Source organism: Microcystis sp. Msp_OC_L_20101000_S702 (assembly GCF_007095705.1).
GTDB classification, from domain to species: domain Bacteria; phylum Cyanobacteriota; class Cyanobacteriia; order Cyanobacteriales; family Microcystaceae; genus Microcystis; species Microcystis ichthyoblabe_A.
Map to the genome: position 1 here is coordinate 1 of NZ_SFBO01000016.1, position 57,671 is coordinate 57,671.

The 57,671-nt window shown below is 44.1% G+C and carries 48 protein-coding genes, 2 tRNA genes and 1 pseudogene (1 of these 51 running past the window's edge); 28 read left to right on the plus strand and 23 right to left on the minus strand.

Going from position 1 to position 57,671, the window contains the following annotated elements; all coding sequences use genetic code 11:
- From EWV60_RS01440 to EWV60_RS01460, 5 genes are all read left to right on the plus strand, one after another.
- Positions 1–1,403, plus strand: a 1,403-nt coding sequence (locus EWV60_RS01440; protein ID WP_287230428.1) for a WD40 repeat domain-containing protein, incomplete at its 5' end; no start/stop codon positions are given.
- A gap of 105 nt (positions 1,404–1,508) precedes the next feature.
- Complete coding sequence (locus tag EWV60_RS01445) at positions 1,509–1,739, plus strand: hypothetical protein (RefSeq protein ID WP_002742722.1); 231 nt, start codon at positions 1,509–1,511, stop codon at positions 1,737–1,739.
- 3 nt (positions 1,740–1,742) lie between these two features.
- On the plus strand, positions 1,743–1,967 hold the full coding sequence (locus EWV60_RS01450; RefSeq protein ID WP_002742721.1) for a DUF2283 domain-containing protein: 225 nt from the start codon (positions 1,743–1,745) through the stop codon (positions 1,965–1,967).
- Between the two features lie 34 nt (positions 1,968–2,001).
- The gene (locus EWV60_RS01455; RefSeq protein ID WP_008200158.1) at positions 2,002–2,229 is read left to right on the plus strand and encodes a DUF8778 family protein; all 228 of its coding nucleotides are present in this window, start codon (positions 2,002–2,004) and stop codon (positions 2,227–2,229) included.
- Entirely contained in the window at positions 2,217–2,357 is a 141-nt protein-coding gene (locus tag EWV60_RS01460; protein ID WP_008200156.1) for a hypothetical protein, read from the plus strand. Before EWV60_RS01455 ends, EWV60_RS01460 begins: the two co-directional genes overlap by 13 nt.
- A 999-nt stretch (positions 2,358–3,356) precedes the next feature.
- Here EWV60_RS01460 and EWV60_RS01465 read toward each other — a convergent pair.
- From EWV60_RS01465 to nifJ, 3 genes are all read right to left on the minus strand, one after another.
- Positions 3,357–4,571 carry an ATP-dependent 6-phosphofructokinase gene (locus tag EWV60_RS01465; protein WP_287230430.1) on the minus strand — a complete coding sequence of 405 codons (1,215 nt, stop codon included), beginning with the start codon at positions 4,569–4,571 and terminating at the stop codon, positions 3,357–3,359.
- Between the two features lie 317 nt (positions 4,572–4,888).
- Positions 4,889–5,914, minus strand: a complete 1,026-nt coding sequence (locus tag EWV60_RS01470; RefSeq protein ID WP_287230431.1) for a dihydroorotate dehydrogenase-like protein — start codon at positions 5,912–5,914, stop codon at positions 4,889–4,891.
- 2 nt (positions 5,915–5,916) lie between these two features.
- Positions 5,917–9,471, minus strand: coding sequence for a pyruvate:ferredoxin (flavodoxin) oxidoreductase (gene nifJ, locus EWV60_RS01475; RefSeq protein ID WP_287230432.1), 3,555 nt, complete (start codon positions 9,469–9,471; stop codon positions 5,917–5,919).
- A 690-nt stretch (positions 9,472–10,161) separates the two neighbouring features.
- On the opposite strand from nifJ, the gene lexA reads away from it, so the two are divergent.
- Both lexA and EWV60_RS01485 read left to right on the plus strand, forming a co-directional pair.
- Entirely contained in the window at positions 10,162–10,776 is a 615-nt protein-coding gene (gene lexA / locus EWV60_RS01480; protein WP_002737392.1) for a transcriptional repressor LexA, read from the plus strand.
- A 129-nt stretch (positions 10,777–10,905) separates the two neighbouring features.
- Positions 10,906–11,172, plus strand: a complete 267-nt coding sequence (locus EWV60_RS01485) for a TIGR02450 family Trp-rich protein (RefSeq protein WP_016515581.1) — start codon at positions 10,906–10,908, stop codon at positions 11,170–11,172.
- 252 nt (positions 11,173–11,424) lie between these two features.
- On the opposite strand, the gene EWV60_RS01490 is transcribed toward EWV60_RS01485, so the two are convergent.
- Positions 11,425–12,762 carry a DUF4335 domain-containing protein gene (locus EWV60_RS01490; protein ID WP_287230433.1) on the minus strand — a complete coding sequence of 446 codons (1,338 nt, stop codon included), beginning with the start codon at positions 12,760–12,762 and terminating at the stop codon, positions 11,425–11,427.
- A gap of 168 nt (positions 12,763–12,930) precedes the next feature.
- Positions 12,931–13,470, minus strand: coding sequence for a DUF3038 domain-containing protein (locus tag EWV60_RS01495; RefSeq protein WP_287230504.1), 540 nt, complete (start codon positions 13,468–13,470; stop codon positions 12,931–12,933).
- Positions 13,471–13,605: 135 nt separating this feature from the next.
- Here EWV60_RS01495 and EWV60_RS01500 point away from each other — a divergent pair, with 135 nt between their 5' ends.
- Complete coding sequence (locus EWV60_RS01500; RefSeq protein ID WP_002737412.1) at positions 13,606–15,177, plus strand: Na+/H+ antiporter; 1,572 nt, start codon at positions 13,606–13,608, stop codon at positions 15,175–15,177.
- 285 nt (positions 15,178–15,462) lie between these two features.
- Here the strand turns inward: EWV60_RS01500 and EWV60_RS01505 are convergent, their stop codons facing one another.
- The 3 genes from EWV60_RS01505 to EWV60_RS01515 form a co-directional block, all read right to left on the minus strand.
- Positions 15,463–15,951 carry a PIN domain-containing protein gene (locus tag EWV60_RS01505; RefSeq protein WP_193979787.1) on the minus strand — a complete coding sequence of 163 codons (489 nt, stop codon included), beginning with the start codon at positions 15,949–15,951 and terminating at the stop codon, positions 15,463–15,465.
- On the minus strand, positions 15,948–16,199 hold the full coding sequence (locus EWV60_RS01510) for a UPF0175 family protein (RefSeq protein WP_104395591.1): 252 nt from the start codon (positions 16,197–16,199) through the stop codon (positions 15,948–15,950). Before EWV60_RS01510 ends, EWV60_RS01505 begins: the two co-directional genes overlap by 4 nt.
- A gap of 209 nt (positions 16,200–16,408) precedes the next feature.
- Complete coding sequence (locus tag EWV60_RS01515; protein WP_002754347.1) at positions 16,409–16,924, minus strand: single-stranded DNA-binding protein; 516 nt, start codon at positions 16,922–16,924, stop codon at positions 16,409–16,411.
- 85 nt (positions 16,925–17,009) lie between these two features.
- Here EWV60_RS01515 and EWV60_RS01520 point away from each other — a divergent pair, with 85 nt between their 5' ends.
- The 5 genes from EWV60_RS01520 (at position 17,010) to EWV60_RS01540 (ending at position 21,880) form a co-directional block, all read left to right on the plus strand.
- On the plus strand, positions 17,010–18,005 hold the full coding sequence (locus EWV60_RS01520) for an amino acid ABC transporter permease (RefSeq protein WP_287230434.1): 996 nt from the start codon (positions 17,010–17,012) through the stop codon (positions 18,003–18,005).
- Between the two features lie 232 nt (positions 18,006–18,237).
- The gene (locus EWV60_RS01525; protein ID WP_002754350.1) at positions 18,238–18,615 is read left to right on the plus strand and encodes a hypothetical protein; all 378 of its coding nucleotides are present in this window, start codon (positions 18,238–18,240) and stop codon (positions 18,613–18,615) included.
- A gap of 277 nt (positions 18,616–18,892) precedes the next feature.
- Complete coding sequence (locus EWV60_RS01530; RefSeq protein ID WP_287230435.1) at positions 18,893–19,753, plus strand: shikimate dehydrogenase; 861 nt, start codon at positions 18,893–18,895, stop codon at positions 19,751–19,753.
- Between the two features lie 29 nt (positions 19,754–19,782).
- Positions 19,783–20,826, plus strand: a complete 1,044-nt coding sequence (locus EWV60_RS01535) for an AI-2E family transporter (protein WP_287230436.1) — start codon at positions 19,783–19,785, stop codon at positions 20,824–20,826.
- Between the two features lie 67 nt (positions 20,827–20,893).
- Complete coding sequence (locus EWV60_RS01540; protein WP_002754355.1) at positions 20,894–21,880, plus strand: DMT family transporter; 987 nt, start codon at positions 20,894–20,896, stop codon at positions 21,878–21,880.
- 4 nt (positions 21,881–21,884) lie between these two features.
- On the opposite strand, the pseudogene EWV60_RS01545 reads toward EWV60_RS01540, so the two are convergent.
- A pseudogene (locus tag EWV60_RS01545) lies at positions 21,885–22,202 on the minus strand (class I SAM-dependent methyltransferase); the annotation flags it as partial.
- 135 nt (positions 22,203–22,337) lie between these two features.
- Between EWV60_RS01545 and EWV60_RS01550 the strand changes: the two are divergent.
- The 3 genes from EWV60_RS01550 (at position 22,338) to EWV60_RS01560 (ending at position 25,305) form a co-directional block, all read left to right on the plus strand.
- A complete protein-coding gene (locus EWV60_RS01550; RefSeq protein ID WP_149107308.1) occupies positions 22,338–23,207 on the plus strand; it encodes an MBL fold metallo-hydrolase in 870 nt (289 codons plus the stop codon).
- Positions 23,208–23,332: 125 nt separating this feature from the next.
- A complete protein-coding gene (gene ubiE, locus EWV60_RS01555; RefSeq protein WP_287230437.1) occupies positions 23,333–24,031 on the plus strand; it encodes a bifunctional demethylmenaquinone methyltransferase/2-methoxy-6-polyprenyl-1,4-benzoquinol methylase UbiE in 699 nt (232 codons plus the stop codon).
- Positions 24,032–24,066: 35 nt separating this feature from the next.
- Positions 24,067–25,305 carry a DUF445 domain-containing protein gene (locus EWV60_RS01560; protein WP_043997320.1) on the plus strand — a complete coding sequence of 413 codons (1,239 nt, stop codon included), beginning with the start codon at positions 24,067–24,069 and terminating at the stop codon, positions 25,303–25,305.
- A gap of 344 nt (positions 25,306–25,649) precedes the next feature.
- On the opposite strand, the gene EWV60_RS01565 is transcribed toward EWV60_RS01560, so the two are convergent.
- Together EWV60_RS01565 and EWV60_RS01570 are read right to left on the minus strand one after the other, a co-directional pair.
- The gene (locus tag EWV60_RS01565; RefSeq protein WP_130757643.1) at positions 25,650–26,354 is read right to left on the minus strand and encodes an LmeA family phospholipid-binding protein; all 705 of its coding nucleotides are present in this window, start codon (positions 26,352–26,354) and stop codon (positions 25,650–25,652) included.
- Between the two features lie 469 nt (positions 26,355–26,823).
- Entirely contained in the window at positions 26,824–27,630 is an 807-nt protein-coding gene (locus EWV60_RS01570; protein ID WP_002775882.1) for a TPM domain-containing protein, read from the minus strand.
- A 536-nt stretch (positions 27,631–28,166) separates the two neighbouring features.
- On the opposite strand from EWV60_RS01570, the gene EWV60_RS01575 reads away from it, so the two are divergent.
- Complete coding sequence (locus EWV60_RS01575; protein ID WP_287230440.1) at positions 28,167–30,791, plus strand: leucine-rich repeat protein; 2,625 nt, start codon at positions 28,167–28,169, stop codon at positions 30,789–30,791.
- 385 nt (positions 30,792–31,176) lie between these two features.
- Here the strand turns inward: EWV60_RS01575 and EWV60_RS01580 are convergent, their stop codons facing one another.
- The 4 genes from EWV60_RS01580 to EWV60_RS01595 all read right to left on the minus strand — a co-directional run bounded on the left by EWV60_RS01580 (position 31,177) and on the right by EWV60_RS01595 (position 34,240).
- Entirely contained in the window at positions 31,177–31,542 is a 366-nt protein-coding gene (locus tag EWV60_RS01580; RefSeq protein ID WP_002735843.1) for a hypothetical protein, read from the minus strand.
- Entirely contained in the window at positions 31,543–31,902 is a 360-nt protein-coding gene (locus EWV60_RS01585; protein ID WP_287230441.1) for a YtxH domain-containing protein, read from the minus strand.
- 390 nt (positions 31,903–32,292) lie between these two features.
- Positions 32,293–33,309 (minus strand): glutaminase A, encoded by a 1,017-nt coding sequence (gene glsA / locus EWV60_RS01590; protein WP_002736106.1) that lies wholly within the window; start codon positions 33,307–33,309, stop codon positions 32,293–32,295.
- A gap of 82 nt (positions 33,310–33,391) precedes the next feature.
- A complete protein-coding gene (locus EWV60_RS01595) occupies positions 33,392–34,240 on the minus strand; it encodes a carbonic anhydrase (RefSeq protein ID WP_287230443.1) in 849 nt (282 codons plus the stop codon).
- A gap of 168 nt (positions 34,241–34,408) precedes the next feature.
- Here EWV60_RS01595 and psbN point away from each other — a divergent pair, with 168 nt between their 5' ends.
- Positions 34,409–34,540 carry a photosystem II reaction center protein PsbN gene (psbN, locus tag EWV60_RS01600; protein ID WP_002761150.1) on the plus strand — a complete coding sequence of 44 codons (132 nt, stop codon included), beginning with the start codon at positions 34,409–34,411 and terminating at the stop codon, positions 34,538–34,540.
- Here the strand turns inward: psbN and EWV60_RS01605 are convergent.
- The 5 genes from EWV60_RS01605 to EWV60_RS01625 form a co-directional block, all read right to left on the minus strand.
- Positions 34,537–37,545: an alpha-mannosidase gene (locus tag EWV60_RS01605; protein ID WP_287230445.1), complete on the minus strand. Its 3,009-nt coding sequence runs from the start codon at positions 37,543–37,545 to the stop codon at positions 34,537–34,539. The genes psbN and EWV60_RS01605 overlap by 4 nt on opposite strands.
- 144 nt (positions 37,546–37,689) lie before the next feature.
- Positions 37,690–37,761 (minus strand) — tRNA-Thr (locus EWV60_RS01610).
- A gap of 8 nt (positions 37,762–37,769) precedes the next feature.
- Positions 37,770–37,854 (minus strand) — tRNA-Tyr (locus tag EWV60_RS01615).
- A 134-nt stretch (positions 37,855–37,988) separates the two neighbouring features.
- A complete protein-coding gene (locus EWV60_RS01620; RefSeq protein ID WP_193977279.1) occupies positions 37,989–38,291 on the minus strand; it encodes a ferredoxin in 303 nt (100 codons plus the stop codon).
- Positions 38,292–38,882: 591 nt separating this feature from the next.
- Positions 38,883–39,518 carry a peroxiredoxin gene (locus tag EWV60_RS01625; RefSeq protein WP_002735346.1) on the minus strand — a complete coding sequence of 212 codons (636 nt, stop codon included), beginning with the start codon at positions 39,516–39,518 and terminating at the stop codon, positions 38,883–38,885.
- A 478-nt stretch (positions 39,519–39,996) separates the two neighbouring features.
- Between EWV60_RS01625 and psbU the strand changes: the two genes are divergently transcribed.
- From psbU to EWV60_RS01675, 10 genes are all read left to right on the plus strand, one after another.
- A complete protein-coding gene (psbU, locus tag EWV60_RS01630) occupies positions 39,997–40,404 on the plus strand; it encodes a photosystem II complex extrinsic protein PsbU (RefSeq protein WP_287230448.1) in 408 nt (135 codons plus the stop codon).
- A 192-nt stretch (positions 40,405–40,596) separates the two neighbouring features.
- Complete coding sequence (gene nadB / locus EWV60_RS01635) at positions 40,597–42,264, plus strand: L-aspartate oxidase (protein WP_287230450.1); 1,668 nt, start codon at positions 40,597–40,599, stop codon at positions 42,262–42,264.
- Between the two features lie 206 nt (positions 42,265–42,470).
- Positions 42,471–43,574: a HEAT repeat domain-containing protein gene (locus EWV60_RS01640; RefSeq protein ID WP_002792416.1), complete on the plus strand. Its 1,104-nt coding sequence runs from the start codon at positions 42,471–42,473 to the stop codon at positions 43,572–43,574.
- A gap of 9 nt (positions 43,575–43,583) precedes the next feature.
- Positions 43,584–44,657: a glycosyltransferase gene (locus EWV60_RS01645; protein ID WP_287230452.1), complete on the plus strand. Its 1,074-nt coding sequence runs from the start codon at positions 43,584–43,586 to the stop codon at positions 44,655–44,657.
- Between the two features lie 155 nt (positions 44,658–44,812).
- On the plus strand, positions 44,813–46,261 hold the full coding sequence (locus EWV60_RS01650) for an SAM-dependent methyltransferase (protein ID WP_287230453.1): 1,449 nt from the start codon (positions 44,813–44,815) through the stop codon (positions 46,259–46,261).
- Positions 46,262–46,398: 137 nt separating this feature from the next.
- Positions 46,399–46,668, plus strand: a complete 270-nt coding sequence (locus EWV60_RS01655; protein WP_002736230.1) for a YciI family protein — start codon at positions 46,399–46,401, stop codon at positions 46,666–46,668.
- A 173-nt stretch (positions 46,669–46,841) separates the two neighbouring features.
- Positions 46,842–50,372 carry a chromosome segregation protein SMC gene (gene smc / locus EWV60_RS01660; RefSeq protein WP_287230455.1) on the plus strand — a complete coding sequence of 1,177 codons (3,531 nt, stop codon included), beginning with the start codon at positions 46,842–46,844 and terminating at the stop codon, positions 50,370–50,372.
- A gap of 78 nt (positions 50,373–50,450) precedes the next feature.
- Positions 50,451–52,031: a photosystem II high light acclimation radical SAM protein gene (locus EWV60_RS01665; RefSeq protein ID WP_287230456.1), complete on the plus strand. Its 1,581-nt coding sequence runs from the start codon at positions 50,451–50,453 to the stop codon at positions 52,029–52,031.
- Between the two features lie 42 nt (positions 52,032–52,073).
- Positions 52,074–53,603, plus strand: coding sequence for a WD40 repeat domain-containing protein (locus EWV60_RS01670; protein ID WP_287230458.1), 1,530 nt, complete (start codon positions 52,074–52,076; stop codon positions 53,601–53,603).
- Positions 53,604–53,783: 180 nt separating this feature from the next.
- Complete coding sequence (locus EWV60_RS01675) at positions 53,784–55,664, plus strand: DNA-directed RNA polymerase subunit gamma (protein ID WP_002737004.1); 1,881 nt, start codon at positions 53,784–53,786, stop codon at positions 55,662–55,664.
- A gap of 40 nt (positions 55,665–55,704) precedes the next feature.
- Here the strand turns inward: EWV60_RS01675 and EWV60_RS01680 are convergent, their stop codons facing one another.
- From EWV60_RS01680 to EWV60_RS01690, 3 genes are all read right to left on the minus strand, one after another.
- On the minus strand, positions 55,705–56,121 hold the full coding sequence (locus EWV60_RS01680) for a RidA family protein (RefSeq protein ID WP_079205988.1): 417 nt from the start codon (positions 56,119–56,121) through the stop codon (positions 55,705–55,707).
- A gap of 125 nt (positions 56,122–56,246) precedes the next feature.
- Positions 56,247–56,750, minus strand: a complete 504-nt coding sequence (locus EWV60_RS01685; protein WP_149107402.1) for an endoribonuclease — start codon at positions 56,748–56,750, stop codon at positions 56,247–56,249.
- Positions 56,740–57,671, minus strand: the 3' portion of a protein-coding gene (locus tag EWV60_RS01690; RefSeq protein ID WP_287230461.1) for a DUF262 domain-containing protein. 178 nt of this gene lie beyond the right edge of the window; the window shows 932 of its 1,110 coding nt (coding positions 179–1,110); its start codon lies beyond the right edge, outside the window; it ends in the stop codon at positions 56,740–56,742. Before EWV60_RS01690 ends, EWV60_RS01685 begins: the two co-directional genes overlap by 11 nt.

Genomic DNA, 57,671 nt, shown 5'->3' on the forward strand with positions numbered 1-57,671 from the left:
AGACTATCAAACTCTGGAATGTAGAAACAGGCAAAGAAATCCGCACCCTCAAGGGGCATGATAGCTATGTCTTAAGCGTTAATTTTAGTCCCGACGGCAAGACTTTGGTGAGCGGTAGTGAGGACAACACTATCAAACTCTGGAATGTCGAGACAGGCAAAGAAATCCGCACCCTCAAGGGGCATGGTAGCTTTTTCAATAGCGTTAATTTTAGTCCCGACGGCAAGACTTTGGTGAGCGGTAGTGAGGACAACACTATCAAACTCTGGAATGTAGAAACAGGCCAAGAAATCCGCACCCTCAAGGGGCATGATAGCGCTGTCAGAAGCGTTAATTTTAGTCCCGACGGCAAGACTTTAGTGAGCGGTAGTGGTGACAACACTATCAAACTCTGGAATGTAGAAACAGGCCAAGAAATCCGCACCCTCAAGGGGCATGATAGCACTGTCTATAGCGTTAATTTTAGTCCCGACGGCAAGACTTTAGTGAGCGGTAGTGTTGACAACACTATCAAACTCTGGAATGTAGAAACAGGCCAAGAAATCCGCACCCTCAAGGGGCATGATGAGCTTGTCACAAGCGTTAATTTTAGTCCCGACGGCAAGACTTTGGTGAGCGGTAGTAGGGACAAGACTATCAAACTCTGGGATGTAGAAACAGGCCAAGAAATCCGCACCCTCAAAGGGCATGATGGCTCTGTCAAAAGCGTTAATTTTAGTCCCGACGGCAAGACATTGGTGAGCGGTAGTAATGACAACACTATCAAACTCTGGAATGGGTCAACAGGCGAAGAAATCCGCACCCTCAAGGGGCATGATAGCGATGTCTATAGCGTTAATTTTAGTCCCGACGGCAAGACTTTGGTGAGCGGTAGTTGGGACAAAACTATCAAACTCTGGAATGTAGAAACAGGCCAAGAAATCCGCACCCTCAAGGGGCATGATAACTTTGTCACAAGCGTTAATTTTAGTCCCGACGGCAAGACTTTGGTGAGCGGTAGTTGGGACAACACTATCAAACTCTGGAATGTAGAAACAGGCAAGGAAATCCGCACCCTCAAGGGGCATGATAGCTATGTCAATAGCGTTAATTTTAGTCCCGACGGCAAAACTTTGGTGAGCGGTAGTGATGACAAGACTATCAAACTCTGGAATGTAGAAACAGGCGAAGAAATTCGCACCCTCAAGGGGCATGATAACTCTGTCATAAGCGTTAATTTTAGTCCCGACGGCAAGACTTTGGTGAGCGGTAGTGCTGACAAGACTATCAAACTCTGGAATCTTGGGACAGACTGGGGTTTAAGTGATTTAATGGGGCGTAGTTGCGATTGGGTGCGGGCTTATTTGCACAATCCTAATTCTGGTGTCAGGGAGGAGGATAGGGGTTTGTGTGATGGGATTTGATCCCCCCCTGCCCCCCTTTTTAAGGGGGGAGAATTTAGTATCTGGGGAAATTTATCTAAATTTCGTTAAAATTATGATAGAAGGAATCGATCAGAAAAATGATGAATGAAAACTACCCGCTACTTTGAAGAACAAGTCTTGGTCAAAAGACCCTATCTTAAGCGAGAATGGTGTCAACAGGCTATCCAGAATCCAGTTAGACGAGAAATAGAACCAAATGGACGCATTCGTCATTGGTTATACATTCCCGAATTAGGAAAATACTTGCGAGTTGTCACTCTAGATGATGGAGAAACCATTCATAACGCCTTCCCAGATCGTAACTTTAAGGAGTAAAAAATGAAATTTAGTTATTATCCTGAAACCGATTCTCTATACATTAGCCTATCAGAAAAAACAAGCACCGATTCTCAAGAAATCGCCCCTGATATTGTTTTAGATTTTGATAGCGAAGGAAAATTAGTTGGAATTGATATTGATCAAGCTAGTCAAATTGTTGATTTAACTCGTTTAGAAACTGAATCTTTCCCCCTTAATTCTGTTATTTTAGCTCAATCAAAATAGTCTATATTAGAATCAAATAGCTAAAGAGATAACAATGGCTAAAATCTCCATTTCTTTACCCGATGAACTGGTTAATTACCTAAACCAGAAAGTAGAAGATAAAAGCATTTTCATCGCCTCAATTTTACAACAATGGCGACAACAACAAGAAGCAGAAGAACTCGCCCAAGCTTTTTTAGCAGTAGATGAACTAGAATTAGGATGGACTGACGAATGGCAAACAGCAGCGATTATCGACTCGGAAGCATTATGGCTGAAGTAAAACTGAGTTCTAAACATCTAAACTCCTTAAAAAAATTTATTGAAGACGCATTAACCGAAAGACTGCAAGAACTTCAAGAAGGAATTAAGCGCACCCAAGAACGAATAACTTTTTTTGAAAATAAGTAGCTGGTTATAATTAAATTAAAAATGGATTTTAGGTTCGATCCCCCCTGCCCCCCTTGATAAGGGGGGTGCCGATAGGCGGGGGGATCCCCCCTTAATCCCCCCTTAATAAGCAGACACAAGAATTTCTCAGACGATTTGAAAACAATGAATTGCAGCATACCTTAGACTTTGATGAATGGATGGGAGAAGCTTGGATGCTAGAAGCTTTACTGCAAGACAAAGAAGAAATTGAGGAGATAGAATTGGTTGATTAATGACTATTTTCAAGAGATTAGACATCTCATTGAAGCTTGTCCAATAGTTCAATCTTATAACCTCATTACTGATAGTAGAAGTCTTTATGTAGGGTTTGCTGAAAAAGTAGGGGCGAAGCATTCGGATAGGAAATCTACGGTTTTAGCGATAGGTTATGCCCGAATGCTTCGCCCCTACAGGACGCGGGCCGATGAAGATGCAAGGTTTTGAACGACGATTCTCTCAAAATCTTGCACCTGTTTCGGGAGAAAAGCCACAAATTTGACAGAAAAGAATTTGATTCGTCGGGTTGATAAGGATATACAGTTCGGGTTTATAATGATAAAAGTTTATGCTTAGAAAATTAATTAGGGCTGGCTGAAAAAGTAGGGGCGAAGCATTCGGATAGAAAATCTCTGGTTTCACCGATAGGTTATTGCCCGAATGCTTCGCCCCTACAGGACGCGGACCTATGAAGACGCAAGGTTTTGAACGACGATTCTCTCAAAATCTTGCACCTGTTTCGCGAGAAAAGCCACAAATTTGACAGAAAAGAATTTGATTCGTCGGGTTGATAAGGATATACAGTTCGGGTTTATAATAATAAAAGTTTATGCTCAGAAAATTAATTACACTCTTTAAAAAAGTTTCTTTATTTCGACAGTAGCTGTCAGTATCTCCCGTAATTGTAGCGTTTAGAAATGCCTAATCTTAACCAATTAACAAAGCGAGAAAGTATTAGCAACCCTTCTCGCTTTATTATAACTAAACCAACGCCTCCACAGCTTGCGGAACTACTGCCGTCTCGGTCGTGGTCGTGGGATTTTCCCCTAGGTAAATTCCCAAAGAACGGGCTGTTTTGACGATAAAACCATCAGGATCCACGGGATAGGCACAGCGATGCTCTTGATGACATTGTTTGATAATTTTGATCACCGGTTTCAGGGGCAAACTACGCACTTGTCCCCCGCGCCAAATCACCACGCGATCGAGTTTTCCCTGTTCAATTAATTCTACGGCCTTAATGCCGAAAGCCGTGGCTAACAGTCGATCCATGGCCAAAGGAGGACGACTTCTTTGCAGGTGTCCCAAAGACATGGCCCGCACATCCATGGAATTGAGATAACAGAAGACGGGATCGGTAACGCACAAAGAGCGAGTTTTGTCAAATATTAATTTTTCTAAATAATCGGCAATATACTTCTCTTTTTGGTTATCTTCGTTTTTAACACCCTCAGAAATCACAATAAGAGCGAATTTACGACCTTGAGCGCGTAATTCTGCCAAATGACGACAACAACCGTCGATAATTGCGGGAGTGAGAGCCGGGGTTAATTCGGGAATAAAAATCGCATCGGCCCCCCCGGCAATCCCAGCATGAAGGGCTAAATGACCGGCATCTCTACCCATCACCTGCACAATCATCACCCTTTCGTGACTAGCGGCGGTAAAGGTGAGATCATACAAAGCTTGAGTAACGATATCGACGGCAGTGGTAAAACCGACTGCCCATTCCGTATAGGGAACGTCATTATCGATGGTTTTGGGAACCGCGATAATATTCCAATTGCCTTTCTGGGCGAGATCGTAGATGATATCGATGCTCCCATCGCCTCCAACGACGATCAGGGCATCTAATCCCAGCATTTCGTATCCTTGCAGGATTTTCGTGGCAATTTCTGGGTTTTCGGGATGTCCTTTGCTTAAAGAACCCAAAACACTACCACTAAGAAACTGCAAAACGTCTAATCCTTTCAAGACCCCGGGTAGGTTATAGCCATGCTGAGTCAGGATCAAATCTTGGGGGTGATATTTTCCCTCGGCAATCTGCATAAAACCGTCGGTCCCGTAGGGAATGCCGTACACATCCCAACCCTTGAGTTTTGATGATTTCACCACGGCACGAATTACCGCGTTTAACCCCGGGCAATCGCCACCACTGGTAAGAATACCGATTTTTTTCCTTTGATTCTCGTTCATAGTTATATCCTCCTGGATTTTTTTGTCAGTTATCAGTTATCAGTGATCAGATGTAAGTTTTCAGTTTTCAGTTAAGTAGCTGGTTATAATTAAATTAAAAATCGATTTTAGGTTCGATCCCCCCTGCCCCCCTTGATAAGGGGGGTGCCGATCCCCCCTGCCCCCCTTGATAAGGGGGGTGCCGATCCCCCCTGCCCCCCTTGATAAGGGGGGTGCCGATCCCCCAAGTTTTCAGTTCACTGATTACTGATTACTGTTTACTGGACGGCTACGCCGTGCCTTTGGCAACACTGAAAAAAGCTCCCCACTTCCCACTTTTATTTGCTGGTGGTTTGAAAACGTTTCCAAACAGGTTCGTAACTTTGCAGGGCTTTCATATACTGTACCCGTTCAAAAGCAGTCGGATCTGGGCAATTCATTTGACTCATACTGCCAATTAACTGCTCGATCGATTCGTACTCATTTTCTTCCAACCAATGCAATAAACCCTGTTCGATCTTGGTAATTTCCTCCAAACCGTGGCGTAATAAAACACTAACTAACATGGTCGCTTTTGCCCCTACCATCATCATTTTGATCACGTCGATGGCGTTATGAATACCACTGGTAGCGGCAAAATCCGTCGCTACACGACCGTAAAGCATGGCAATCCAGCGCAGGGGTAAACGCATTGCTTGGGGATTACTGAGGATAATATTAGGGTGAACATCCAAGGTGTCTAAGTCGATATCCGGCTGATAGAAACGGTTAAATAATACCAACCCATCGGCCCCTGCTTCCGCTAATTGTTTAGCCATATTGGCCGTATTGCTAAAGTAGGGACTTAACTTCATCGAGACGGGAATTGATACCTCCGATTTGACAATTTTGAGGATATCAACATAGTTTTGTTCGACGTGATTTCCGGTTAATTCTAGGTCGTTGGGAACATAATAAACATTCAACTCCAAAGCATCAGCGCCCGCTTGTTGAATTTGAATGGCATACTCCAACCATCCCCCAGAGGTCTCACCGTTGAGACTGGCAATAATGGGAATATCGACCATTTCTTTGGCTTTGCGAATATGGTTGAGATATTCGTCGGAACCAACGTGAAAAACCTCCGGTTCGGGAAAATAAGTCAAAGCTTCCGCAAAACTCTCGGCTCCGTGGGTAAAATGATGGTGTAGAGCCAGTCTTTCGTGTTTAATCTGCTCCTCGAAAAAGGAGTGTAAAACCACGGCAGCGGCCCCAAAGTCTTCCATTCTCTTGATATTGTCGATATCCTCGCTCAAGGGTGCGGCCGCACCGATGACTAGCGGCGATCGCAATTGCAAACCCATGTAAGTAGTGTGTAGATTCATAACTATTCGTTGCTCCCTGTACCTTTTGCTGCTAAATACTGATACATTTGCCAGCGCGTATCCACATCTGCTTGTGCTTCTTTGAGCAGACGTTTAGCTTCCTCCGGCTTACTGGTGGCCAACATCTTAAAGCGATTCTCCGAGTAGAGAGTTTGCGCTACGGTAAGCTTAGGCGCACGGCTGTCCAATTGCAGGGGATTTTTGCCTTCTTTAGCTAAATCGGGATGATAACGGTACATTAACCAGCGACCGCTTTCCACCACTTCTTTTTGATGGTTCATGGCGGTGGTCATGTTGATCCCGTGAGCAATACAGTGAGAATAGGCGATAATTAACGATGGCCCGTTATAAGCTTCCGCTTCTAGGAAAGCTTTGATAGTTTGCTCGTTTCTTGCCCCCATAGCCACGCTGGCCACATAGACGTTACCGTAGGTCATGGCCATTAAACCGAGGTCTTTTTTCGGGCTGGGTTTGCCACCAGAAGCAAATTTAGCTACGGCGGCGCGAGGAGTAGCTTTCGAGGCCTGGCCGCCCGTATTCGAGTAAACTTCCGTATCCATGACCAAAATATTGACATTGCGACCACTGGCTAAAACGTGATCTAAGCCACCATAACCGATGTCGTAGGCCCAACCGTCACCCCCGACAATCCAGACACTTTTCTTAACCAGATAATCAACCACAGATAACAACATTTTCACTTGCGTGGTCGGGGTTAATTGCCCTAAACGGGATTTTAGGGCCTCTACCCGTTGCCGTTGTTCGTAAATTTCCGCTTCATCCACTTGGTGACAATTGAGAATATCTGCCGCTAGACTTTCTCCGATTTCACTAGCGAGGGTTGCTAACAGTTCGGCGGCAAATTCTGCCTGTTTATCGATGGAAACTCGGAATCCTAAGCCAAATTCGGCATTATCTTCAAAGAGGGAATTCGACCAGGCCGGACCGCGACCTTCGGCGTTAACTGCCCAGGGCGTTGTCGGTAAATTACCTCCGTAGATAGATGAACAACCGGTGGCATTAGCCACTATCATGCGATCGCCAAATAGCTGACTGACTAATTTAACGTAGGGAGTCTCACCACAACCGGCACAAGCGCCGGAAAACTCAAAGAGAGGTTCCTGCATTTGCTGATGGTTAATTTTATTGAGATTTAGGCTTAATCGGTCTGGATTAGGCAAATTAAGGAAGAAATCCCAGTTAACTCGTTCCTGTTCCCGCAGGGGCAATTGGGGAGTCATATTAATCGCTCTTAGACGCGGTTGCGATTTGTTTTTAGCGGGGCAAACATCAACGCAGAGACCGCAACCAGTACAATCTTCGGCGGCCACTTGGATGGTGAATTTTAGCCCTTTCCAGTCGTGATCCTTGGCATTCGCGACTTTAAAGGTCTCCGGGGCCGTGGCTAATTCGGCCTCATCATAGACTTTCGAGCGAATAACGGCGTGGGGACAAACAAGAACGCATTTACCGCACTGAACACAGACATCCGCATCCCAAACGGGGATTTCTTGGGCAATATTGCGTTTTTCCCATTGGCTAGTGGCGGTGGGATAGGTCCCATCGTTGGGAAGGGCGCTAACGGGCAATTCATCCCCGTGACGGGCGATAATTTTGCCGAGGACTTCTCGGACGAAAGCGGGTGCAGTGTCGGGAATCGGTGGTCTTAATTCAAAAGCTTCAGGGGTGACAGTGGCGGGAATTGGCACTTGATAGAGGTGTTCTAGGGCAGAATCCACAGCTTTGATGTTCATCTGCACGATTTCTTCGCCTTTCTTGCCGTAGGTCTTGCGGATGGCTTTTTTGATTTGTGCGATCGCATCTTCCCGAGACAAAACCCCCGCTAGGGCAAAGAAACACACCTGCATCACGGTATTAATCCGACTGCCCATCCCCGCTTCTTTGGCTACTTGAGTCGCATTAATCGTATAAACTTGCAGATTTTTATCGATGATAGTTTGCTGGAGATGGCGGGGTAAGTGACTAAACACCTCCTCCGGTGGATAGGGACTATTCAGGAGAAAAATAGAGTTCGATTTAGCGGTTTCTAGCAGATCAAATTGTTCGATAAATTCCCACTGATGACAGGCGATAAAGTTAGCATCGGTGATTAAATAGGTAGAGCGAATCGGCTCCGGACCAAAGCGTAGGTGAGAAACGGTGACGGAGCCAGATTTTTTGGAATCATAGACGAAATAACCCTGGGCATAATTATCAGTATCTTCACCGATAATTTTAATTGAATTTTTGTTAGCTCCCACCGTACCATCGGAACCTAAACCGTAGAAAACTGCCCGCACTACTTTGTCTGGTTCGGTGGAAAAACTGCGGTCATATTCCAGACTGGAAAAGGTAAGATCATCAACGATACCAATAGTGAAGTGATTTTTCGGTTTGTCGAGACTTAAGTTATCAAATATACCGGCAATCATGGCTGGAGTAAATTCTTTGGAAGATAAACCGTAGCGTCCTCCCACAATTTTCGGCAGCTTGCCTTCGTACTCTTCCATAAAGGCATTTACCACGTCTAAATATAGCGGATCGCCCCCGGCACCGGGTTCTTTACAGCGATCTAAAACGGCTATTTTTTTCACTGTAGTGGGCAAAGCTGCCAGTAATTTTTCGGCGGCAAAGGGACGATAGAGACGAACTTTTAAAACCCCAACTTTAGCCCCATTTTGATTGAGATAATCGACGGTTTCATGGACGGTTTCCCCTCCCGATCCCATTAACATAATCACTCTTTCAGCATCGGGCGCACCGTGGTATTCATAGAGATGGTATTGCCGTCCTGTTAATTGGGCAAAACGATCCATAATTTTTTGAGTGATATCGGGACAAGCATGATAGAAAGGATTGACGCTTTCCCTTGCCTGGAAATAAACATCGGGATTTTGTGCCGTGCCTCGTAACACCGGTCGATCGGGAGTTAAAGCTCTTTGACGATGGGCAATAATTAGGTCTTCATCGATCAGTTCTTTGAGAGTTTCATCGCTAATTAATTCGACTTTTTGCACCTCATGACTGGTACGAAAACCATCAAAAAAGTGCAGAAAAGGAAGCCTCGTTTCTAGGGTGGTAGCTGTGGCAATAGCCGCCAGATCTTGAGCTTCTTGAACGGAATTAGCCGCTAACATAGCCCAACCCGTACTTCTGGCAGACATAACATCACTATGATCCCCAAAAATTGACAACCCTTGGGCTGCTAAAGCACGGGCTGCCACATGGACTACTGAAGAGGTTAATTCCCCCGCAATTTTGTAGAAGTTGGGGAGCATTAATAATAATCCCTGCGAGGAAGTGAAAGTAGTAGTTAAAGAGCCTGTTTGTAGCGCTCCGTGCAGGGTTCCCGCTGCCCCACCTTCGCTCTGCATTTCGATTACGGAAGGAATGGTTCCCCAGAGATTAGCTCTCCGTTCGGCTGCCCAACTATCGGACCATTCACCCATAGGCGAGGAGGGAGTGATAGGATAAATAGCGATCACTTCACTGAGACGATAGGCAACGCGTGCAACAGCTTCGTTACCGTCTATGGTTGCATAGGTTTTTGTGGTCATGTGTTCCCCTTAGTTTTTACGATATTTGTCGGGATTTTAAGTTTTTTTACGGCTCAATTTCGCACTAAATATCCTCTCGTTTCCCTGACAACCGAAGGATTTTCTTGAGCGTCGCTTTTGACTCCCTATCTACTATTGGACGCTTACGGCAGACAGGCTTAAGTAGAGCGATTTTTCTGTCTCCACCTCGATCATTATCCAGATTCTTGGCTTTCTAGCAATTCGTTATTTTTTCTTAATACGCTGCTGAGTTTGCCAGCAACCGACCCTGGGGTTAATTAATATTGAGAATTGAGATAAAAATTAATGATACTTTTTAAAAAAAAGTGCTAGGTCAGAAGATAAGCTGTTGACTATCTAAATTACTCGTTAAGACTGTCTATGAGAAGGGAGAAGGAATTATGAATTATTAATTAGGGTTTGCGGCAAAAAGTTTTTCGGTGGTGGCAGGGTGTGGGGTGTAGGGTGTGGGGTGTCGGAAGAATAAATAGAAATAATCCCCTGTCTCGGAGTCTCCTGTCTCGGAGTCTCCTGTCTCGGAGTCTCCTAACCAAGCACGACAATTTTTGATTTTTGCAAGAGATCTAATAACCAGTTGATTTAGTCAGCCGATGAAGTTAAGATGTACTAGGTTAAACACAAATGAACTAAAGTACAAATTATCTTAACCCAAGGATAGGAAAATAGATCATGACTAACCTCGAATCCCTTACTCAAGCGCAACAGGAGTTGTACGACTGGCTAATTGAGTACATTCGCACTACTCAGCACGCCCCTTCCATCCGGCAAATGATGCGAGCGATGAATTTACGCTCTCCCGCACCGATTCAAAGCCGTTTAGAACGTTTACGCGCCAAAGGCTATATTGATTGGACAGAAGGAAAAGCACGCACCCTGCGGATTCTTAAACAACCAGTGCAAGGTTTACCGGTTCTGGGTGCGATCGCTGCTGGTGGTTTAGTGGAACCCTTCACCGATGTGGAAGAAAAACTCGATCTTTCTAACCTGTTGCAACGCAGTCAAGACTGTTATGCTCTGCGCGTTTCTGGAGACAGTATGATCGAGGATCATATTGCCGATGGGGATCTGGTGATTATGCGTTCTCTCACAGGCAATGAAGGGGTGTCCAATGGGGAAATCGTCGCCGCTAGAGTCGAAGGCCACGGTACTACTTTAAAACGTTTCTACCAAGAAGGCGAAATCATCACTCTCCAACCCTCCAATCAAAAATATCAACCAATTACAGCCAATACTGAACAAGTACAGGTGCAAGGGGTTTTGGTTGGTGTTTGGCGCGGTTATTAGCCAAAACTGGGGCGCACTTAAGCGCCCCGATCATTTTTCCTCTCCTTGGCTTCTGGAAAAAAATCGGGTTGGCAAACTAGGATAATATAAGGGTTTTAGCCTATCCCGCACTCAGGTGTTTTAACTTTTATGCCCAAAAAACAGAAGTATCCCCATCTCTTGGGGTCAAAATGGACGGCAAAACAAAAAACATGGGGCTGGCGACATTTTCAAGTGGTCAATCGTCAAAATCGCGGTCAATGGGTTTTTGCCGAATTAGTCGCTTCCTGCGATCCGACCGTCCGCTTCTGGATTAATGCTAAACAGTTGCAAGACGCGAATCTCTGGCAATCAGGTTGGCAAACCCTAACGGAAATGAACCAACCGGACAGCATCGACGAGATTATTGTTAATTAAGTAGGTAGGCGTTAAAAATTATCACATGCCCCCCTTATTAAGCTATCCCTTATAGGGATCTTTCTTAACAATTTTTGCAGTAAGCACTCCAACCCTTATCCTGACTTGATTTCAGTTTTTTCTTTGTCAGTAAGGGTGTCAACAAGGAAAGATGTGACTAAAGGACAGCTTATTAAGGGGGGATTAAGGGGGGATCGAACCTAAAATCAATTTTTAATTTAATTATAACCAGCTACTTAAATGCAGTACAGCCTATTGCTGTTCCATAAAAGTCCGCACCGTACCATCAGAACCAAGAACTAGACGCAATTGGGGATTACCAGAGATATCGAGGGGAGACACGAAAGGTTGATTAAGCAGGGGCATATTAGTGCGATCGAGATAGATTTTTGCCGCCTGTCCCAGGGGAATAATCTGTTTTAGGGAACCATCCTGATTTAAGACCAAACGGTACTCTAGAGTATGCTTAAGACTTTCCGGGGGTTGCCAACGGGACTGAAAATATTCTCTGGTTTCTGCCACTTGGGGAATGGTATCTAGTAAGTTCGTCTCTGGGGCTTTAGCGATGCTTGTGGGCGGTTTGGGGTCTAAATTGACATTTTCGGGGTTAAAAGGGCTTAGAGGCGGTAAATTGGGCAATTTTGGCGGTGCTGGAGTCGGATTCATCGTGGTGGGGGGAAGATTTGCCAGTGCATTTGTACCCTGAGCGCCAGTGACGGGGGGGGCAGTAATCGGGATGTTCTGATTATTCGGTTCAATTACGATCGCCGTGCCGCCCGGACGCGAACCTGTGACTGGTGGCGGCGGTAAAGTGGACGGCGGAATCACCAGGGGGACGCTAGAGGGACGAACTGGGGCTGGAACGGTTCCCACGGGGGGCGGTGGCGGTAAAGGGGCTTTATTGCCCAAATTTGCCGGTAACTGCGGGTTTGGGGCGGCTGTTCCCGTGGGGGGTAAAGGCAGCGTTGGCAAGGGTTGGGGAATCTTGGCGTTATTGGGATCGCTGGTTAAATCATTGTTGACCACTTCTTGCCGTTGATAAAATGCGATCGCTATTCCCCCGATAGTTATTAGGGCTGAGGCGATTAATCCCGTCCACATCAGGGCATTTTTTCGAGTTTTCTGGCGAATTAATGGGGGTATTAGGGGGCTTTCATGGTTATACTCCCCTAAAGCATTGGCTAGATCGAATAATTGCGATGTGGTTAATTCGATCTCCTGTTTATCCTGATCGGTTAGCAGGGAACCTAAAAATAATTGATGCTGCAGAAGTCCCTGACAACGGAGAGAGGGTAAGGAGGGGAGATGGCTTTCGGGGGAACCACTAGCCACGAAAGAGAGGGTAGAAACGGGACTAGAGAGTAAATTCTGCACATAATTAGCGACAATTTCCCCTAGGAGTTGTAATTGTGTGCGATCGCCTTTGATCGTCACCTGTTTTTCCTCACTCAATCTAGGATCATCAAAACGCAATTGAAAGTGGGCATCGTTTAAGACATTTTTACCCAGCCAAACCGCTAGAGGCGAACTATTTCCCCAAATTTCTAGGGTACAGGTGGGGGGTGTATATTTGCGAATTAGATTACTCATTTTTAGTTATCGGTGGGAATTATGAATTATGAATTATGAATTATGAACTGGGAAGCTTTTTTTCAGTGTTGCCAAAGGCACGGCGTAGCCGTCCAGTAAACAGTAAACAGTAATCGGTGAACTGAAAACTTACATCTGATAACTGAGAACTGATAACTGATAGGCTTTTTACTTTTTACTTGCTAAAAGGGTGTGCCAGAGAAGGAGATGACTGCGGGGGCTGCTGTAGAACAATAAATCGATTAATAATTTCCAAGCTAGGGAAGTCAGGCTAGAATCACTGAGATTATTTGCCGATATTTCTGGGTATTTTAAGCGAAAATTATCAATATAATTGCCCAAAAGCGTGGTTTTGACCGGTTCTTCTCCTTGAGTTCCCACTTGCTCCAAGAGAATTACAGCGCGACGGATTAACTCTTGCTTTTTTTGGGCGAGATGACAAAGGAGGAGAACTAGAGAACGGATGTCCGCTAGGGAAAGTTTTGACTGGGGTTGCCAGTAGCGGGCAGCTAGGCGATCGCTTGTATCCGCATCTAAGGCTAATTCCTGGGCTGCTTGGGTGATAGAATCGGAGTCTAAATTAGCTAGAGAGACTAAAGCCGCCAAAATCAGGTTTAAATAGCTATTAATACTCTCTAACTGCTCGTTACTGGGTGAGATAGCTAGGGGTAAATCCTCACCCGTGGAGGACTCGGCAGACTGAGGCATAGTCAAGGACATAGATAAAAGGAATTGCCAGCAGAAAAACTTGGGTTTAGGAGAAAAAATCACTGGTTCTAAAGTGTAATAATAATTGAGATTGTTCTTTTCTTGCACGTCCGCTCACCGATTGCCTCCTACCCAATGAGTTTAGAATCCGCTACCGATGAAGTCATTAAGCAAAATTTAGAACAATTTCTAATTGTTTTGTCCGTTTCCCTGAGTGTGGCGACGGTTTCGAGGATTTTTAGCTGGTTTCGCCAAATTCCTTACACCCTATTGTTAGTGATAGTCGGTTTAGGTTTAGCTTTTATCGATATCCGTCTGGTGAACCTATCCCCCGAACTGATTCTAGAAATTTTTCTGCCCCCTTTGCTATTTGAAGCCGCTTGGAATACGCGCTGGCGAGATCTGAAGGATAATTGGATTCCCGTCAGTCTTTTCGCTATTGTCGGCGTAATTATCTCGATTTTCGGGGTTGGTTTTACCCTAGATGAATTGACTAATTTACCCCTATTTACGGCATTATTAGTGGGTGCAAGCCTTTCTTCTACGGATCCCGTCGCTGTTGTCGCTCTTTTTCGCGAATTAGGGGCCAGTAAAAAACTCACCGTGCTTTTGGAAGGGGAAAGCTTATTTAATGATGGGGTCGCTGTGGTCGCTTTCGCTCTTTTGGTGGAAATTCCCCTCGGTGCTAGTGGTCTATCCTTAGAGACAACCATTAGCCGGATTGCCGCTTTTATCGGTATCGGGGTAGCAGTGGGTTGTTTAGTGGGTTTTGGTATTTCCTATCTGACTCAACGTCTGGATTTACCCCTAGTGGAACAGTCTTTAACTCTTGTGTCCGCCTACGGTGCTTATTTATTAACCGAGGAGTTCGGGGGTTCGGGGGTAATCGGAGTGGTGACTACGGGGATTATTTTGGGTAATTTTGGCTCTAGAATCAGCATGAGTCCCCGTACCCGCCTATTAGTCACGGAATTCTGGGAGTTTCTCGCTTTTTTTGTCAATTCGATCGTTTTTCTCCTCATCGGCGATCAGATCCGTCTCTCCAGTTTAGCCGATAATCTCAATTTAATTTTTATCACGATCGCTGCCGTAGTGGCGGCCCGTTTTCTGGCTACCTTTGCCTTGGCAACTGTTAGTAATGCCTTGATGGAAACTAAAATTAATTGGCGGGAAAAAACGGTTTTATGGTGGGGAGGTTTGCGCGGTTCCGTTTCTATTGCCCTAGCTTTAAGTGTGCCGGTTATTTTTCCCAATCGTCAGGATATCATCGATATCGTCTTCGGAGTTGTTCTCTTTACCCTGTTGGTTCAGGGATTAACTATTCAAACTTTCCTATCGAGATTAGACTTGATCGGTGATCAACCAATTCGAGAAAACTATGCGGAACTTTTAGCCCGACGGGTAGCTTTAAAAAGAGTTTTAGACTATCTTTCTAAGTTAGATAAATCTCCCGATGTTGCCCCCGAATTTTTTAGTTATGAGCAGCATCTCGTCAAAGAAAAGTTAAAGACTGTAGAAGCGGAAATACAATCTCTCAACGATAGTTATCCCCAATTACAGCTATTAACAATGGAACAACTTCGGGAAACCCTCCTAGATATCGAAGCTGATACCTACGCTGAATTTATTCGATCTGGCCGTTTAACTAGCAATTTATCCCCCGTCCTCCAAGAAATTCTCGCTGAAAGTAAAATTACTGATCAGTAGGACTATTTTGGGGTATATACCTGAACTTTCCCCGTATAAATATACGGCTCATCTGAGTTCAGTATGCTAAAGATCGAAGACAAATTTCTCAAACAGTTTTCACACAACTATTTTGGCTCTTGATAACCGTCCTGTTGGATTTTAGGCTCTGTAATCTTGGGCAAGAGAGGGATTGAGTTTTTATAAATTTATAGATAACCTACTAAACTAGGATGATCCCATTGGTATGGGAGACGATAGTTTCGATCGATACCGACTCCACAGACTATCTTGGCTTATCCTTTACTAAAGTTCTTCAGCCAAAGCTAAGACACGCTGATATAGCTGAGGGCTGACGCGAAAACCAGCTTGGCTGATCAAGGTATCCATAACAGGTTGAACTTGAGGGATGAGGCTTCTTTGTTTGGCAACGAGCAGAATGCCCAGAATACCAATGATAGACAGCCCTAGCCGCAGGGCTTCTTGCCGCCCCAAGCGTTCATCAATGAGCAGATCATCAGCTTGTAGCTCAAGGGCCAAGGCTATGGCATTCGCTTCTCCAGCATCCAATCCTCGTTCTTGCTGAAGCTGGTTAGCGAGTTCGGAGTTGGTGAGGGGTTGGGGTTGAATCCAACCGACTTGGAGAATGGCTGGAATGATGGGATTGCTTGCGGCTGCTAGTTCCCTAGCAACAACGTCTGGAATGATAACGGTTTGGTAAATTGACTCTAGCAACCAGAGATGATCGATAATCGCTAGATTGGCAAGGGCGGAGGTATCGCTGACGACGATCATAGCCAGCCTCGATCGCGCAGATGCTGAACATCCTGCTCAAAGTCTTCTACATCGTAGTGAACACAAATATCGCGCTCTGCCAACAGTTTTTGAAAGTCCATGACTTCCATCCCGGCAATTTTACTGGCGCGACTGAGGGAAATCCGCTCTTGCTGAAACAGCGCAATGGCAATCTCCCGGAGCCAGTCGCCTTGGTTAAAGGTTTCGGCTTGGCTGAGGTTATCCGGTAGGTTCAGGGTAATTTGCATTGAGACATCCTCACGCGCTAATACTTACTTCTTCTAGCCTGCCATATCTCAGTTAAAGCTTTGGCTCTTCTGGTTTCTGTGTGGAAACGAGGTCTATACTGATAGAATATCCGTCAAATAGCACTGAAAGTCTTGCCCGATCAGCATTTCACGATTCCATAAGCAAAAATTATCAGACAAAATCGAGAAGAGCCATTCTGTCGGGGTACTTAGAAAGGAATATCGTCTAAATTTTCCTCCACCGATGTGTCGCTAGGTTGCCAAGCGGAAGGATTAGAAAGTTCATAGGATGCGTCGTATTCAAAATCCCCGGTGGAGACAGGTGCGACGGGTTTTTCCACCTCAGTTTTATTCGATTTGTGGGTATTGATTGGCACGACTTTTTCTGGAGTCGGGGCTGCCATTTCACCGCTACTCACGCTGCCGTCAAGATGATAGAGATGACTAATGACTAATTCGGCCCGTTTTTCCTTAAAACCTTCGGGACGATCGATCGTCTGCATCGAGAGACGACCTTCTAAAATTACCCGATCGCCTTCATTATAGTTCTGAGCGACTTCTGAGGCTAAATTTCCCCAAGCTACGGCCCTTAAATTAGCTGGGGTTGCCTCGGCACGATTGGGAGAAAACTCGACTAACATTTGAGCGTAGGGAGTTTGATTATCTTGGGTATAACGTAATTCGGGACGACGGACAATTTTAGCCATTAAAATGCAACTGTTCATGGTCGAAAATCAGTCTGAATTTTTCTAATAGCACCATTGTACTGAAAAAGTACGAGGATCACCACTGGGGAGGTTAGGGAATTTTATGGGACTCTGGTTAAGAAAAAATCTCTTTAACACTTGGTACAACGTCATCTTAACCCTTGCGGGTCTATTTCTCAGCCTCTGGGGGGGCTTAAGTTTTCTCGATTGGGCGATAAATCGGGCAAAATGGGCTGTAGTGACGGAAAATCTCGGTTTATTTGTGGTCGGTCGTTATCCAGAACAGTCAATATGGCGGATTTGGCTGATTTTAACGATTATTGCGGCTTTATCACTGTTTTCTTGGCAATTAAACCGGGGTCGCTTCCCCAATTGCCCCGCTTTTCTCCAACGCTGGTGGGGATTGCTCTGGTTATTGACTTTACCTTTAATCGCTTGGTTGCTATTGGGGGGATTATTTTTAACGACAATTCCCCTCGATGATCTCAGTGGTTTAATCTTAACTTTATTAGTAGCGATCGCCAGTATGATTTTATCTTTTCCCTTGGGGGTATTATTAGCCCTGGGGAGACAGAGTGAATTACCGGCAATTCGTTGGCTATCTATTGGCTATATCGAATTATTGCGCGGTTTACCTTTGTTGGGAATTTTATTCATGGCTCAGGTGATGTTACCTTTAATTTTACCCGCCGGGACGAGACCGGAACGGGTGATCAGAGCGATCGCCGGATTTACCCTTTTTGCGGCAGCCTATCTGGCCGAAAATGTTCGGGGTGGTTTACAAGCGATTCCCAAAGGTCAAATTGAAGCGGCCAGGGCTTTGGGTTTAAAACCGATTTTCGTTTTATTATTGATCGTTCTACCCCAAGCTTTAAAAGCGGTCATTCCCGCCATTGTTGGTCAATTTATCAGTTTATTTAAGGATACTTCTCTACTGGCGATCGTGGGACTGGTGGACCTCTTGGGTATGGCAGGATCGGTTTTAGCTAATCCGAAATTTATCGGCGATTATCCAGAGGTTTATCTATTTTTGGCGTTTATTTACTGGATTTTCTGTTATTCTATGTCCCTAGCCAGTCGTAGGTTAGAACAGCGTTGATTGGGGTGTGGGGTGTGGGAAGCTTTTCAGTGTTGCCAAAGGCACGGCGTAGCCGTCCAGTAAACAGTAAACAGTAAACAGTAATCAGTGAACTGAAAACTCACATCTGATAACTGATAACTGATAACTGATAACTGATAGATGGCTACCTAGCTTTTTGTCATAAATATTGATATGATTTAACAATCAGCAGCAATTTATGGTAAATATATTTATTTAGGAGAGCGAGAAAATGGCTGGATTCTTTGGCCTGTTTGGCAATAAGACGAAATACGTCGATGAACCGATGGATATGAGCGCACCGGAACCGAAAGAGGCTTTTTACTTGGAACCCGATGACGCTAAAACTCTCGGTAATATCGACTTTATGCGGACACCGATCACGATCCGACGTACTTTCCCGAAAACTGCCTCGAATAAAAAGGGTGGCGAATCGATTAAACAGATTTCTTCTATGGAAGTCAGCAAAGTCACCGATAACGGTATTGTGGCAAAATCGGCTACTTCCGAGGCTAATAGTAAGGCTAACGCTGCTAATGATAACGTTCGTCGCGCTAACGATGACAATATCAATCCTTTCCTGAAAATGGCCCGCGAAATCAAGAAATAGTATAGGGTTTGCTGAATAAATCTAAAAACCTTGTTGGGTAAAACTTTTAGACCTTTTGGCCATCAAAAAGTAATGGATCTGGGAGTGATCGAGGGAAAAATTCCGGGACTTTTTCCCTGAAAATTAGGTAATTGACCCCCTCAAAATCGGTAAAACCCTACACCCCACACCCTACACCCTGCCCCCAGGAAAAACTTTTTCAGCAAACCCTAGTATAGTAAGGTGAGCATTGGCCACCCTTGAGATTAAACTTTGGTGGGGAAAGCCCACCTTTTTTATGACCATTATTAACGGAAAAACCAAGTTATTAGGCGTAATCGGCGATCCCATCGGCCATACTCTTTCTCCCCTCATGCACAATGCCGCTATCGATGCCTTGGGGCTAAATTATGTCTATCTTCCCCTACCGATCGCCCCAGAAAATTTAGCAACTGCGATCGCTGGTTTGTCCGCCATCGATCTAGAGGGTTTTAGCGTCACGATTCCCCATAAATTAGCAATTATTCCCTTATTATCGCAAATTACCGAGAAAGCAAGGCTAGTAGGCGCAGTTAATACCGTCTGGCGCACGAAAACTGGCTGGCAGGGAACGAATACCGATGTGGATGGCTTTCTCGCACCCTTGAAATCCCTTGACAAAGATTGGAGTCAGGTGAATCCAGTTATTTTGGGCAATGGCGGCGCTGCCCGGGCGGTAGTGGTGGCTTGCGCCCAGTTGGGCTGTGGCGAAATTCATGTGGTAGGACGCAATCAAAAGAAATTAGATCCTTTTAAAGAAAGTTGGGCGAATACCAGCCTCTATGACCTCCTAGAAGTGCATGGCTGGGACGAATTAGAGGGGCTGGTATCCACCACAGAACTCCTGATTAATTCTACCCCCATCGGAATGTCCCCCCAGGGCGAACAATCCCCAGTTGAGTTAGAATTATTAGACCTTTTGCCCTCATCGGCGATCGCCTACGATCTAATTTATAATCCCCGGCCGACCAAATTTCTCCGGTTAGCCCAGACTAGAGGGATAAGAATTATTGATGGGTTAGAAATGTTAGTTAATCAGGGAGCGATCGCACTAGAAATCTGGTTAGGTCAACCCGTCCCCGTCTCGGTCATGCGGGAAGCTTTGTTAAAACAATTCTAAATGCTAAAATCCTATTTCTGGCTTGATTTATGACCCCTTCTAGCTCCTTTTGGAAAACTCTGAATAACTCGATTCTAGTGCGCTATCTATTATTATTTGGTTGTGGCTGGAGTCTGATTATCTTAATTAACTATTTCTACGGGACGATCGCTATTTTTACTGGTTCGGCAGTCCTGGCCGCTCTATTAAATTATCCCGTGGTTTGGTTATCTCGTTATCTACCGAGAGGACTAGCCATTGCTATTACCACCCTAGTAGCTTTTATCCTCCTATTTAGATTAGTCACAGGCATAGGATTAGAAGCAGTTAGTCAGGGGAAAGGACTAATATTCAATCTTACCGATGCCCTGGGTCAACAAGATTTTTTACCCTTTCAAGACTTTCTCGATCGATTAGATTGGAATAAAATGGTGGGAACCCTACAAACTGGTTTAGCCACGGGTTTATCGGTCGTACAAGGAGTTTTTTCCAGTGTCTTTACCGGCGTTTTCGGGGCGGTGATCAGTGTTTATATGCTCATCGACGGTGATAAACTCTGGCGAAGTTTTTTGCAACTTCTCCCCCCAGCATACCGGGAGCGTTTTGCCAAGTCTTTTCGACAAAGTTTTCTGGGATTTATTCGCGGGCAACTGTTATTAATGCTCTTTTTATCGGTGACGAGTTTCTTAAGTTTTTCCCTATTGGGAATTCAATATGGGCTAATTTTAGCGGGTATTCTTGGTGTTATCGATGCTATCCCGGGTATCGGGGCAACCCTGGGCATTTTGTTGGTAACTATCTTGACTTTTACCTCCCAAGGACTAACAATTGCCGTTAAAGCTTTTATTGTCTGTGTTGTCTTGGTACAAATTCAAGATAATATTATTCGCCCTAAAGTTATGGGCAATGCCCTAGAATTAAACCCGGTAATTTTATTTTTATCCCTCTTTATCGGCGAAAGAATTGCGGGATTATTAGGGGTTTTTCTCTCCATTCCTATCGCTGGGATGATTGCGCTCTGGATCAGTTACGGGGAAGAAAAACCAATAACAGATTTAGAGGAAAATCAGTTAAAAGAAAGTCAGGAGAATTAAGGGCTGATCCCCAGTTTCTACTATACAATTAGGGAAATTTGTTATCTACAAAACTCGATCGCTACTCATGGAAAACCTAGATTTAAAGAAATCCTCGCCCCTCTTACTTATCTCACCGTTTTTTCTCTGGGGAACAGCGATGGTAGCGATGAAGGGTGTTATCCCCCATACTACCCCCCTATTTATGGCGGGAATTCGCCTTGTTCCCGCCGGAATGTTAGTTTTAATGGTAGCTTGGTTTTTAGGTCGTCCTCAGCCCAAAACCCTGCAAGCATGGTTATGGATTGCCCTTTTTGCTCTCATGGATGCCACTCTTTTTCAAGGTTTTCTGGCATTGGGGTTAAATCGCACCGGGGCGGGGTTAGGATCGGTAATTATTGACTCCCAACCCCTAGCGGTGGCTTTAATGTCCAGTTGGCTATTTAAAGAAGTTATCGGTGTCTGGGGATGGTTAGGATTGGGTTTAGGGATTGGGGGAATTAGTTTAATCGGCTTGCCCGATCAATGGTTTTATGACTTTTTTGGACAAAAAGCGGTAAATATTGACTTTAGCTGGCAGGAATTACTAAATAGCGGCGAAATGCTGATGCTTTTGGCTTCCCTATCCATGGCGGTGGGAACAGTGTTAATCCGGTTTGTCTGTCGTCATGCGGATCCCGTCAGCGCCACGGGATGGCACATGATTTTAGGAGGATTGCCGCTATTTTTAGCTTCAGGTTTCACCGAATCCCATCAATGGCAAAATGTAGATTTAAATGGTTGGTTAGCTTTAAGTTATGCCACGATTTTTGGTAGTGCGATCGCATATGGAATATTCTTTTATTTAGCCGCCAAAGGCAATTTAACCAGTTTAAGTTCTTTGACTTTTTTAACTCCGGTTTTTGCCCTCACTTTCGGGAATTTATTCCTCGGTGAGATGTTAAGTGTATTGCAATGGGCGGGGGTATCTTTAACCCTTGTTAGTATTTATTTAATCAATCAAAGGGAAAAAATATCCCCACAAGTGCGGGCAATTTTTGCTAATCTTTCCTCACTTATACCCAAAAGCAACTAACTCAATCTTGAGATAATACAGTTAGTTTTTCTCCCGATGGATCGTATTTAAAAAAGGCTTCTACGCCATAACCGCAGCGATCGCTATTATGGCAGAAAGCGGCGACTAAACTACCGCGACGAAAACAACCAATTTGACAGTAAACCTCGTCTGGTTGCAGACAGGCAACGGCTAGATTGAGCAGGGGAAAGAGATTGCGATCAGGATAAGAGGCGGTTTTTTCGCTTAAAAGGGTTAATTGCTCGGAAATAGGCGACATTAAAGCCGATCCCCAATCCTGATACTGTTGGGGCAGTTTTTCTAAGAATTTCTGTAAATCCATACCTTGCTTTCCCGAAAACTATAATCCTTTTCCAATATCGTAAATCATCGTGCTTGTCATCAGGTCACAGACTTAATTGTGGAAGAGTGCTAATCTAACTATTAGCCTATTAGCACAAGTAGAGGAGCTTCTAATATGCCCTACAAATGCTTCCAGATCAAATTTTGGGGAGTGCGGGGGAGCATTCCCTGTCCAGGTTCGGAAACCGTTCGTTATGGTGGTAATACTTCCTGTGTCGAGATGCAAGTCGGTAGAGAAAGATTAATCTTCGACGGTGGTACGGGGTTACGCATCCTAGGACAGTCTTTGATGACAGAAAGTCCAGTGAAAGCCCATTTATTTTTCAGCCATTCCCATTGGGATCATATTCAGGGTTTTCCTTTTTTTATCCCCGCTTTTATCAGGGGCAATACTTTTAAAATCTATGGGATTCCCTCTGCCAACGGAGTAACCATCAAGCAAAGATTACACGATCAGATGTCACACCCTAATTTTCCCGTGCCTTTGCAGATTATGCGGGCTGATTTAGAATTTTATAATCTAGAAATGGGCAAAACCCTCTACTGTGCCGATTTCACCGTCGAAACCCGTCCTTTAAATCATCCCGGGGAAGCGGTGGGTTATCGGGTAAATTGGCAGGGTTTATCGGCAGCTTATATTACCGATACCGAACATTTTCCCGATCGCTTTGATGATAACGTTCTGGCTTTAGCTCAGCAAGCGGATGTGATGATTATTGATGCTACCTACACCGATGAGGAATACAACGATCCTAAGTATTCTAAGGTGGGTTGGGGTCATTCCACTTGGCAACAGGCAGTCAAAATCGCCCAGGCAGCGCAAGTTAAGCAGTTAGTTCTATTTCATCACGATCCCGCCCATAATGACGATTTTCTCGATCGCATTGGGGAACAGGTAAGAAAGATTCTGCCTCAAACTATTCTCGCCCGGGAAGGACTCTCGATCAAATTACGACCGGAAGGTTCTCGGATAGATGAAGCGTAACCTAAGCTACTGTTCTCACCATGAAGATAACTGCTGTAGATGGTCAACAGCTTATCTCCGTGGGCGGAGATAGGATAGAATGATATAACTTCATCTGGGATTTTCTCTGGTGCTATATTATAAAAATGTCCAATCAATCCTCACCTAACTCCACAGAAATACAAGCAATTTTTGATCAGATCGCTCCCGAATATGACCGCCTCAATCAGGAATTAAGTTTAGGATTACACCGTATCTGGAAATTAATGACAGTCAAATGGTGTCAACCCGAAAAAGGGGATTTTGCCCTCGATGTCTGTTGTGGTAGCGGCGACCTGACTAACCTATTATCAAAACAAGTGGGTAAAACCGGCCAAGTGATCGGACTAGATTTTTCCCCACAACAATTAAAAATCGCCCGTCAACGTTTTAGCGCCACTAATATTAACTGGATGGAAGGGGATGCCCTTAATTTACCCTTTGCCGATTCTAGCTTTGATTGTGCCACTATTGGCTATGGATTACGCAATGTGGTCGATATTACCCAATGTTTGGGGGAATTATACCGAGTCCTGAAACCGGGTGCTACAGCGGCGATTCTTGACTTCCATCAACCCACCCAAACCATCGCCAAACTATTCCAAAACTGGTATCTCGATCATATCGTCGTTCCCGCTGCCGAGCGTTACGGTTTAACTGACCAGTACGCTTATATTAGTCCCAGTATCGATCGCTTTCCCCGGGGCCCAGAACAGGTAAAATTAGGCTATCAGTCGGGATTTTCCAGCGCTGTTCACTATCCACTCCTAGCAGGACTGATGGGAGTGTTAGTCTTGAAGAAATAACCTACTGACATTTCCGTTTATTTTTTGCTGCTAAATTGAATCTCCCTACTCTTTGGACATGGATATTACCGCCGATCGCGGGGGCAATTATTGGCTATTTTACGAACGATGTAGCCATAAAAATGCTATTTCGTCCCTACAAGGCGATTTATATCGGTAAGCGTCCTCTTCCCTTCACTCCGGGGTTAATTCCTCGCAATCAAGATCGATTAGCTGTCCGGGTATCGGATACGATCATGGGTTCCCTGTTAACCCCCGAAGAACTACAAAAACTGGCTAAACGACTCCTCGACACCGAAAGGGTACAGGGGGCGATACTCTGGCTGTTACAATTAGCTTTAAAACAAATAAAAGGCGATCGGCAAGCAAAAACCGCCGAGATTTTGGCGGCGATTCTTCACGATTTATTCGGGGAATCTTTAGCGAAATTACTAAAAGTTTTAGCCCGACGGCAGGATTTTTTAGAAAAACAGATCAATCAAATTTTTGATCGCCTAGTCTTGGAATTTTCTCTCAGTGAACAACAGGCGCGACAATTCTCCGATTGGCTATTAGAAACCGTCCTACCTGCTGATGTTATCCGTCTAGCTTTAATCGATTTTTTAACCGATCGCAATATTCAGGTTATCGATGAAGGATTTCGGGAAAAAACCAGTGGAACCTATTGGGTAGTAGCCAATTTATTCGGTTTACGCAATGCCCTGGCCCGCTTACGCACTTTTTGCCTTGATGAAAAGGATTTAGCTAATACCAGAATCAAAGAATTATTACTATCTTTAGAGATGCGTAATCGTCTGAAAAACTGGTTACAAGGTATCTCTTTGCAAAATTTACCTATCTCCACCGTCAGACAATTGCGTAAAACCACTAGGGATACGGTGCGAATTTATATTCAAGAAAGTGGCGAACAATTTCTGCAAGATTTTGGACAAACGATCGACTGGGATCAAATCGCTAATTTAATTATTAATCGTCTGCAATCTTCGGAGTCAATGACTACATCATTAGGGGTAATTAGTCAAGAGTTAGCGTTAATTTTAGAGCGTTATCTAGAGGAAGATTTAGAGAAATTAGTCGCCCAAATTATCCCAATTCTCAACATCGATCAGGTGATCCGCGATCGGGTGAATGCCACTTCCCCGGCCGATCTGGAAAATGCTATTCAAGGCATTGTTAAACAGGAATTACAGGGAATTGTTAATCTCGGTGGTATTCTTGGTCTTCTAGTCGGACTAATGCAAACAGTTATTTTAATTGCACAGAATAGAGGGTAATAATTAGGGTTTGCTGAAAAAGTTTGTTGGTGGGGGCAGGGTGTGGGGTGTGGGGTGTGAATTTTCCCCCTGAAAAAGCCTTAATCTAACAAGGTTTTTAGATTTATTCAGCAAGCCCTAATTAGGGTTTGCTGAATAAGTACGGGCGAAGCATTCGGGCAATAACCTATCGGTGAAACCGTAGATTTTTTATCCGAATGCTTCGCCCCTACAGGACGCGGGCCGATGAAGACGCAAGGTTTTGAAGCACGATTCTCTCAAAATCTTGCACCTGTTTCGCGAGAAAAGCCACAAAACCCTTACCTTTAAACTAAGTTAACCCACCGGAATCATCCCGTTTATTTTTAAGGTAAAATCAAAAAACTTCCCTGACAGAAAAGAGTTTGATCGTCGAGAATAAAAGATTTAATCTCCACATCTTTGCCTAAATCGACGGTAAAAGGTTGCAAATCAATAGATAAATCTGGGGCTAAACCTTGCCATTGTCGGGGACTAATCCCTAAAGTGCGAGCATCTTCTAGGGTAATATCAGCGCTAAAAATTACTTCTGCACCCGTTTCTCTATGGCCGAGAAGACAGAAATAACCCTGATTTAAGAGAACATTTTTCCAGTTAAAACGCTGTTGTGAGATAATTTCTCTGGCGTTAACAATTCCGTTATTTTCTAGGGAAAAAATTAGTAAATCGGCAAAAGCATTAACTAAAATAGTCGAGGCGATCGAATTATTTAAATCCTGCTCGTTAATTTCCACTTCACCGCTAACCCGAATAGGTTCCAAAATTTTTAGGGGTTTCCCTCGCAAAACCTGCCCAATATTAAGACGAATATTTTCCCCTCTTAATTGCGCTTTACCCAGATGTAAACCTTGATAAATCGCTTTTCCTACGGCTAAAAATACCCCGGGGATATAACCGCGCAAAATTTGCCGATCATGACCTTGCAGCTGCATTTCTAAATCTTCTATCTGTTCTACTTGTGTTCTTAAGAACAGACGTACTGCTGGCGGCAAAACCTTACTAATAATCTCACTTTGAGTATTGACCCACATAAACGTTATCTCACTCACTCCACAATGTTTCTAATTGTAACAGAGCTAGATCGATCGAACCATGAGGGGCCGCCGTCAGCTATCATACTAAATCCGTTGAGTAGAGGCGAGTTATGAGGAGAGGCAAAAGGCAAAAGGCAAGAGGCAAAGGGGAATAAATAATCAGTTTTTAACTAGGTAGGCGTTAAAAATTATCAGATGCCCCCCTTATCAAGGGGGGATTAAGGGGGGATCGGCACCCCCCTTATCAAGGGGGGATTAAGGGGGGATCGGCACCCCCCTTATCAAGGGGGGAAGGGGGGATCGGCACCCCCCTTATCAAGGGGGGATTAAGGGGGGATCGAACCTAAAATTCATTTTTAATTTAATTATAACCAACAACTTAATAACTGGATTTGGTATCAGTTATAGGTAAAAACTTCGCTACTTTCTGATTACTGATCACTGATCACTGAAAAGCCCCTAATTCTTAGGTTTTTGAGGCATTGAGGGAATTAAAACGAGGGGAAAGATAGGCGACTAAAACCCCGAGGGCAAAACCGATTAAATTGCGGAAAAGGGGCAGTAATTCACTGGTGCGAGTAACCACCGGTCCAATGCCAAAAGCAACAAAGAGGATAAACCAGAGGGGAGAGACAATTAAAACCCATTGCCAAGCGAAAACCTGTCCTTCTTTGCGAGGAATACCGGCAAAACCGAAGACTAAACCGCCGACAATTGAGGTAATTAAAGTTAAAATCCACTGTTCTTTCGGTAAACCGGGGACCACCGCACAACCACCTTTAACTAAACAGCCTTTTACCGTGTCTAAGGATTGTACGATCGCATTATTTTCGCCATTTTCCCGGACAAAATACATATTACCGAAACGGGCCTGTAATTCGATCCAAAAAGTGCGGGGTAAAAATTCATAGACGGCATCACCAATACTAAAAGATAGTAAATTACCGCCGCGACCATCGGCCACTAGGAGAATACTTTTATCATCCAATCCCCAGAAATTAATCACTGCCCGGCCGGGGCTGCGGTCATATTGGGTTAAAACTCGCATTTTCCAGCCGGTTTCCCCTTGAAATGTCTCGATATCTCGGATTAATGCCTCTTCCTGTTTTGCGGGTAGATAATTGGCTAAATCAACGATCGGAGTGGCTTGATTGGGCAGTAATTCGGGATTATTCACCGCTAGAGCTTGATCCGGGCAGATAATCCAACCCAGACAGCTAATGACACCAATTACAAGAGCGATCGAGATTCCTCGGCAAAAACGATTGAGCATAGCACTTCTAGACAATGAGAATTTTTTCAGCAAGGGTGTAGGCTAACTTTCAGTTTCTTTACACTTATTTACTTTATCTTAAGGGAATTCTCAACTTTAGTCACCCAGTTAGGGACTTGCGCTTTGATAATGTACCTTTTGGGCGAACGCAGTTCGCCCCTACATTAATGTACCTTTTGGGCGAACGCAGTTCGCCCCTACATTGTGGACAAAATCCGTTACTGTAGGGGCGCAAGGAACCTGCGCCCTCCGATCGCCCAGGTTTGCTGATCACCCTAAGTAGGGGGAGAGCCTTTGAGAGTCCCCGCAGCTAAGGGACTTGCGCTTTGATAATATGCCATCTGGCCGGCCTGATTCTTCTACAGAGCGATTTTCTGGCTAGGATATTATTCCCACGCAAGTCCCTTATCGGTCATCAGATGCGAGTTTTCAGTTCACTCTCCAGAAACTCAACTCAAGCTGATGAGGTCTCAACCAGTTGTATTAACTGGATCTTTTGCCAAAATGGAGTAAATATAGTAGCGGGGGGATGGTCAATGACAGCACGGGAAATATTAGAGTTAATTCAATGGGCAAAGGACGAAAGAGCGGGAAAGTTGGATCTGTCTGACAGAAACTTAACAGAAATTCCCCCCGAAATCGCTGACCTCACCTCCCTGCAACTCCTCGACCTCAGCGATAACCAAATCGGCGAGATTCCAGAAGCGCTCGTTCACCTCACCTCCCTGCAATACCTCAACCTCAGCGATAACCAAATCAGCGAGATACCAGAAGCACTCGCTCAACTCACCTCCCTGCAAGAACTCGACCTCAGCGATAACCAAATCAGCGAGATACCAAAAGCGCTCGCTCAACCCACCTCCCTGCAATACCTCCACCTCAGAAATAACCAAATCAGGGAGATTCCAGAAGCACTCGCTTACCTCACCTCCCTGCAATTCCTCGACCTCACCAATAACCAAATCAGGGAGATTCCAGAAGCGCTCGCTCACATCACCTCCCTGCAAGGCCTCGACCTCAGCGATAACCAAATCAGGGAGATTCCAGAAGCGCTCACTCACCTCACCTCCCTGCAAGGCCTAGACCTCAGCAATAACCAAATCAGGGAGATACCAGAAGCACTCGCTCAACTCACCTCCCTGCAAAACCTCCACCTCAAAAATAACCAAATCAGGGAGATACCAGAAGCACTCGCTCACCTAGTCAACCTGAAGCGATTAATCCTCGAAAATAACCCGATTACCAACGTTCCCCCGGAAATTATTCGTCAGGGATGGGGTGAAGAAATATGGGATGATGGCAACCCGCAGGCGATTTTTAGTTATCTCAAGGATAAAGCTAAACGCCCTCTTAATGAGCTTAAAGTTTTATTGGTGGGGGAGGGGGATGTGGGGAAAACTTCCCTGTTAAAGCGGTTACTGCACAATACCTTTAATTCCGGAGAACCCAAGACCCCCGGCATTAATATTGAAAAGTGGCCACTGCCCCAAAAACCCGATATTCGCCTCAATATCTGGGATTTTGGCGGTCAGAAAGTGATGCAAACCACCCATCAGTTTTTTCTGACTAAACGCAGTCTTTATCTGCTTGTCCTCGACAACCGCAAAAATGAACAGCAAAACCGTCTGGAATACTGGTTAAAACTCATTGAAACCTACGGAGGCAATTCTCCCGTGATTATCGTGGGTAATTGTGCCGATGAAAATCCCCCGCAAGTTAAGATCCGCACCCTCCAGAAAAAATATCCCCAAATCACCAAGCTAATCGCCACTTCCTGTAAAACCGGTGCGGGAATCGAGCAACTTGTGCAGGAAATCGCCTCTCAAATCGATGCTATTCCCCATATCAAAGATCCATTCCCTAATAGTTGGTTTGAGATCAAAACTCAACTAGAAGCGATGCAAAAGAGTTATGACTTTATTTCCTACGAAAAGTATCAGGAAATGTGTCAGACAGCCGAGATTAAAGAGGCCAGCGATCAAAAAAGTTTAGTGCAGTTTCTCCACGATCTCGGTATTGTCCTCAACTACCAAGATGATCCGCGACTGAATGAAACCAATGTCCTGAACCCAGAATGGGTAACTAGCGGTGTTTATGATATTCTCAATAATCACGATTTGATGGTGCAAAAAAAGGGCATTCTTTCACTGCCAGATCTGCAAGATATTCTCAAAAAAAACCAACGTTATCCCGAAAATAAACGCCGATTTTTGATGGATTTGATGGGAAAATTTGAACTCTGTTTTCCCCTTGATGGGTACAGTCCCGCTCGCTATCTAATCACCGATCTTCTACCCATCGATGAACCGGATGTGGATATCTACGAAAACGCACCTTTACACTTCCAGTACCGTTATGATATCCTGCCCGGTAGCATTATTTCCCGCTTTATCGTCCGTAATCACCAGATGATCTATAAAACCATGCGTTGGCGTAGTGGTGTGGTTCTGACAATGGATCTTAATAGAGCTTTGGTGCGTGCCGACGAGGAAGATAACTACATCAGCATAAAAGCCCAGGGTTCCCGTGCTAATGCGCTTTTAGCTATTATTAGGGCAGATTTTCAGAAAATTCACGATACTATCCCTAATTTAGCCGTACAGGAAAAGTTAGTGATTCGAGAATTGCAAGGGGAAAAACCCACCGGGGTAGAAGTTCCCGTCGATTATCTCCATCTGATAGAACTCGATCGCCAAGGCAGAGTGGAAGAACCTCTCCCCGGTTTGCGCGGCAAATATAATATCCGCGATATCTTAGAAGGGGTGGAATCTAAGACAGAAAGAGAAAGATATCTCCACGAAAGGGAGGAACGTGGCCGCAAAAGCCGAGAAAATCGCCCTATGAGTCCCAAAACGCCAGAAACTCCCAATCTCCTGAAACCTAGTCTCGCTTTGTTGCTGGTTTTAGCTGTGGTTGCTTGTATAGTTGCGGTGATTGCCCATTTTGTGCCAGATTCAAAGCATATTACCAGCGTTTTGACAATTATTGTTATCTTTGCTTTTATTGTCTTTGTGTTATTGCTCTTGACGGGTAAAATCAATCAAACGACCTTTAATCAGCTTTTTGAAGTTTTGTCGCGATTTATCCCTACTTTTAAAGGACAAGAACCAAAAACCAACAACGATGACACCCCCCAAGAAACCCCCAAATCGGAGCAGTAAAGATTTGCTTACCACAGAAAGGTAACTTAGACGAAAAAGTTTACAAATATTTAGGGTTTGCTGAATAAATGTGAAATGTAGGCAAGGTAGAGGTTTTGTGGCTTTTCTCCCGAAACAGGTGCAAGATTCTGAGAGAATCGTGCTTCAAAACCTTGCGTCTTCATGGTTCCGCGTCCTGTACGAATGCTTCGCCCCTACTTTTTCAGCAAACCCTATTTAGGGTTTGCTGAAAAAGTTTGTTGGTGGGGTTAGGAGTTGAGAGTTGGGGTTTTAGGGTTTTGGGGTATTAGTTGAAATTCCCCTATCTCCCCACTTCCCCACTTCCCCACTTCCCCACTTCCCCACACCCCACACCCCACACCCTACACCCCACTGCCCCATCTCCTTAACTGCGTTTCCAAGTATTCCAAGCGACTTTAAAACCGATCAAGAGGCGACGGCTGCCACGATCGAGCTTGCTAAGACCAGCTTTAGCACTACCGAGACTGCGATCGACTCCTTGGACAACTTGGCGGGTACTTTTAACCCCTTCATCGATATTGTCGGTTAATTCGCTGATTTCCGCCCCTGTCAGGCGAATTGCTTCTAGAGTCGGGGGGAATTCCCGATGGAGGGTATCGAATAATTTTTCGGCACTGCGGGCTGCCCGGGCTAACTCTTGCAGAGCAGGTAAAGCGGCGATGAAAACCGCCGTTAAACTAACGGCGACTAGCAGTAAAGAACATCCTAGCCAGAAAATAGGTTCGGTCATTTAATAGTGATTCGAGTGTTGATTATCGCCTTGGGGGGATTCTTGCGAGTCAGGGGAGGGATTGTCTGTGGCTAGACTTTGACTAGCTTCGATTCCGGCTGTCACCGCCTCTTTTAATCTGATTAAAGTATCATCCCAATTACGCCGGGCCGATTCCGATAGGCGATCGGCCTGCAATTGCATCGTCGTGGTCAGATCTTCGGCTAATTCAGGCAAAGCCCGGGCCGATTTTCGCAGAATTCGACGGGTTTCTTTTCCAGATCTGGGCGCTACTAATAAACCCGCCACTGCCCCGATCGCACTGCCCACTAAAACCCCGACGACGAATAAGCCGCCGTTACCGTTATTTTTATCTGCCATAGGATTGCCCTTGTACTTAATTCCCAATTTTACGAGCAATTACACTTCTCTTGTGCAGTTTCTTCGGCAAAAATTTTGACCTGTTGCTCTTGGTAAAGAAAAACAGACCTAGAAGGGATAAATTGAGAAAAAACTAGCGATCGGGAAAAACCTGATTTTATGGCTGACTTTGAGCCAATAAGGAAGTGAAAAAGAAGAACCTCTGGGAGTCTTGCCGTGTTTCGACCCCAAAGGTTCTTCTTATGCTGAACTTATACTCCTCACACAATATTTATATTACACACAACCCACTGCTTTTGTCAAGAGGTTTCTGAAATTTTTTCCACAGACCTCTGGCCAAATTAATTTCCCAGGGCCGTTAGGCGCTCTTGTCGGGGACAGCTATCAATATCAACTATTGCCTTCAAGCCATGTTTTTAAATCTCGTTCTGGTTTAGCCACATTAAATAAATGTAACCCAAAATCCTCTGAAATATCTTGACAAATTTTCACTCCTCTGATGCTGTTGCCTTTTTCATCTAAAAGGGGCGAAAAAGTCCCAATTCCCAACTGATGGGGAACTACTGCCGTAATTCCGCCACCGACACCGCTTTTTGCTGGTAATCCTACCCGATAGGCCCATTCTCCTGAAGCGTCGTACATTCCACAGGTAAGCATAACACTGATCACATCTTGAACGTAGTGTTCATCGATCGCTCGTATTCCTGTGATTGGGTTGACACCTCCATTAGCCAAGGTAGCAGCCATGAGGGCTAAATCGTGAGCATGGACGAGGATGGCGCATTGTTGACAGTAAAGATCGAGGGTTTCTTCAATTTTATCGCTGACCATGCCAAAATTTAGCATTAGATAGGCCATGGCCCGATTGCGATTGCCGGTGGATTTTTCCGAGAGAAAAACGGGGACATTAATCTCGTGATCCCTGCCAGTATAGCGTTTAAACATTTCTAAAATACGTTTTAGCCTTTCCGTGGCATTCTGTCCGGTGATTAAATCCGTGGTAGCGATCGCACCAGCATTAACCATAGGATTATAGGGACGATTGGTTTTTTCATCGAGAATAATCGAGTTAAAAGCTTCTCCGGTGGGTTCAACCCCGACTTTACTATTAACGTATTCTCTTCCGTGATCTTCTAGAGCTAATCCAAAGACAAAAGCTTTAGAAATTGATTGTACTGTAAAGGTTTGCTGACAGTCTCCCACCTCAAAAATCTGACCATCAGTGCTAATTACAGAAATACCAAACCATTCTGGAGCTGCTAGGGCTAATTCCGGAATATAATCGGCGATATGACCCGTCTGTAAATCAGAGTATTTTGCGTGCAGATAGTTAAGATAGTTCCGAAAAGGATAGACTAACTCTTGCTCGGAATTGACGGGACTAATAAAATCTTTTGGGGAAGCCATAGAGGAGTATAGCAGTTATCGTTTAATTGCCACTCTAGAGACGTTGATAGACACATCTCTAGAGAATTTCTGTAATCCCTAATTAACTTCTCGAACCGCGATAAATGCGATCAGCTTGGGAGGGTTCTAAATAATTATAGCCCGGTTTTTGGGTCGAGGAGCCATTCTTTTTGGCCACAGTATTAACCGCAGGAGTGGCTTTTTTTACCTCCGCGTGAGTCCTGATATAATCCTCAGAAATCTTGAAGGGATGACTATTGGGAAGATGACGACTAGAGGGTAAATTGTCTGCTGCTTCGGGATGGGTAATTTTACTATGGGGAGCGACAAAATCGTGTAGGATGGGATCGTAGGCTAAAATTTCGCCAGTTTCAATCCGAAAAATCCAACCGTGTAGGGATAATTTACCCTGATGTAATCGGGAACGAATAATTGGATAGCTTTGCAAATTACTTAACTGATTGAGAACATTTTCTGCTACTGTCACCTCGATCAGTTCTTCTCCTTCTAATTCTTTGTAATTATCCTTAACTAAACGTCGAGTAGCTTCTGCTTGTTTTAACCAATTGTAAACTAAAGGCATTTCCTCGGCCAGACTCTGCAATTTTAGCAAACCTTTCATCGCTCCACAATGGGAGTGACCGCAGATAATCACTTGCTCGATGCCGAGAGCGTTGATAGCATATTCTATAGATGCACCTTCACCACCATTGGTTGCTCCGTAGGGAGGAATTATATTCCCCGCATTACGAATTACGAATAATTCCCCCACCTCCGCTTGGGTAATTAGGTTAGGATCGATACGGGAATCGGAACAGGTGATAAACAGGATTCTCGGTTTTTGTCCGTGGGAGAGTTGCTCAAATAATTGCCGATGTTCATCAAAATAACCACTCTGGAACTTTTCTAGTCCCTGTAGGAGTTTCTTCATAATAATTCTTCTAGTTTGGTTCGATCGCTATTTACTCGATCCTTTCAGCATTATCGGGCATGAGATAACAGCAATGCAACCGGCCAGATTAGCGATCGTTATCGGCTGCGAGATCGGTTGTATTTTGTTAAGATAAGATACAAACTGTATCTAAGCAAATTTTATTTTATGGAAACTGCAACAATTTTGGGGATTTCGATCGCTGCCGCTTTGGTGGGGATTACCGCTTTAGCTCTTTATACCGCTTTTGGACCGCCGGCAGCAGAATTAAGCGATCCTTTTGAAGATCACGAAGATTAATTCTTTAATAACCATGTGGCTATCTGCCAAGGAGAAATTTGCTCCATAGAATCGATCGCTCTTTCTAAACCGTCGATCGATTCTTTTACCGTTAATTGTAATTGATTTTGCCAATCGATAACAGCGTTTTCTCCCTGACATTCATAGACGCGCATTACCCAACCCCCAGAGGCTGTTTCACTTTGTTTGAAACTCATTAAAATTAAGTTATCGGCCGAGAATTTTAACCATTGTGCCACGGGTGGCAACTGGGTTGATCGAGAAGAATTATTAATAAAAATAACGTTGACAGGTGAGTTTAACTGCCAAGCGTGATGGACAGTTTTCGCCGTTTTCCAGTTACCTTGATGGGGATATATTGCATAGGTAAATTCTTGGTTTCCCAGATCCGCCTCGGGATCTGGCCATCGGGGACTTCTCAACAGAGTTAATCGCAGTTGCTGGTTAGTAGCATCATAGCCATATTTATTATTATTTAAAAGACTTACCCCATAGTTTGCTTCTGTATCGGTTAAATCCGCCCATTTATGGGCGTAAACTTCCCATTTTGGCGATTCTGGTTCGTGATCACGCTCGATCGCACCACAGGCAATTTCATAGGTGGTAAAATCGCTGTTTAGGGTAAGAGGAAAAGCGGTTTTTACTAAAGTATGTTCTTGCTGCCAATTAACAATAGTTTTAATCTGGAGAATAGGAGCATCTTTTTCTAAGATATAATCTTGACAAAATTCCGAATCAGCTAAATTTCTGATCACGCGAATCTGCCAGCGCAAGGGACCACATTCTAAGCATTCGATCGATTTTAATACTGTTTTAGGTAAGGGATATTGTTGATAATTCGGATCGATATTCCAAGCGTCCCAATATTGTCCTTGATCTTTAAATGCCTGTAATTGATTACCAGCAGCTTGCAGGATTTCTTTTTGATTAATTATATCAAATATACTATCTATATCTCCCGTTTCCCAGTTAATAGTAACTTTAAGCAGTCCATTATCTAAAATAAATTGGCAGTTAGTTAAATTTTGCTCGGCTGCTGGCTGATTGGGAACTAACCAAAATAACTTATAACCCACAGAAGGAATATTTTCAGCGAGAAATAATAGCTGATTGTCGTGGGATAATTGCGAAGGACAGAGACAATTATCCAAGTCATAAACTGAACAATTTACAGATTCTATAGCTAAAGAGATAACCTGGGTTCTTTCCCAGTTAAGAGAATTAAAAACTAGAAAAGGTTTTGCTTGGGGATGGGGGGGATTAGGTAAATTAATTTGATTGGCAATTACCTGTAAAGCTTGATCTAAAATTGCTTCACCTGTGCTGATAACTTGCCGCCATAACTGATTTGCATCCCTAAATACTTCGGGAATCGAAGTACCCGGCAGCATATCATGAAACTGATTTAATAAAACCTTTTTCCATGCCGATTCTATCTCGACTTTCGGATAGTGAATATCTAGTAAGATATTAGCCAGAGAAGACCATAATTCTCCTTGATACAAGAGGATTTCACAGTAACGATTATAGGCTTTTTGATCAGAGTGAGTGGTATAACAACCGCGATGGAATTCTAGATATAATTCATCATCCCAGATAGGGAGATTACTTGTCTCGAGACTGTCCAGATAAGTTGTTGCTTGGCTAAATTTTAACTGGGGGAAAAAAGGAGATTTTTGCCAACGTTGGGCCACCTCTAACATATCACGAGTCGGACCGCCGCCATGGTCGCCAACACCGGGCAGCCAAAAAATATCTTTTAAGCCGGTTTGCCGTTCCCAATTGAGAGCATGATCGGTCATAATAATTGGATTAGTATCCATAACTCCGGCAACATTAGGAGGAGACATTAGGGAAAGAATTTTACTGCCATCGGGAGATTGCCACCAGAAAAAACCGTGGGGAAATTTAGTCGTATCATTCCAATGTAGTTTCCCAGTTACAAAATATTTGATGCCAAAAGATTTAAGAATTTGTGGCAATTGGTAGGGAAACCCAAAGGTATCTGGCAGCCAAGCAGTTTTAGTGATTTGTCCAAATTTTTCTTGAAAATATTTTTGTCCATAAAGTAGTTGTCGAAATAGGGATTCCCCAGAGATTAAATTGACTTCTGGTTCTACCCACATCCCGCCCAAAAGTTCCCAAGATTGCCCTTTATATGCCTCTAGCATTGCTTGAAATAGGTCAGGATGATGTTTTTCTATCCATTCGTAAATTAGGGGACTAGAATGACCAAATATGAGGACAGGAAAATCTTTTTGCAGGTTTAAAACCGAGATAAAAGTGTTTTTTGCCACTTGCCAAGTTTCTGCCAACGGCCACAACCAAGCCATATCTAAATGTGCGTGGCCGAGAAGATGAAAACTGCGTTCTTTGAGAGGTTGAGCGAGGGGTTGTAGGGATTGACGAATTGATTCTAGGGATTGATTAAATCTATCTTTGTTGGTGACATTATCCCAGTCAATATTATCGAGAGTAGCGGTAAAAATTGCTAAGTTTTCAGGATAAAAAGTTTGTAGATAATTATGGAGAATGGTCAATTCATCAGCAACAAAACTAGGATCGATCGCTTGGCTATATTCATAGATTAACTGCGATTTCATCAAACCACCAATATCATGATTGGGACTGACTAAACGCAGAGTAACAAGAATTTCTTGACCAGTAGAGACCGAGTTAGAAAGTAAAATGCGCGTGGAAGAATCAAAGAGATCTCCTGCTTGGATAAATTGATTATTAACATAAATTTTGACATCTTCCGCCCACCAAGTTAGGATTAATCTCAGTTCCATTCCCGCTAAAGGATAACCGGCTAAATGTTCGGGGACAATAATTTTTTGAGTTAGATATTGAATTTGTCTGCCGGCTGGCCAAATAATGTATTGTTTTTCATTGAGGGTGACGGGTTGAATTGGGTTTCCCGCTGCTGTAGCGATAAACCAATTTTTCTGAACATCTCTGCGGGTGAGGTGAGACAGTTTAGCGATGTTGTCGAGGGGAGACATGAGCCAACAAATAAGTTAATTTTGACCATTTTAAGCGATCGATGCCTAATTGGGCTAGGGGATAACTTCTGTTAACGCCATAGTGCTGAAGACTTACTTAATCTCATCCTTCAATTGTTGATTGAGAATGAGCAGGAAAGAGAAAGCCCGTGATGAGGATTGAACTCATGACCTCACCCTTACCAAGGGTGTGCTCTACCACTGAGCTACACGGGCATTGATCGTGGTGGGCCGGGCCGGATTCGAACCAGCGTAGGCGTAGCCAACGGATTTACAGTCCGCCCCCATTAACCACTCGGGCACCGACCCATTAATTCCACGATTAACAATCATAGCACCCTTAGCTAAAACCCACAAGTGTTTAGGGAAAAAAATTTTTGAGCCATAAAATAACTCCCATTAAAGCCATGGCTTTAACGGGAATTTTCTGATAATCTTGAAGATTACTTCAAAGCGTCTTCTTCCTTGTGGGTGAGGATCACACAGTCAGAGGTGGGATAGGCGACGCAGGTGAGGACATAACCCGCTTCAATTTGATCGTCATCTAAGAAGGATTGATCGGATTGATCGACAGTACCAGATTCAATTTTACCTGCACAGGTGGAGCAAGCTCCCGCACGGCAGGAATAGGGTAAGTCCAGTCCTGCTTCTTCAGCTATATCGAGAATGTACTCATCATCGGGAACCTCAATTGTAGCATTAAGTCCTTCAGATTCATTTTTCAGGGTGACTTTATAAGTTGGCATCGGTTGTTCCTCTTAATTAAATGCTAGTGAAAGCGACAGTCTCTACAATTGCCTCTCGCTCGTCGTCAAAGTAAACGATACGAGCGAGTTTCATTTTTGATACTACGGGAAAATCTGCCTGACTCAGCCTTGCATTAGTAATGACAGTCTTAAATAAACTTAAAATAAAATTTACTTATAGATCTAACCCGGAATTCTTGAGGATACTTGCTCGATCTCTAGATAATTTCATCCCTCTACAATCTAGTCAAACTAGCCACTACTAAGCATTTGGAGCTATAATGCTAATCGTTTTTTTCGTCTTAAGCCGATTTTTGTTAAATATTAGTTTAACTTATAGTTAAGATATATGTCGATGAATTGTCTTTAACCCAGCCAAGAAATTGCTTTTCGGCACTACTGCCGGTAACACATCTAGGGAAACTATGAAAAAATATATTGACAATCAAACCAATAAATGATATAGGGAGATAAATCCCCTGTTGCCAGGGGTAGCATCCGTTAAAACGGATGGCTAACCCTCCCTGACGATTTCTTGGTTTTCGGATTGTCAGTTTTCCAGGATCTGGTTCACCGATTACCGGTCACTAATTACTTATTAGGTTGGGGAGTCATGCGTAGATAGGGTTTGATTTCTTCAACCCCTTTGGGGAATTTGCTGCGAGCTTCTTCAGTGGGAATAGAGGGAACCACCACACAATCGCCACCGTCGGTCCAGTTAGCCGGGGTAGCCACTTGATAGTTATCCGTGAGCTGCAGGGAGTCAATTACCCGCAGGATCTCGTTAAAATTGCGTCCCGTGCTGGCAGGATAGGTAATGGTTAAACGTAATTTTTTGTTGGGATCGATGATAAACACCGAACGTACCGTGAGATTATTGAGGGAATTAGGGTGAATCATGCCGTAGAGATCCGACACTTTGCGATCGCCATCGGCGATAATCGGATAGTTAACGGTAGTGTTTTGAGTTTCGTTGATGTCATTAATCCAACCCCGATGGGATTCGGCACTATCCACACTCAAAGCGATCACTTTCACATTACGTCGCTCAAATTCTGACTTAAGACTAGCCACCGTACCTAATTCCGTGGTACAAACGGGGGTATAATCAGCCGGGTGGGAGAACAGCACCACCCAGCTATCTCCTACCCACTGGTGAAAAGAAATCGGACCTGCACTAGAATCTTGTGTAAAATCTGGAACGATATCACCCAATTGGAGAGCCATGATTGTGTCTTCCTTATTATGTATTTCAAGACAAGCAACAGTCTATGATGCCATAGGAGTGCTGTTCGTCAGCGATAATTTTAGGGATTTATAATAATTGGGTTAGGGGATAGGGGAATGAGGAAATGGGGGGAGTGGGGAGATAGGGAGATAGGGAAATTCAACTGTAGCAGCAGCCAGATGGCAGCAGGAAAATCCTTGCCAGAAAAGGGTTTTAGCGATTTAGATTGTCCTAACCAACTTGTTCTTTGTCATCAAACCCCAAAACCGCAAAACCCTTCCCCTAGGGGGGCAAACTAGGTTATGATCTGGTCTAATGGCATGATATAACTTTTTTAACTAGCTATCAGCGTTCAGCTAATAGCTAGGCTGCGGTGGCAAATCCCAATTCCCCACCCTATGCCTAGTCGGAAAGCTGACGGCTTCATTTCTTGTCCTGATCGTTAATTTGCCTTGGTTTTAGGAGACCACAACTGCAATGAAGAATCTTTTTCGTCTGCTGGCGGTAATTGCCTTGATTATCGGGAGTTTTTGGGGCAAAGTTCCCGCTCAAGCTCTCAATCTCACCTCGATCGCCCTTCCTTCTCATCCTGTGGCGGTCTTAAATGCGGCTGATGCCAAACTAACCACAGAATTTGGGGCGAAAATCGACCTCAATAACAGTGATATTCGCGATTTCCGGGACTTGAGAGGGTTCTATCCCAATTTAGCCGGTAAAATCATCAAAAACGCCCCCTACGAAGAAGTGGAAGATGTCCTCAATATCCCCGGACTCTCGGACACTCAAAAAGAGCGTTTACAGGCTAATCTGGAGAAATTTACCGTTACTGAGCCTTCTAAAGAATTTATCGAGGGTGATGACCGTTTTAACCCCGGAGTTTACTAAATCCAGTTAATTACGGTTTTAAAAAAATTTCTAGGTGGGCGATCGCTCACCTTTTTCAGTGATCAGCTTCTGAAGGCAAGAGGCAAAAGAAAGAATCTGGCATACTGCCCCAAGGGAAAGACTGGCGATTTTTGCCAGAACTATAGAGAAATGAAATGCTAGAATAAATAGAATTTATCAATTAACTCCTACATGGTCGTTTCCTCGCAACTGCCGAGTTATCAAGATGTGTTAGTGGTGGGATCGGGAGCGGCGGGATTGTATGCCGCACTGTGTTTACCCCCTAACTTAAAGGTGGGTTTAATTACCAAAGAAGATTTAAAAACTGGGGCTAGTGATTGGGCGCAGGGAGGAATTGCGGCAGCCACGTCCCCGGCAGATTCCCCCGTTTTCCATTTAGAAGATACCCTGAAAGCTGGAGCGGGCTTATGCGATCGCTATGCTGTGCAGTTTTTAGTCGAGAAGGCCCCCCAAGCGATCGCTGATTTGCTGCGGTTAGGGGTTAGTTTTGATCGCGCTGGAGACGACTTAGCCCGCACTCTTGAGGCTGCCCATTCCCAGGCCAGGGTGCTGCACGCAGCCGATCGCACGGGGAGAGCGATCGTCAGTACCCTGATGGAAAAAGTGACCGAGCGGCCCAATATTACCATTATTCCCCAAGCGATCGCCCTGAAACTCTGGCTTGACCCGGAAGGGCAACGCTGTCAAGGTATTTGTTTACTCCATCAAGATCATCTCTGTTGGCTGCGAGCGCAAGCAGTCATTCTGGCTACGGGAGGCGGCGGTCAAGTCTATGCCCAAACCACTAATCCCGCCGTTAGCACGGGGGATGGAGTCGCCCTCGCTTGGCGTGCTGGGGCAGTGATTCGCGACCCGGAATTTTTTCAGTTTCACCCCACCGCTTTGACTGTGCCGGGGGCACCGCGGTTTTTAATTAGTGAAGCGGTGCGCGGCGAAGGAGCGCATTTAATTGATGCCCAGGGGCGGCGTTTTGTCTTCGATTATCATCGGGCCGGAGAATTGGCCCCCCGGGATGTGGTGAGTCGGGCGATTTTTAGCCATTTGCAGAAAACCTCCGACGATCCCGCCCATGCCAAAGTATATCTAGATTTAAGACCAATCGAACCGGAGCGTCTGCGTTATCGTTTCCCCAATATTATCCGCATCTGTCAAAAATGGGGCATTAATGTGCTTGAGGATGTGATTCCGGTCGCCCCCGCCGCTCACTATTGGATGGGAGGAGTGGCCACAGATTTAAACGCCCGCACTTCTCTATCTGGTTTGTATGCGATCGGCGAAGCCGCTAGTACAGGTGTTCACGGGGCTAATCGTTTAGCTAGTAATTCTCTCTTGGAATGTATTGTCTTTGCGGCAAGTTTAGCTGCAATAGGTCTGGAGCCAGAAAACTTTCTGGGGGAAAGACCCGAAAAACCCTTAGAAATTGCGGAAAACTGGCAGGAAGAACAGGAAGACTGGCAAAAAGTACGGAGAGAATTACCGATTTTAATGTGGGAAAATGCGGGAATTTGCCGATTTCAAAATGAGTTAGAAATTGCTATCCTACGGGTGCAACAGTGGAAACAACAGTTACATTCCTTAAAGATAGGCCAATTTCTCCAGAATCTTCTCCCCGACAAAGGACAATTATTTTTGTGTCCCTCGGTGCAGTTAGAAATAAGAATAGCGATCGAGACATTAAATCTTCTAGATATCGCCGACTTAATTCTGGAAAGTGCCTTATTACGGGCAGAAAGCCGAGGTGGTCACTATCGGGGCGATTATCCAGAAATCGTAGCTAATTGGCAATTACACACGACTATTCAAGGCCGAACCTGGCACAAAACTCCGGTACAAGCTTAATTGAGCCAGTTTTTCACAGATAATCCCTCAGCGTTAAACAGTGGACTCTATCTCCGATCCCAGCAGCGGCACTATTGGCCTGACGCTGACCGGGGGCTTTTCCCAATCATCCTAGTCTATGACCCATCTCTGGAGTTGAGTGCCTCTCATCTATAGCTTTTAGGCTATCATACTTTTACCAACCCCCAAGCAGTTACATAAATTCTATGATCAAACCTAATTTTTTATTGTTGTTAGCTATCGGTGTGAGCAGTTGGGGTCATGATTTTCAGGTTTTATCCAAGGTTAACGCTCAAACTTCACCTGGGTTAGAGCAAACCCAGACTTTCGCCACTTACGAGCAGTTGATGAAAGCTGGTTACGAGGCCAAAAGCCAAAAGAATTATCAACTCGCCGTGGAAAAATTTCAACAAGCTCTGGCACAACTTCCGAACGACCCCTCTGCTCAAAATGCGATCGCTAATACGAAGAAGTATCTAGGTCAAACCACCAGGGCTGCCAACGCTGGCGCCGAAAATGCGGCTTCACCAATACCATTAATTGCTGGCTCGGCCCTGTTATCCATCGCTTTATTGGCAGCTTTACTATCGCTTTTCTTCCAATATCGTCCCAAGGGCAAAGCCTCAAAACGGCGCGAAAAGACAACTTACGCCAATCCTAAAAACCCACTCGACAACTTTTCCAGGGGCAATGGCAATCCCTTCGGCGCAGACACCAAAACTGACAGTGACATTAATGGCAGTGGTGACGAGGATTTCGACCCTTCTTTGCTCGTACAAGCTACCTCCCGCATCCCGAACGTAGATTTAATCTTGCGTTTAATTGAAAGTCTTCGCGATAACGATCCCCGTACCCGTAGAAGGGCGGTTTGGAAGCTGGCACAGGTGTCCGATTCTAGGGCAATGCAGCCTTTAGTCGATAGCATGGTGGATGGAGATTCCTACGAACGCAGTTTAACCCTAGAAGCTCTCGCTCAAATCTGCACCCGCTCCCTGCGACCGATGAACCAAGCTTTGGCTATCTCTCTCCAGGATAAAAATCCCCAGGTGCGGAAAAATGCCATTCGGGATTTAACCAGACTCTACGATATCATGTCTCAGATCAGTCAATTAATTTGTCATGCCCTCGATGATCCCGATGAGGAAGTGCAAGAAACAGCACGCTGGGCAGTTAGACAGTTAAATCTGCAATTAGCTCCCCGTTTAGATATTGCTCCCCTAGAAACTACTGGTGAACCAGAAGATGACGATGTACAGGATACTTCCTTCACCGACACCACACCGACCTTCACCGAAACTACACCCAACTGAGGTGCAAAATTGAGTCGAAAACTGTTATTTATCTCCACCCCCGTGGGATTTTTGGGATCGGGGGACGGCGGTGGCGTAGAACTAACTATTTATAATCTCGCTCGCACTCTGAATAAGCAAGGGTACGCGGTGCGGGTAGTGGCTCCAGAAGCCTCGCAATTGCATGATATCCCCTTGATTACTATAGCAGGAAATGCCCAGATTTCCGCCCAAAGTCAAGGCAGGGAAGCCCCGATTTTAATGCCCGAAAATGTCGTTTTGGCCAATATGTGGCACTACGCCCAACAAGTACAAAATGAGTACGATTTAATTGTTAATTTTGCCTACGATTGGCTCCCTTTTTATCTCACTCCTTTTTTTGCTACTCCCGTCGCCCATTTAGTCAGCATGGCTTCCGTTTCTTTGGCGATGGATCATATTATTCAAAAAACCTACCGCAGTTTTCCCCATTTACTCGCTTTTCACACCGTCGTCCAAGCAGAAACTTTCTCAATATCTCCCCCCTATCGCTGTTTGGCTAATGGTTTAGACGTATCTTTGTATCAGTTTCGGGCCGATCCTTCCCCCTCTCTGGCCTGGGTGGGACGGATTGCCCCGGAAAAAGCTCTAGAAGATGCGATCGCCGCTTGTCAACAGTTGGGCGTACCTTTACGCGTTTTCGGTCATATTTCCGATCCTCTCTACTGGCAAAATTTACAGGATAACTATAGTTTCGATTTAGTCGATTATCGTGGGTTTTTGCCCACCAGGAGCCTACAAAAAGAGCTAGGGGACTGTTTTGGCCTGTTGATGACCCCGCGCTGGGTTGAGGCTTTTGGTAACGGAGCTATTGAAGCTTTGGCCTGTGGTGTTCCCGTAGTTGCCTATGGTCGTGGTGGTCCGGTAGAAATTATTGAAGATGGAAAAACTGGTTTTTTAGTTGAACCCGATAGTATCGAGGGATTAGTTACGGGAATTAAAAATTTAGACCGGATCGATCGATATTCTTGTCGTGCAGTAGTGGAGCAAAAATATTCCCTAGAAGCTTTAGGAAATCGAGCTATTAATTGGTTTGAAGAAATTTTTGCTCGCAGTCAAAAATAAATAGGCTCTCTTGGTTTAGTCTGGTTAAATCTTTATCCCAGAAGGGTTTGGGAGCAACCACGGAGGCACAAAGAACACAAAGTGAAAAAAGCTAGGGTAATCGATCTTGCCGGTCAAGAAGAAGGATTAATAGCCATTTATAGAGAGAATTAGTCATGCAAGCTTCTCAGGTTAAAATTGAATATGGAGACTTTCAAACTCCCCCGGAGTTAACCGAAAAGATTTGTCAAAAATTATGGCAAATTCATGTTAACCCCGATGTCATTATTGAGCCAACTTGTGGTATAGGCAACTTTTTAAAAGCGGCAGCACTTACCTTTAAACAAACTGAAAAAATCCTCGGCTTTGAAATTAATCCTAATTATATCACTCAGATTAATCAAGATCCGCAAATATCCCAAGATCAAAGAATACAAGTTGAACAGAAGAATTTTTTTGATTGTGACTGGTATTCCCTGACTCAATTATGGTCAGAAAATATTTTATTCTTGGGGAATCTGCCTTGGATAACCAACTCAAAACAAGGACTTATTAACGGGAAAAATTTACCTCAAAAAAGCAACTTTCAAGGCTATCAGGGTTTAGATGCTATGACGGGAAAAAGTAATTTTGATATTTCAGAGTGGATGTTAATTAAGCTGATCGAATGTCTTGATCGACGTTCAGCTTATCTGGCAATTATCTGTAAAACAACTGTATCTAGAAAAATTTTAAACTATATCTATACTCACAAAATTCATCTCGTTTACTCGGCAATTTATCCGATCAACACTCAAAAATATTTTCAAGCTAATGTAGATGCTTGTCTCCTGTTTTGTCAATTTGATTCTCATTCAGAAAATTATTTTTGTGATGTTTTCAATAGTTTTGAAGAAGGGGAATTTCAGCGCATTGGTTATCAAAATAATATCCTAGTCAGAGATTTAAATGCTTTTACTAGATTAAAATATTTATATGATCGGCATCCTCAGGAAAAATGGCGTTCAGGAATTAAACATGATTGCTCAAAAGTCATGGAATTGCAGTTAGTTAATGGAATTTTTCTCAATGGTTTAAAGGAAGTCGTTGATCTTGAACCTACCTATCTTTATCCTCTCCTGAAAGGTTCAGATGTGGCACAAAATCGCCTAAAGGTTATCAATAAATACATTTTAGTAACTCAGAAGTTTATCGGTGAATCTACAGAAAATATACGCGATATAGCACCAAAAACTTGGCAATATTTAGTTGATCATAAAAATTATTTTCTAGACAGAAAGAGCAAAATTTATCAAAATCAGCCAGACTTTTGCATATTTGGCGTGGGTTCTTACAGCTTCTCACCTTTTAAAATTGCCATTTCTGGACTTTATAAAAAACTGAATTTTAACCTTATATTACCATATCAAAATCAACCCGTTATTTTCGATGATACCGTTTACTTCCTAAGCTTCGATGATTTAGATACCGCTCAAAAAACCTTACAGCTTCTCAATTCTTCCCTAGGCAGAGAATTTTATTCATCCTTAATATTTTGGGATGAAAAACGACCGATAAAAACCCGTATTTTAAATAGTTTAAATTTATCAGTTTTAGCCGAGAAGTTGTTATCCTATAAGCTTTAATTTTAGCTGCGTTAATAACCCACCCGACAAGATCGGTGATCTGCTATGCAGTGCCTTCGGTATCGCACTATATCGATTGAGTCTGATTGACGATTCGATCGTAAAATAGCAACAGATCAAGAGAGTACAGGTCAAATATGCCGAAATTTGTTGTCTGGGGTAGTTATTGTGAAAACGTGCTGGAAAAACGCGCACCCTATCGTCAAGCGCATCTAGAGGGATTAAATCAACAGAAAGAACGGGGAATTCTCGTTACTATCGGACCAACGGCAGATTTAAGCCAAGTTTTCGCAATTTATCAGGCAGCCAGTGAGTCAGAAGTGCGAGAATTAATCGAAGCGGATCCCTACTGGCAAAATGGCATCTGGACAGAGTACCAAGTCAAGGAATGGATTCAAGCCATCTAAGGGGGCTATCAGCTATATTTTTCTATAAGGGTATCTTGATAAAATTTTCCAACTACGCAACTAATCAAACTCATCTCCGGTCAAGTCTGAGGATATTGTCAAGGATAAACCGGATTTATCCCTTATCGATTCCAGCTGACAGCTGATAGCTTGCCTACTTTTTGCTTATTGCCATGGTTTACATCAAAAAGGTCGAACTCTCACACTTCAAATCCTTCGGGGGAACGACTCCTATACCCTTTTTACCGGGGTTTACGGTGGTTTCTGGTCCAAATGGTTCGGGAAAGTCGAATATCCTTGACGCATTGCTATTTTGCTTGGGATTAGCTACTTCCAAGGGAATGCGGGCCGAAAGATTACCGGATTTAGTCAATCATAGCTATAACAGTCAACGTCATAGCTCAGAAGCGAGTGTTTCGGTGACTTTTGATATTGCCGATATTCCCGACGCAACCGATAGGGATTGGACGGTTTCCCGGCGCTTAAAAGTGGCTAAGGGGGGCAGCTATACTTCTACCTACTATATCAATGGGGAAACCTGTACGGTTAGCGAACTTCACGACCAATTAAACCGTTTACGCATCTATCCCGAAGGGTACAACGTGGTGTTACAGGGAGACGTAACCCGAATTATCAGCATGAATGCCAAGGAAAGACGGGAAATTATCGACGAATTGGCAGGAGTAGCCGAATTTGACCGCAAAATTGAGAAAACTAAGGAGAATATCGATTCGGTTAAAGAAAGGGAAGAACGCTGCCAAATTATTGCCACAGAATTGCAAAAATCTCTGGAGAAATTAGCACTCGATCGCATTAAAGCCGAAAAATACCAAAAACTCAAGGCCCAAGTCCAAGAAAAGCAACAATGGGAAATTGTCCTCCATTGGCAAAATCTCCAGCAGCGCTGCCAGCAAGTACAAGGACAAATTCAAGCTGGGGAAAGGGAAAAACAGGTTTTAACGGAGACTATCGCCAATTTATCCGAACAAATCGCCCAAAATAGTCAAGAATTAGAGAAACTCAATCAACAGGTTAAAGCTTTTGGGGAAGATGAACACCTGTCCCTGACTTCCCGATTAGCGAGTCAACAGGCCAAACGACAACAACAGCAACAACGACAAAAAGAGTTAGAAAACCTCGAAAAAGAATCTCATGCACAGAAAACCAGACTTTTAGAGGAAATTAATCGCTATAATCGCGAATTAAACCAGATTACTGCTGAAAAAAGCCGTTTAGAAACTGCAATTTTACCCAATCTCCTACGGACAACTCAAACCGCAAGGGAAACCCTAGAAAACCATCGTCTGCAAGCAAGTAGTCTCGCGGAAGCGTCAGAAGCTTGGGTAAAAGAACAAAGTGACCTTTCCCGCAATATTACCCGTCTTCAGGAACAATTAAACCCCTACCGTAGCCAACGAGCCCAATTGACCGAAAGATGCGATCGATTGCAAACTAATATAGTAGAAGCTGGTCAACGTCTGCAAGAATTAGAGCAAGTTATTAGCACAAAAACAGAAGAAAGTCAAGAAATATTACAAAAAATTAATCAAGCGGAACCCTATATCCAAAATTTAGCCCAAAAACTCACCATTGCCGAACAAAATCGCGTTATCAGTCAGGACACCCAAAAACGTCTGCTAAAAGAACAACGGGACAAACAGAGGGAATTAGATAAACTGGAAGCGACCAAGCAAGCGCAACAGGAGGCCCAGGGAACCTATGCCACTCAAATATTATTACAGTCAGATTTGCCCGGAATCTGCGGATTAGTGGCACAATTGGGCGAAGTAGAAGAACGTTATCAAATTGCTCTGGAAATCGCCGCCGGAGGTCGTTTAGGTCATGTAGTCGTCCAAGATGATAGCGTTGCGGCTGCCGGAATTGCCTTACTAAAACAGCGTCGCATCGGTAGGGCCACTTTTTTACCCCTGAATAAAATTCGTCCTCCCCGTCCCCAGGATATTTCCTCTCTGCGTCATGCGCGGGGTTATCTGGATTTAGCGGTGAATTTGGTTAAGTTTCAACCCCAGTATCGGGAGGTTTTTAACTATATTTTTGGCAGTACCGTGGTTTTCGAGGATATAGATTCTGCCCGTTATTATATCAATCAATATCGCATCGTTACTTTGGATGGCGAGTTATTAGAGATGACTGGCGCTATGACTGGAGGCAGCCAACCGACGCGATCAGGGCTGCGTTTTGGTAAAATTTCTCCGAAGGAGTCTAGTGAAGCGGAATCTCTACGGGAAAGATTAGCAGAAATCGATCGCATTCTTACCCGCAACGAAGAAAAAATTACTCAAGTTAATAATCTTATCAGTCAGTTAACCCAACAGTTAACCGAAACCCGTCAAAGTCATCGGGAAAATCAATTATCTCTACAACAATTAAGCAAGGATTTACAACGTTTAACCACAGAAAAAGAGGATTTAGCCCGTCAATTATCGGGACAGCAAGAGGAAATTACTATTTCTCGTCAACGGTTAGAGGTATTAACCAGAGAAATTCCTGAGTTAGAGTTATCTTTACAGCAAGAACAGGAGAAATTAACTGCTTTAGAGGCCAATCATACCCATAGCGAATGGCAACAGGTACAGGGAATAATTCGCGCTCAAGAATTAGAGTTACAAACCCAAGAAAATCACCTCGCTACAGTCCGCGAACAGTTAAAAGATTTACAAAGTCAACAAATCAGACTAGAGGAAAAAAGTCAAGAGTCTGCGGATAGAATTATTGAGATTGAGAAAATAATTACCGATGCAGTTAATCAGAGAAATATCGGTAATCTGGAGATAGAAAAACTTGATCACCATATTTTAGAAATCAATCAAGCTTTACAGCAATTATCGCAACAACTAGGGGAAACCAAGCAAAAAAGAGACCAATTAGAGACAGTTTTGCGACAACAACAAAACCAACAACAACAGACTATCTGGCAATCGGAGAAGTTAGTGAACAATCAAGAGGAAAGACGAGCATTACTAACCACTTTACAGACAGAAATTAGTCAACTAGAAAGCGACTTACCCAATCCCTTGCCCGAAATTCCCGAAAGTGAGCGAGATTTCGAGAAAATTCAAAGCGATATTCGGCAGTTACAAAAGAAATTAGCAGCTTTAGAACCTGTGAATATGTTAGCTTTAGAAGAACACCAAAAAACTAAAGAGAGATTAGATGAACTATCAGAAAAACTGCAAACTCTAGAGGGAGAAAGAACCGAACTACTTTTACGCATAGAAAACTTTACCACCCTCAGATTTAATGCTTTTCAGGAAGCATTTACTGCCGTTAACGAAAACTTTAAGAGTATATTTGCTACCCTGTCCGATGGCGACGGTTACTTACAACTAGAAGACGAAAATGATCCCTTTAATGGTGGCTTAAATCTGGTGGCACATCCGAAAGGAAAACCCGTACAGCGATTAAGTTCCATGTCTGGAGGTGAAAAATCTTTAACCGCTTTAAGCTTTATTTTTTCCCTACAAAGATATCGTCCTTCTCCCTTTTATGCCTTTGATGAAGTGGATATGTTTTTAGATGGGGCAAATGTGGAGAAATTGGCCAAAATGATTCAAAAACAAGCACAACAAGCGCAATTTATTGTTGTTAGTTTGCGTCGGCCGATGATTGAAGCTTCCGAAAGAACCATCGGTGTCACCCAAGCACGGGGAACCCATACACAGGTACTAGGAATTAAAGTTTAACCTCTCCCAGACAAGCCCAGCAAAGTTAAGTTATATTAAGATTACTCAGAATGCGTCCCCGTCCCATTCAGAAATCTCATGACTCAACCGCAAGCACAACGCATCCTCTACGTTAGACTCCCCTGTAACCCCATTTTCCCCATCGGTGTCGTTTACCTTTCCGACCACGTTCATAAACTCTTCCCCGACATCGAACAAAGGATTTTTGACCTTGGCACCGTCCCCCCCTTAGACTTTAACCAGGCACTCGATCGCTGTGTTGACGAATTTCAGCCCACCCTGCTAGTATTCTCCTGGCGGGATATTCAAATATATGCCCCCGTCGGTGGTCGCGGTGGTAATCCCCTACAAAACGCCTTTGAATTTTACTACGCTAAAAACCCCCTAATCAAGCTGCGAGGTGCTTTAGGGGGTTTAAAGGTGACAACAGCCTACTACGGGGAATTATGGCGGAATCAGGGACTAATTCGCCGAGGGTTGCAGCGGGCCAGAAAATACCATCCCGAAGCGCGAGTTATCGTCGGGGGTGGTGCCGTCAGTGTTTTCTACGAACAACTAAAAACCAAACTGCCCACAGGAACAATTGTATCAGTGGGAGAAGGGGAAACCCTGCTAGAAAAATTCCTCTCCGGCCGGGACTTTAGCGATGAACGTTGTTATGTCGTCGGAGAAACCACACCCCGGCCGCGTTTAATCCACGAATCCCCCACCCCCTTAGAAAAATCCGCTTGTAACTACGACTACATCGCCGGTATTTGGCCGGAATTTTCCTACTATTTCCAAGAAAACGACTTTTATATCGGGGTACAAACCAAGCGCGGCTGTCCCCATAACTGCTGCTACTGCATCTATACCGTCGTCGAAGGGAAACAAGTACGCATTAATCCCGCCGATGAAGTAGTCAAGGAAATGCGCCAATTATACGACCGCGGCATTCGCAATTTCTGGTTTACCGATGCCCAATTTATCCCCACCAGAAAATTTATCAACGATGTAGAAGAACTATTAGAAAAAATCCTCGCCGATGGGATGAAAGATATCCATTGGGCTGCCTATATTCGCGCCGATAATCTTACCCCAAAACTGTGCGATTTAATGGTAAAAACAGGCATGAACTACTTTGAAATCGGCATCACCAGTGGTTCTCAGGAATTAGTCCGAAAAATGCGTATGGGCTATAATTTACGGACAGTTCTGCAAAATTGTCGAGACTTAAAAGCGGCGGGTTTTAATGATCTGGTTTCGGTAAATTATTCTTTTAATGTTATTGATGAAACCCTAGAAACTATTCGTCAAACTATCACCTATCATCGGGAATTAGAAAATATTTTTGGAGTCGATAAAGTGGAACCAGCCATCTTTTTTATCGGACTACAACCCCACACCCATCTAGAAGAATACGCCTTCAAAAAAGAAATTATTAAACCCGACTATGATCCCATGAGTTTAATGCCCTGGACAGCCAAAAAACTGCTCTGGAATCCCGAACCTTTGGGGTCATTCTTTGGCGAAGTTTGTCTGCAAGCATGGCGACAAAATCCCGATGATTTTGGACGGGAAGTGCTGAAAATTTTGGAAGCAAGACTAGGGAAGGCCGATTTAGAATCCGCTTTAACCGCACCGATAGAAACTAAGAAAAAAGTCTTAACTCCTGCTTAAAAATTAATTTTAGTCAATCCCAAGGCGGCAATTAGCGTTACCATGAGTCTGAAATCAGGAGATGATCAAAATCCCTTTACCGGTAACTGCAAAATGACCGACCATCGCCTCCATGGGCTAGAATTAGCGGAATATATCGCCCTAGGATTAACCCTGCTTACCCTTATAGCCATGGGTGCGGGGTTTTTGCCTTTGTTCCTCCTAGTAGTGACTTTCGGGTTGAATATTCTCAATCGTCTCCGAGAAAGAACCCTGCAACGTCAACGCTTAACTGAAATGACCGGTCATTTACAGGATCAGTGGGAAGAAGAAAAAGAAGCTTTATCAGCACAAATACAGTCCCTCAGTCCCGCGGTGGCCAGCGATAACGCCCGTGCGGTCGCAACGCGCTCGCTACGCGAGATCGCAGAATTAGAGGAGAATATTCTCACCCTCGAACAGTCCTACAATCAAATTATTCAATATATCAACCGTAACGGGCTGCTGGAACGCATCGAACATCTGGAAAAATCCTACAGTCGCTTACAAAGAGAGATTTTGCCGCTTAAGGAAGAATCAGCAGATATTAACGCCATAAAAGCGGAAAATGAGCCACAAATCACCCTACCTGCCCTTAATTTAACTCCCACTTCCCCCCCTGTCCCCCATTGGCACTATTATCGCCGTCTGAGCGCCCATCGGGAAATGATTACAGCGATCGCAATTACCGAAAATCAAAGGTTTTTAATTAGCGTTAGTTGGGATCGTACCCTAAAAATCTGGGATTTTGCGAGAGGAACCCTGATTAATACGGTGGAAGCTCATGATCAGGGCATTTTAGCCCTAGCAGTCACCGGAAACGGCGATTATCATCTAGCGACGGGGGGATTCGATCAAACCGTTAAATTATGGACTTTAGCCAGCGATGGCAGTAATCTGGAATTAAATCAAATTTTCCTCGGTCATCTCGGTTCGATTCACGGCCTAGATTTTGCCCCCCGTTGGCATTTTTTGGTTAGTGGTAGTTACGATCAAACCCTAAAACAGTGGAATTTAGAGCAGGAAAACGAAGAATTTAGCTCCTATGACAGTCTGGGGGCAATTTATGCCCTAGCAGTGGCTCCTAATCAAGATTTTATCGCCGCAGCTGGGGGTGATGGCACTGTCACCCTCTGGCAATTGGGATCGGGAGCAAAAATCGCCGTCCTATCTGGTAACGTTTCTTCGGTGCAGAGTCTGGCGATCGCTGCTGATAGTCAGATTATTGCCGCCGGTTGTGTGGATGGGACGGTGAAAATCTGGCAATACGACCCGGAGAAAAGCGGTCATTTTGCGCCAATTCGGGTGATTAATGCCCATAATGGTCAGGTGACAAGCTTGGTATTTGCAGAGGAGGGTCAGTGGTTATTTACCGGGGGAACCGACGGAGAGATTAAAATCTGGTTAGCCAATTCTCAACAGGCGATCGCAACTCTCAGCGCCACCAATGAGCGATCATCGCCGATCTCCAGTTTAGTTCTCAGCCCCGATTATTGTCACCTAGCGGCGGCCGCGGCCGACGGCAGCATCACCATCTGGGAAAATATCACTTAATGGTCGATCGAACTAGAAAAATTGTATAATGTAATGTCCCGGACTCGATCGGGCCAGTTTGACCCCAAGAAAAAGTGACTGAGTTAACCGTCGTTTCTGCCTAATAGTTGTCATCGGGGCATCGAGAACGCGAGAGCGATCGCTTATCCCAGAATCATTACCCATAGTAAAAAATTCAGAATGAAGACTCCAACAGATCAAAGATTTGATTACGTCAAAATCGGTTTAGCGTCCCCCGAGAGAATTCGGCAATGGGGAGAAAGAACCCTACCTAACGGTCAAGTCGTCGGAGAAGTAACCAAACCAGAAACGATCAACTATCGGACTCTTAAACCGGAAATGGATGGGTTATTCTGCGAGAAAATTTTTGGCCCCTCCAAAGACTGGGAATGTTGGTGCGGTAAATACAAACGCGTCCGTCACCGGGGAATTGTCTGTGAACGTTGCGGGGTGGAAGTCACCGAGTCGCGGGTACGTCGTCATCGCATGGGTTTTATCAAATTAGCCGCCCCCGTCACCCACGTTTGGTATCTCAAAGGTATTCCCAGTTATCTCAGTATCCTGCTCGATATGCCCCTGCGGGACGTGGAGCAGATCGTCTATTTTAATGCCTATGTGGTTCTCGATCCGGGTAACGCGGGCAATCTTAGTTATAAACAACTCCTCAGCGAAGATCAATGGTTAGAGATCGAAGAAGAAATCTACGCGGAGGATTCGGAATTAGTCGGTATTGAAGTGGGGATCGGGGCCGAGGCTATCCAAAGACTCTTACAGGAAATTAACCTGGAAGAAGAAGCGGAAAGACTGCGGACGGAAATTGTCGAAAGTAAAGGGCAAAAACGGGCAAAATTAATTAAACGTCTCCGGGTAATCGATAACTTTATCGCCACGGGTTCTCAGGCAGAATGGATGGTTTTAAGCGTAATTCCCGTGATTCCCCCCGATTTACGCCCGATGGTGCAGTTGGACGGCGGCCGTTTTGCCACCTCTGACCTGAACGATCTCTACCGTCGGGTGATTAACCGCAATAACCGTTTATCCCGTCTGCAAGAAATTCTCGCCCCGGAAATTATCGTCCGCAACGAAAAACGGATGTTACAGGAGGCCGTCGATGCTTTAATTGATAACGGTCGTCGCGGTCGCACGGTGGTGGGGGCCAATAATCGCGCCCTGAAGTCTTTATCGGATATTATCGAGGGTAAACAGGGGCGTTTCCGTCAAAATCTCCTCGGTAAACGGGTTGACTATTCGGGACGTTCGGTTATCGTTGTCGGTCCGAAGTTGAAGATCTATCAATGCGGTTTACCCCGGGAAATGGCGATCGAATTGTTCCAACCCTTCGTTATCCATCGTTTAATTAAATTAGGCATCGTCAATAATATCAAGGCAGCCAAGAAAATGATCCAACGGGGGGATGCCAATGTTTGGCACGTCTTGGATGAAGTAATCACGGGACACCCGGTGATGTTAAACCGCGCCCCTACCCTGCACCGTTTGGGCATTCAAGCGTTTGAACCGATCTTAGTGGAGGGCCGGGCGATTCAGTTACATCCCCTCGTCTGTCCCGCTTTTAACGCTGACTTTGACGGGGACCAAATGGCCGTACATATTCCCCTCTCCCTGGAAGCACAATCGGAAGCGCGCTTGTTGATGTTGGCCTGTCATAATATTCTCTCACCGGCGACCGGTCGCCCGATTGTTGCCCCTTCTCAGGATATGGTTTTGGGTTGTTATTATCTCACGGCCGAAAATCCCAAGGCCCAAAAGGGTGGAGGTCGTTATTTCGCCAGCATGGATGACGCTATTCGCTCTTTCGATCAGGGATTGGTGGATCTGCACGCTTCTGTGTGGTTGCGTTTACCGGTCGGAGAAAAGGTGAAAACCAATAAACCCGATGAGGAAGTCCTGGAAACGGAAACTCTCCCCGATGGCAGCATCTGGAAATATTATCGGGAGCGCAAAACCCGCGAGAAGGATGGTGAGATAATTTCTCAGTATGTGCGTACTACTGTAGGGCGAATTATCTACAATAAGACGATTCTAGAGGCTTTGGTGGTCTAGAGAGAGATTAGGTTAGGGTGGGCATTGCCCACCTTAATTTTTAGGCTAAAGCGGCAATACATTCTATTTCCACTAGCACATCTTTGGGAAGACGGGCCACCTCCACACAGGCCCGGGCCGGGGCAGTTTCCGGGGGGAAATAACGGGCATAAACTTGATTCATCGCCCCGAAATTGGCTAAATCCGAGAGAAAGACGGTAGTTTTCACCACATTTGACCAATTAGCCCCCGCAGCGGTTAAAATGCCCTCTAGATTGGCCATAACTTGTTCGGTTTGGGTGCTAATTTCCCCGGAGACGATTTCACCCGTGACGGGATCTAGGGGAATTTGTCCCGCAACAAAGAGAAAAGGACCAGGAGCGGCGATCGCTTGATTATAAGGACCCACAGGGGCCGGAGCTTTATCAGTACGGATGACCTGATTATTCATGGGCAGGATAGTTAAAAAAGATGACATTGAATCAATTGAATATTTTCCCAGTTTTTCGATCGCTTGCAGTTAATTTTCGCCGGTTAGGGGGTTTAATTTGGACTGATTGTCTTTGTCGAAGGTGCGCTAAAAGCGATTGTACGAGAAATAAGTCAACATTTATGACGTTGCAATTCTGCATCTAACTCTGTTAACAAAGCATATATTCTATCAAAATCATGTTGAGTTTTAGAAGGAGCGTCATAGGTTCTCAAAGTACCTGTAGTATGACTATGAGCCGCTGTATCGCGACTCTTTTTTAGATTACCAAGATAACCTTTTAAAGCACTGATTTTACCAGTGTTTTCTAACTTTTCTTCGATTTTTTCTAATGTTGCTAAACCAATAACCATCATCAACATTTTTCTAAAAGGTTCATATTCAAAACTATGAGTACCACTAATAGTCTTATCGATGAATTTTTTGTTAGCTTCGGACTTTAAGCATCGTTTAGCACATCTTAAAACTATATCATCCATAGTTTCCTCGATCCAGCCACATAATTCTATAAGAGCTAGTTTGGAATAAGAAGAAGTTTTTTGATTATCAGCTGTAGGGTCATTATAGAGTTGATCAAGCCAGTTTAACGTCTTGAGTAAATAATCTTTAGTAATCATTACCAGTAGATGAAAAAATTTTGATAGATGTATTAATTCTCTCTAAAGCCTTATCTTTTTGATAAATACCACTAGCTAAATTTTTAGTCAAAAATGGTTCAGATTTTATTAATCTAGAATACTTGTCTTGTAATTCACCATTGGAGAGATTGACTAAAGTATCTAAATTTTTGGCAACTCCTAACAGAACTCCCTCAGCAATAACTTTACTGGTTTTGAGAGGTTCCTCTTTGAAGATTCTATCATAAATCAAGTCAACAGTTTGCTTAAATAATTCATCTTTATCTTGAATAAAATCTGCGTGAGCAAATCTATGTTTATACATATAATCATTTAAAAATCTGGTCAATTTCCCCTTGTAGTTCTGGTATTCATCATAAAAAGCAAAGAAACGAAGCACTAATTCTTCATCTTCAAATCGAGATGCTTTTTGCTGCTTTCGATCCATCAGCAAAAGCCAGTTTTCATATTGAGCGCATTTTTTTAAAAAACTATTAAACTCGCCATTATAGATACAATTTCTGATCTCCTGATTATTGAGTTTTACTCCACCAGTATTTAAGCGATGGAAAATGGTAAAAATATAATTATTATGAGCTTTTTTGCTGGAGTCATAGCGAATCACCGTGATGGGAATAGTCATATTTTCTACGCGTTCATATAATTCTTCATGCTGAGTTTTTATTTCCTCAACTGTTCTTCCAGAAATAGACGAATCTACATCGGGTAATTTTGATAGCCTCCAATCTTCAGTAGTTAAAAATTTGACGATGGTACTAATTCGTTGTAATCCATCGATGATATAGCGTTTATCTGTCTTATAGTCAAGACTAATACACATACTAGGAATCGGTAACTGTTTCATTAAACTATCAATAAAACGAGTTTGTTGTGCCTCACTCCACACCACATCTCTTTGAA

Coding starts and splice junctions, on each gene's coding strand:
- EWV60_RS01455 (WP_008200158.1), top strand. CDS start 2,002: ATGGCTAAAATCTCCATTTCTTTACCCGATGAACTGGTTAATTACCTA.
- EWV60_RS01460 (WP_008200156.1), top strand. CDS start 2,217: ATGGCTGAAGTAAAACTGAGTTCTAAACATCTAAACTCCTTAAAAAAA.
- EWV60_RS01445 (WP_002742722.1), top strand. CDS start 1,509: ATGAAAACTACCCGCTACTTTGAAGAACAAGTCTTGGTCAAAAGACCC.
- EWV60_RS01685 (WP_149107402.1), bottom strand. CDS start 56,750: ATGATTACTAAAGATTATTTACTCAAGACGTTAAACTGGCTTGATCAA.
- EWV60_RS01650 (WP_287230453.1), top strand. CDS start 44,813: ATGCAAGCTTCTCAGGTTAAAATTGAATATGGAGACTTTCAAACTCCC.
- psbU (WP_287230448.1), top strand. CDS start 39,997: ATGAAGAATCTTTTTCGTCTGCTGGCGGTAATTGCCTTGATTATCGGG.
- EWV60_RS01515 (WP_002754347.1), bottom strand. CDS start 16,924: ATGAACAGTTGCATTTTAATGGCTAAAATTGTCCGTCGTCCCGAATTA.
- EWV60_RS01605 (WP_287230445.1), bottom strand. CDS start 37,545: ATGTCTCCCCTCGACAACATCGCTAAACTGTCTCACCTCACCCGCAGA.
- EWV60_RS01565 (WP_130757643.1), bottom strand. CDS start 26,354: ATGTGGGTCAATACTCAAAGTGAGATTATTAGTAAGGTTTTGCCGCCA.
- EWV60_RS01470 (WP_287230431.1), bottom strand. CDS start 5,914: ATGAATCTACACACTACTTACATGGGTTTGCAATTGCGATCGCCGCTA.
- EWV60_RS01640 (WP_002792416.1), top strand. CDS start 42,471: ATGATCAAACCTAATTTTTTATTGTTGTTAGCTATCGGTGTGAGCAGT.
- EWV60_RS01680 (WP_079205988.1), bottom strand. CDS start 56,121: ATGTCATCTTTTTTAACTATCCTGCCCATGAATAATCAGGTCATCCGT.
- glsA (WP_002736106.1), bottom strand. CDS start 33,309: ATGGCTTCCCCAAAAGATTTTATTAGTCCCGTCAATTCCGAGCAAGAG.
- EWV60_RS01520 (WP_287230434.1), top strand. CDS start 17,010: ATGGGACTCTGGTTAAGAAAAAATCTCTTTAACACTTGGTACAACGTC.
- nifJ (WP_287230432.1), bottom strand. CDS start 9,471: ATGACCACAAAAACCTATGCAACCATAGACGGTAACGAAGCTGTTGCA.
- EWV60_RS01450 (WP_002742721.1), top strand. CDS start 1,743: ATGAAATTTAGTTATTATCCTGAAACCGATTCTCTATACATTAGCCTA.
- EWV60_RS01540 (WP_002754355.1), top strand. CDS start 20,894: ATGGAAAACCTAGATTTAAAGAAATCCTCGCCCCTCTTACTTATCTCA.
- EWV60_RS01665 (WP_287230456.1), top strand. CDS start 50,451: ATGACTCAACCGCAAGCACAACGCATCCTCTACGTTAGACTCCCCTGT.
- EWV60_RS01585 (WP_287230441.1), bottom strand. CDS start 31,902: ATGGCAGATAAAAATAACGGTAACGGCGGCTTATTCGTCGTCGGGGTT.
- EWV60_RS01595 (WP_287230443.1), bottom strand. CDS start 34,240: ATGAAGAAACTCCTACAGGGACTAGAAAAGTTCCAGAGTGGTTATTTT.
- EWV60_RS01535 (WP_287230436.1), top strand. CDS start 19,783: ATGACCCCTTCTAGCTCCTTTTGGAAAACTCTGAATAACTCGATTCTA.
- EWV60_RS01625 (WP_002735346.1), bottom strand. CDS start 39,518: ATGGCTCTCCAATTGGGTGATATCGTTCCAGATTTTACACAAGATTCT.
- nadB (WP_287230450.1), top strand. CDS start 40,597: ATGGTCGTTTCCTCGCAACTGCCGAGTTATCAAGATGTGTTAGTGGTG.
- EWV60_RS01465 (WP_287230430.1), bottom strand. CDS start 4,571: ATGAACGAGAATCAAAGGAAAAAAATCGGTATTCTTACCAGTGGTGGC.
- EWV60_RS01670 (WP_287230458.1), top strand. CDS start 52,074: ATGAGTCTGAAATCAGGAGATGATCAAAATCCCTTTACCGGTAACTGC.
- EWV60_RS01655 (WP_002736230.1), top strand. CDS start 46,399: ATGCCGAAATTTGTTGTCTGGGGTAGTTATTGTGAAAACGTGCTGGAA.
- EWV60_RS01550 (WP_149107308.1), top strand. CDS start 22,338: ATGCCCTACAAATGCTTCCAGATCAAATTTTGGGGAGTGCGGGGGAGC.
- lexA (WP_002737392.1), top strand. CDS start 10,162: ATGACTAACCTCGAATCCCTTACTCAAGCGCAACAGGAGTTGTACGAC.
- EWV60_RS01490 (WP_287230433.1), bottom strand. CDS start 12,762: ATGAGTAATCTAATTCGCAAATATACACCCCCCACCTGTACCCTAGAA.
- EWV60_RS01495 (WP_287230504.1), bottom strand. CDS start 13,470: ATGCCTCAGTCTGCCGAGTCCTCCACGGGTGAGGATTTACCCCTAGCT.
- EWV60_RS01675 (WP_002737004.1), top strand. CDS start 53,784: ATGAAGACTCCAACAGATCAAAGATTTGATTACGTCAAAATCGGTTTA.
- EWV60_RS01580 (WP_002735843.1), bottom strand. CDS start 31,542: ATGACCGAACCTATTTTCTGGCTAGGATGTTCTTTACTGCTAGTCGCC.
- smc (WP_287230455.1), top strand. CDS start 46,842: ATGGTTTACATCAAAAAGGTCGAACTCTCACACTTCAAATCCTTCGGG.
- EWV60_RS01505 (WP_193979787.1), bottom strand. CDS start 15,951: ATGATCGTCGTCAGCGATACCTCCGCCCTTGCCAATCTAGCGATTATC.
- EWV60_RS01620 (WP_193977279.1), bottom strand. CDS start 38,291: ATGCCAACTTATAAAGTCACCCTGAAAAATGAATCTGAAGGACTTAAT.
- EWV60_RS01485 (WP_016515581.1), top strand. CDS start 10,906: ATGCCCAAAAAACAGAAGTATCCCCATCTCTTGGGGTCAAAATGGACG.
- EWV60_RS01525 (WP_002754350.1), top strand. CDS start 18,238: ATGGCTGGATTCTTTGGCCTGTTTGGCAATAAGACGAAATACGTCGAT.
- EWV60_RS01510 (WP_104395591.1), bottom strand. CDS start 16,199: ATGCAAATTACCCTGAACCTACCGGATAACCTCAGCCAAGCCGAAACC.
- EWV60_RS01500 (WP_002737412.1), top strand. CDS start 13,606: ATGAGTTTAGAATCCGCTACCGATGAAGTCATTAAGCAAAATTTAGAA.
- EWV60_RS01530 (WP_287230435.1), top strand. CDS start 18,893: ATGACCATTATTAACGGAAAAACCAAGTTATTAGGCGTAATCGGCGAT.
- psbN (WP_002761150.1), top strand. CDS start 34,409: ATGGAAACTGCAACAATTTTGGGGATTTCGATCGCTGCCGCTTTGGTG.
- ubiE (WP_287230437.1), top strand. CDS start 23,333: ATGTCCAATCAATCCTCACCTAACTCCACAGAAATACAAGCAATTTTT.
- EWV60_RS01570 (WP_002775882.1), bottom strand. CDS start 27,630: ATGCTCAATCGTTTTTGCCGAGGAATCTCGATCGCTCTTGTAATTGGT.
- EWV60_RS01575 (WP_287230440.1), top strand. CDS start 28,167: ATGACAGCACGGGAAATATTAGAGTTAATTCAATGGGCAAAGGACGAA.